The 46,165-nt window shown below is 69.0% G+C and carries 36 protein-coding genes and 8 pseudogenes; 19 read left to right on the top strand and 25 right to left on the bottom strand.

Annotation, left to right across the window (positions count from 1 at the left end; all coding sequences use genetic code 11):
• Nucleotides 1-90: 90 nt before the first annotated feature.
• The 4 genes and pseudogenes from ACWEK3_RS35325 to ACWEK3_RS35310 all read right to left on the bottom strand — a co-directional run bounded on the left by ACWEK3_RS35325 (nt 91) and on the right by ACWEK3_RS35310 (nt 2,202).
• Nucleotides 91-813, bottom strand: a complete 723-nt coding sequence (locus ACWEK3_RS35325) for an isocitrate lyase/PEP mutase family protein (protein WP_453251559.1) — start codon at nt 811-813, stop codon at nt 91-93.
• Between the two features lie 200 nt (nt 814-1,013).
• Nucleotides 1,014-1,202, bottom strand: a pseudogene (locus ACWEK3_RS35320) (transposase family protein); the annotation flags it as partial.
• A 195-nt stretch (nt 1,203-1,397) separates the two neighbouring features.
• Nucleotides 1,398-1,859 (bottom strand): DUF3995 domain-containing protein, encoded by a 462-nt coding sequence (locus ACWEK3_RS35315; protein ID WP_450547117.1) that lies wholly within the window; start codon nt 1,857-1,859, stop codon nt 1,398-1,400.
• A gap of 118 nt (nt 1,860-1,977) precedes the next feature.
• Nucleotides 1,978-2,202 carry a transposase gene (locus ACWEK3_RS35310; RefSeq protein WP_450547129.1) on the bottom strand — a complete coding sequence of 75 codons (225 nt, stop codon included), beginning with the start codon at nt 2,200-2,202 and terminating at the stop codon, nt 1,978-1,980.
• Nucleotides 2,203-2,310: 108 nt separating this feature from the next.
• On the opposite strand from ACWEK3_RS35310, the gene ACWEK3_RS35305 reads away from it, so the two are divergent.
• Together ACWEK3_RS35305 and ACWEK3_RS35300 are read left to right on the top strand one after the other, a co-directional pair.
• On the top strand, nt 2,311-3,249 hold the full coding sequence (locus tag ACWEK3_RS35305) for a PP2C family protein-serine/threonine phosphatase (protein ID WP_453251558.1): 939 nt from the start codon (nt 2,311-2,313) through the stop codon (nt 3,247-3,249).
• An 82-nt stretch (nt 3,250-3,331) separates the two neighbouring features.
• Nucleotides 3,332-3,475, top strand: coding sequence for a hypothetical protein (locus ACWEK3_RS35300; RefSeq protein WP_453251557.1), 144 nt, complete (start codon nt 3,332-3,334; stop codon nt 3,473-3,475).
• Between the two features lie 135 nt (nt 3,476-3,610).
• Here the strand turns inward: ACWEK3_RS35300 and ACWEK3_RS35295 are convergent.
• Nucleotides 3,611-3,832 (bottom strand): annotated as a pseudogene (locus ACWEK3_RS35295) (XRE family transcriptional regulator); the annotation flags it as partial.
• A gap of 77 nt (nt 3,833-3,909) precedes the next feature.
• Here ACWEK3_RS35295 and ACWEK3_RS35290 point away from each other — a divergent pair.
• Entirely contained in the window at nt 3,910-4,053 is a 144-nt protein-coding gene (locus ACWEK3_RS35290; protein ID WP_450547118.1) for a hypothetical protein, read from the top strand.
• A 297-nt stretch (nt 4,054-4,350) separates the two neighbouring features.
• On the opposite strand, the gene ACWEK3_RS35285 is transcribed toward ACWEK3_RS35290, so the two are convergent.
• The gene (locus ACWEK3_RS35285; protein WP_450547119.1) at nt 4,351-5,028 is read right to left on the bottom strand and encodes a GntR family transcriptional regulator; all 678 of its coding nucleotides are present in this window, start codon (nt 5,026-5,028) and stop codon (nt 4,351-4,353) included.
• A gap of 164 nt (nt 5,029-5,192) precedes the next feature.
• On the opposite strand from ACWEK3_RS35285, the gene ACWEK3_RS35280 reads away from it, so the two are divergent.
• Nucleotides 5,193-6,587, top strand: a complete 1,395-nt coding sequence (locus ACWEK3_RS35280) for a malonyl-CoA decarboxylase domain-containing protein (protein ID WP_453251556.1) — start codon at nt 5,193-5,195, stop codon at nt 6,585-6,587.
• A 16-nt stretch (nt 6,588-6,603) separates the two neighbouring features.
• Nucleotides 6,604-8,130, top strand: a complete 1,527-nt coding sequence (locus tag ACWEK3_RS35275; RefSeq protein ID WP_453251555.1) for a malonate--CoA ligase — start codon at nt 6,604-6,606, stop codon at nt 8,128-8,130.
• 63 nt (nt 8,131-8,193) lie between these two features.
• Here ACWEK3_RS35275 and ACWEK3_RS35270 read toward each other — a convergent pair.
• Nucleotides 8,194-9,415 (bottom strand): annotated as a pseudogene (locus tag ACWEK3_RS35270) (RNA-guided endonuclease InsQ/TnpB family protein).
• Nucleotides 9,416-9,569: 154 nt separating this feature from the next.
• Between ACWEK3_RS35270 and ACWEK3_RS35265 the strand changes: the two are divergent.
• On the top strand, nt 9,570-9,941 hold the full coding sequence (locus tag ACWEK3_RS35265; protein WP_450547122.1) for a transposase: 372 nt from the start codon (nt 9,570-9,572) through the stop codon (nt 9,939-9,941).
• Nucleotides 9,942-10,096: 155 nt separating this feature from the next.
• On the opposite strand, the gene ACWEK3_RS35260 is transcribed toward ACWEK3_RS35265, so the two are convergent.
• From ACWEK3_RS35260 to ACWEK3_RS35235, 6 genes are all read right to left on the bottom strand, one after another.
• Nucleotides 10,097-11,524, bottom strand: a complete 1,428-nt coding sequence (locus tag ACWEK3_RS35260; protein WP_453251554.1) for a sodium:solute symporter family protein — start codon at nt 11,522-11,524, stop codon at nt 10,097-10,099.
• Complete coding sequence (locus tag ACWEK3_RS35255) at nt 11,521-11,766, bottom strand: DUF3311 domain-containing protein (protein WP_450547124.1); 246 nt, start codon at nt 11,764-11,766, stop codon at nt 11,521-11,523. Before ACWEK3_RS35255 ends, ACWEK3_RS35260 begins: the two co-directional genes overlap by 4 nt.
• 15 nt (nt 11,767-11,781) lie before the next feature.
• A complete protein-coding gene (locus ACWEK3_RS35250) occupies nt 11,782-13,266 on the bottom strand; it encodes an amidase (protein ID WP_453251553.1) in 1,485 nt (494 codons plus the stop codon).
• Between the two features lie 177 nt (nt 13,267-13,443).
• A complete protein-coding gene (locus tag ACWEK3_RS35245) occupies nt 13,444-14,514 on the bottom strand; it encodes an Lrp/AsnC family transcriptional regulator (protein WP_450547126.1) in 1,071 nt (356 codons plus the stop codon).
• 216 nt (nt 14,515-14,730) lie between these two features.
• The gene (locus ACWEK3_RS35240; RefSeq protein ID WP_453251552.1) at nt 14,731-14,988 is read right to left on the bottom strand and encodes a hypothetical protein; all 258 of its coding nucleotides are present in this window, start codon (nt 14,986-14,988) and stop codon (nt 14,731-14,733) included.
• Between the two features lie 116 nt (nt 14,989-15,104).
• The gene (locus ACWEK3_RS35235; protein ID WP_453251551.1) at nt 15,105-15,683 is read right to left on the bottom strand and encodes a TetR/AcrR family transcriptional regulator; all 579 of its coding nucleotides are present in this window, start codon (nt 15,681-15,683) and stop codon (nt 15,105-15,107) included.
• A gap of 93 nt (nt 15,684-15,776) precedes the next feature.
• Here ACWEK3_RS35235 and ACWEK3_RS35230 point away from each other — a divergent pair, with 93 nt between their 5' ends.
• Nucleotides 15,777-16,223, top strand: a complete 447-nt coding sequence (locus ACWEK3_RS35230; RefSeq protein WP_450545760.1) for an anthrone oxygenase family protein — start codon at nt 15,777-15,779, stop codon at nt 16,221-16,223.
• 738 nt (nt 16,224-16,961) lie between these two features.
• On the opposite strand, the pseudogene ACWEK3_RS35225 reads toward ACWEK3_RS35230, so the two are convergent.
• A pseudogene (locus ACWEK3_RS35225) lies at nt 16,962-17,250 on the bottom strand (glutamyl-tRNA reductase); the annotation flags it as partial.
• A 470-nt stretch (nt 17,251-17,720) separates the two neighbouring features.
• Here ACWEK3_RS35225 and ACWEK3_RS35220 point away from each other — a divergent pair.
• The 6 genes from ACWEK3_RS35220 to ACWEK3_RS35195 all read left to right on the top strand — a co-directional run bounded on the left by ACWEK3_RS35220 (nt 17,721) and on the right by ACWEK3_RS35195 (nt 22,462).
• Nucleotides 17,721-17,888 carry a hypothetical protein gene (locus ACWEK3_RS35220; RefSeq protein WP_453251550.1) on the top strand — a complete coding sequence of 56 codons (168 nt, stop codon included), beginning with the start codon at nt 17,721-17,723 and terminating at the stop codon, nt 17,886-17,888.
• Between the two features lie 573 nt (nt 17,889-18,461).
• A complete protein-coding gene (locus ACWEK3_RS35215; protein WP_453251549.1) occupies nt 18,462-18,995 on the top strand; it encodes a hypothetical protein in 534 nt (177 codons plus the stop codon).
• 16 nt (nt 18,996-19,011) lie between these two features.
• On the top strand, nt 19,012-19,152 hold the full coding sequence (locus ACWEK3_RS35210) for a hypothetical protein (protein WP_450545765.1): 141 nt from the start codon (nt 19,012-19,014) through the stop codon (nt 19,150-19,152).
• 491 nt (nt 19,153-19,643) lie between these two features.
• Entirely contained in the window at nt 19,644-20,810 is a 1,167-nt protein-coding gene (locus ACWEK3_RS35205) for an alanine--tRNA ligase-related protein (RefSeq protein WP_453251548.1), read from the top strand.
• Nucleotides 20,811-20,958: 148 nt separating this feature from the next.
• Nucleotides 20,959-22,164, top strand: coding sequence for an RNA-guided endonuclease InsQ/TnpB family protein (locus tag ACWEK3_RS35200; protein ID WP_453251547.1), 1,206 nt, complete (start codon nt 20,959-20,961; stop codon nt 22,162-22,164).
• 172 nt (nt 22,165-22,336) lie between these two features.
• Nucleotides 22,337-22,462 carry a hypothetical protein gene (locus tag ACWEK3_RS35195; protein ID WP_450545771.1) on the top strand — a complete coding sequence of 42 codons (126 nt, stop codon included), beginning with the start codon at nt 22,337-22,339 and terminating at the stop codon, nt 22,460-22,462.
• Here the strand turns inward: ACWEK3_RS35195 and ACWEK3_RS35190 are convergent.
• The 3 genes from ACWEK3_RS35190 to ACWEK3_RS35180 are packed head-to-tail and all read right to left on the bottom strand — an operon-like array spanning nt 22,444 to nt 25,900.
• On the bottom strand, nt 22,444-22,686 hold the full coding sequence (locus ACWEK3_RS35190; protein WP_453251546.1) for a hypothetical protein: 243 nt from the start codon (nt 22,684-22,686) through the stop codon (nt 22,444-22,446). The two genes, ACWEK3_RS35195 and ACWEK3_RS35190, sit on opposite strands and share 19 nt — an antisense overlap.
• A 13-nt stretch (nt 22,687-22,699) precedes the next feature.
• Complete coding sequence (locus ACWEK3_RS35185; protein ID WP_453251545.1) at nt 22,700-25,033, bottom strand: glycosyltransferase; 2,334 nt, start codon at nt 25,031-25,033, stop codon at nt 22,700-22,702.
• A gap of 15 nt (nt 25,034-25,048) precedes the next feature.
• Nucleotides 25,049-25,900 carry a hypothetical protein gene (locus ACWEK3_RS35180; protein WP_453251544.1) on the bottom strand — a complete coding sequence of 284 codons (852 nt, stop codon included), beginning with the start codon at nt 25,898-25,900 and terminating at the stop codon, nt 25,049-25,051.
• A 355-nt stretch (nt 25,901-26,255) separates the two neighbouring features.
• On the opposite strand from ACWEK3_RS35180, the gene ACWEK3_RS35175 reads away from it, so the two are divergent.
• Entirely contained in the window at nt 26,256-26,693 is a 438-nt protein-coding gene (locus ACWEK3_RS35175) for a hypothetical protein (protein ID WP_453251543.1), read from the top strand.
• A gap of 451 nt (nt 26,694-27,144) precedes the next feature.
• Here ACWEK3_RS35175 and pknB read toward each other — a convergent pair.
• Both pknB and ACWEK3_RS35165 read right to left on the bottom strand, forming a co-directional pair.
• Nucleotides 27,145-28,464: pseudogene (gene pknB, locus ACWEK3_RS35170) on the bottom strand (Stk1 family PASTA domain-containing Ser/Thr kinase); the annotation flags it as partial.
• 1,444 nt (nt 28,465-29,908) lie between these two features.
• Nucleotides 29,909-33,094 carry a VPS10 domain-containing protein gene (locus ACWEK3_RS35165; protein ID WP_453251542.1) on the bottom strand — a complete coding sequence of 1,062 codons (3,186 nt, stop codon included), beginning with the start codon at nt 33,092-33,094 and terminating at the stop codon, nt 29,909-29,911.
• Between the two features lie 511 nt (nt 33,095-33,605).
• Here ACWEK3_RS35165 and ACWEK3_RS35160 point away from each other — a divergent pair.
• Nucleotides 33,606-33,980: pseudogene (locus tag ACWEK3_RS35160) on the top strand (hypothetical protein); the annotation flags it as partial.
• Between the two features lie 352 nt (nt 33,981-34,332).
• Here ACWEK3_RS35160 and ACWEK3_RS35155 read toward each other — a convergent pair.
• From ACWEK3_RS35155 to ACWEK3_RS35130, 6 genes and pseudogenes are all read right to left on the bottom strand, one after another.
• Nucleotides 34,333-34,944: a class I SAM-dependent methyltransferase gene (locus tag ACWEK3_RS35155; protein ID WP_453251541.1), complete on the bottom strand. Its 612-nt coding sequence runs from the start codon at nt 34,942-34,944 to the stop codon at nt 34,333-34,335.
• Entirely contained in the window at nt 34,941-35,396 is a 456-nt protein-coding gene (locus tag ACWEK3_RS35150) for a DUF6069 family protein (protein WP_453251540.1), read from the bottom strand. The genes ACWEK3_RS35155 and ACWEK3_RS35150 overlap by 4 nt, the downstream gene beginning before the upstream one ends.
• 298 nt (nt 35,397-35,694) lie before the next feature.
• A complete protein-coding gene (locus tag ACWEK3_RS35145) occupies nt 35,695-36,693 on the bottom strand; it encodes an RNA polymerase subunit sigma-70 (RefSeq protein WP_453251539.1) in 999 nt (332 codons plus the stop codon).
• A gap of 97 nt (nt 36,694-36,790) precedes the next feature.
• Nucleotides 36,791-36,979, bottom strand: a pseudogene (locus ACWEK3_RS35140) (IS5/IS1182 family transposase); the annotation flags it as partial.
• Between the two features lie 371 nt (nt 36,980-37,350).
• Nucleotides 37,351-38,664, bottom strand: coding sequence for a vanadium-dependent haloperoxidase (locus ACWEK3_RS35135; protein WP_453251538.1), 1,314 nt, complete (start codon nt 38,662-38,664; stop codon nt 37,351-37,353).
• Nucleotides 38,665-39,659: 995 nt separating this feature from the next.
• Complete coding sequence (locus ACWEK3_RS35130; RefSeq protein WP_453251537.1) at nt 39,660-41,210, bottom strand: M20/M25/M40 family metallo-hydrolase; 1,551 nt, start codon at nt 41,208-41,210, stop codon at nt 39,660-39,662.
• A 466-nt stretch (nt 41,211-41,676) separates the two neighbouring features.
• On the opposite strand from ACWEK3_RS35130, the gene ACWEK3_RS35125 reads away from it, so the two are divergent.
• The 4 genes and pseudogenes from ACWEK3_RS35125 (at nt 41,677) to ACWEK3_RS35110 (ending at nt 45,989) form a co-directional block, all read left to right on the top strand.
• Nucleotides 41,677-42,150: a DinB family protein gene (locus tag ACWEK3_RS35125; protein WP_453251536.1), complete on the top strand. Its 474-nt coding sequence runs from the start codon at nt 41,677-41,679 to the stop codon at nt 42,148-42,150.
• 126 nt (nt 42,151-42,276) lie between these two features.
• A pseudogene (locus tag ACWEK3_RS35120) lies at nt 42,277-42,375 on the top strand (IS5/IS1182 family transposase); the annotation flags it as partial.
• A gap of 224 nt (nt 42,376-42,599) precedes the next feature.
• Nucleotides 42,600-43,193: a hypothetical protein gene (locus tag ACWEK3_RS35115; RefSeq protein WP_453251535.1), complete on the top strand. Its 594-nt coding sequence runs from the start codon at nt 42,600-42,602 to the stop codon at nt 43,191-43,193.
• A 510-nt stretch (nt 43,194-43,703) separates the two neighbouring features.
• Nucleotides 43,704-45,989: a family 20 glycosylhydrolase gene (locus tag ACWEK3_RS35110; RefSeq protein WP_453251560.1), complete on the top strand. Its 2,286-nt coding sequence runs from the start codon at nt 43,704-43,706 to the stop codon at nt 45,987-45,989.
• Nucleotides 45,990-46,165: the final 176 nt, after the last annotated feature.

The raw sequence follows: 46,165 nt of genomic DNA, 5'->3' as shown, positions 1-46,165 counted from the left end.
TCGTCGGTCAATGTCACCTCGGCCACCGGCCGTCCCCTACGCGCCACGCGGACAGCCTACAAATATTCATCGAACTTCAGGCGCAGAACACTAGGTCGCCAGTTCCTCTGCCATCCCCCGCACCAGTTCCATCGCTCTGCGCTGCAGCCATGGGCCAAATGTCACTCGCGTCGCGCCGAGTTCGCCCAGTTCGGCGGGTGTGGGGCCGGTGTCGTCGAAGCGGGCGAGGGCGTTGAGAGGGCCTGGAAGTGCGGCGCGCAGGTGGGGCAGGGCGTCGAGCCGGGCGCTGATGGGGTAGATGCAGTCGGCGCCTGCGGCGATGTACAGGGAGGCGCGTGAGATCGCCTCGGCGGGGCCGGGGATGCCGCGGGCGAAGGTGTCGACCCGCGCGTTGAGGAAGAGGGCGTCACCGGCCGCGTCCCGTACTTCCGCGAGCCAGTCCGCCTGCGCACGTGGATCCTTGAGCACGCCGCCCTCGGAGTCCTCAAGGTTGCAGCCGACCGCGCCGGTGTCCAGGAGGCGGCCGACGAGTTCGTGGGGCGGGAGCCCGTAGCCGCCCTCCAGGTCCGCGGAGACCGGCACGTCCACGGCCCGTACGATTCGGGCGACCGCGGCGAACATCTCCTGTGCCGGAGTCTCCCCATCCGCGTAGCCGAGCGAGGCAGCGACGCCGGCACTGGGCACGGCCAGCGCAGGGAACCCGGCCTCCGCGAAGAGGCGAGCGCTCGCGGCGTCCCACGGCCCCGGAAGCACGAGCGGATCATTGGGCGCGCGGTCCTGGTGGGGGGCGCGGAAGAGAGCGGCCTTGGTCATTGCGCGGCGTCGCACTTCGTTGCGGTCATGCCGTCCAGCGTACGGGCGGCGTGCGGCCCACTTCTGCGAAATCGCTGGAGGCATGCCAGGGCAGAACCAACAGATTGATCACAACCGGATACAGGCCCTAGCACCGAGCTGCGGCAGTTGGCCCGCACCCGGGGAGCCGTCCGGGCCGCATGACGGACCGCCGGGTGCCCTCGGTCGCCCTTGCGTCCGACGGCCGGCCGCCGGACGCGGATCTCAGCAGTCTCCCCGGTCGCACCCAGATGGTCGACGACCTCCGCCAGCGTCCGCAGCCGCACTCCGGCAGTGACAGTGCAGCCTTGCTCGGCAAGTAGGGGGCGTACCTCGCCAATGGCCCGGGTGATGGTGGAGCGGTCCACACCGAACGAGCCGGGGACGTGGCCCGGCCCCAGCCCAGGAGCCACTCGGCAGGCAGGGCTTCCCGCATCGCCTTTGTGGGGGCGGCCGGTTGTAGTGCTCGGGGACACCGCAGGCGTCGCACACAGCCGATGTTGGCGATGACTCGGTCGAACCGCAGGAAGTCGTGGTCGAAGACAGGTCGTGCGCGGTGTCGTACATCAATGTTTCACGCGCCTTTCTGGGCGCTGAGGATGGTTCATCACGTAGGTCCGGGTGGCGAGGAAGAGCAGGATCCCCCACACCAGGAACGACATGTCCCAGACGAACAGGCGCCACAGCAGCGGCTTCCACTCGAGGGGGCCGGACGGGGTGAGCACGCCGAGTGCCACCAGGAGCAGACTGCCGACCTGCAGTGCCCCATAGATGGTCAGCAGTGCCGCGCCGCCCCAGCCCGCGGTGAGCATCAGTGGGCGAGGGACGACGCGACCCCATGGCCGGACGAGCGACAGCGAGAAGAGAGCGCCCGCTATTTTGAGTGCGCCGGTGATCCAGACGACGGCGATGAATCCGGGGTCCCGTCGCCCGGCCATCCGTTGGATCGCACCGCCGAGCGTGTCGAGGCCGAAGGTACCTCCGGCCGCCCAGTAGAAACTGAAAAGGCCGAAGACGAAGGCCAGCACCGCGGCCGTGTGTCCGGCCCAGGCCCTCTGCCGTCCGCGGGATTTCCGGGCCGTTGGAACATTCATGTCCGTCGTCCGCTCTCTTCCCTCGTAACCTCGTCGCCGTGCTGGAACAGGGTCAGTCCTGCCAGACGGCCTGCTGGGACACGACGCCGCAGGCGGCCTTGAGGTTGCCCACGACAGTCGGACCGTGCGCAAGGACATCTCGCAGAAGGTGCCGTGCAGACGAGGCCCGGTTGATGCCCAGGACGGCGGCGATGCTCTTGTAGGTCGCCCCGGGCGTGGACTCGTACAGGGCCACGGCATCGGCCTTGAACTCGTCCGAGTAGTCCTTCATCGCCATCGGCGGTCTTCTCGCTTCCTCCGGATCAAGCAGATCCAGTATCAGCGTGTCCACCACTCAGGGGGAGGCCCCGAGCATCTATGCGGCTTTGATCAGCTGCCTGCCCTGGTGGCCAAGCATGCGGCACGGGCGGGGATGGGCGATGCTCGGGTCTTCGTTCCCGACCTGCGCCGGCAACTGCTGCGGGAGGTTACAGGTCAGGGCCTCGACGCCGGTGCCGGCGGTGAGACCTATGAGGTCGACAGCACCCTGCCGGGCCGGACGTTCGCCAGCAGCCGTCCCCTGCCGGGCGGCGATGGGGAGCAGCCGCGCCGGTGGTGGATGCCGATCCTGGGCGGCACCGAGCGGCTCGGCGTGCTGCGGGTCGATCTCGCCCAGGGAGTCGAACCCGAGCGAGCCGGTGTGCTGGCCTCGCTGGTCGGACTGCTGCTGATGAGCAAACGACCGCACAGCGACTCATACGCCCGTCTGGTGCGCACCGAGGCGATGAACGTGGCCGCCGAGATGCAGTGGAACCTCATGCCCCCGCTGTGTTTCGCCAACCATGCTGTGGCGATCGTGGCGGCAATGGAGCCCGCCTATGCGATCGGTGGTGACGCCTTCGACTACGCGGTCGCCGGCCGCCAGGTACACCTGGCGGTCTACGACGCCATGGGACACAACAGCCGCGCCGGGCTAACGGCGAACCTGGCGGTAGCGGGCTGTCGCAACCAGCGCCGCCAGGGTATCGACCTGGTCGCCACCGGTGAGAAGGTCGAGGAAGTCCTGGTCGAGCACTTCGGCCACAGCACGTATGTCACCGCCGTCCTCGCCAATTTCGACTTCACCACCGGAGCCCTGTTCTGGATCAACCGCGGCCACCCCGCGCCGGTGCTGATCAGAAGGGGCCGGTGGACCACCACATTAGGGTGTCCACCCGCGCACCCGCTGGGGACCGAATTGGACGTTCTCGCCGCCACCCTCTGCCGGGAGCAGTTGGAACCCGGAGACCGCATCCTGCTCTACACCGACGGTGTCACAGAGGCCCGCGACCCGTTGCGGTCGTGAGTTCGGCCTGAACGGCCTCACCGACTTCATGATCCGCCACCACGCCGACGGCCTGCCCTTTCCCGAAACGCTGCGACGTTTGATGCACGCGATAGTGGACCACCACGCCGGGCAGCGGGCCGACGACGCCACCGTGCTCTGCCTGGAATGGCTCGGGCCCAGCCGCAACACCGAGCTACGCCCTCAAAGGAACGTCATCGCCTCGAACACCGACCAGCCTGCCTGAGATGGGGCATCACCACAGTGCCGGCGGGGCCGGTGCCGTCCAGGACGAACAGCAGCCGCGGGAAGAACGTGCCGTCCGGCCGCGGGCACGTAGTGGCGGAGGCGCGTAAACGCCTCCCGAGGGGCGCGGGTGGGGTTACATGCTGGGACCGCCTGATGCACGACCACTCCCGGCACGTCGGCTGTCGCTGTCGCGTTGGTGGCCACAGCGGGCGTCGCGGTCGAAGATACCCAGGATTTCAGGGGCCGCCCTCGGTGCCGATGGCGCGTGCGGGAGCATGGTGGGGAACTCCGCGGCCTGGTTGGTCTCGACGCGGAAGCGGCGGTGGTCCGGCATGAGGATCGCGGTGCCGGACAGGCTGGTTCAACCGTGACCCCGGCGAAGCCCGCCGCCACGGCATGGCCCCCCTCCTCACCCTCTTCCACACTGACGCCATGCCCGCCGCATCAGCCGCCGTCGTAGAGCGCGCCCTGCAAGCCGCCGTAGGACGCGGAGACATCCCCGCCGAGCACAGGTGCAAGGCACTCGAACTCTGGGCCCGCACCTACCTTGACCACCCCGAACAGGCCCACGCCTAGCCCCCACTCACCGGTACGGCAGGACCCCACGATGGCGAAGCAGATCATCCTGAGCCCCACCCTCGACCCATGGGAGCGCCAGCCCGGAGAAAGTACCCGCAAGCACGGCCAGGACATGACAAACCGCGACCTTGGTCGCGCCCGCACACAGGGTCGACCCCGACACACAACGGACCGAACAGGTCATCGATCCGGGCGTACAACCGCCGCATGAGCTCGTCGAACGAATCCGCGCGCACCAGATCCCCTGCCAAAGCAAGAGCGCCACGACTGTCGGCCGGCCCTGTGGCGTTGCGCTCATCCGGCGTTGCGCGCCGGCTCCGTCAACTGCCGCCATGTCCGCACCAGTTGGCTGAACTCCTTGACCTGGACGAGTACGTGGTCGCGGGCGGCGTTCTCCGCCGTCTCGGCGTCGCCGCGGGTGATGGCGTCGGCGATCTCGCGGTGCTCGGCCAGGGAGCGGCGCATGCGGTCCGGGACGCGCAGCTGCAGTCGCCGGTACGGCTGCAGGGCTCGCTTGAGCGCGTGGGCCTGCTGTCGCAGGTACTCGTTGCCACAGGAGTCGTAGACGATGCCGTGGAACCGGGCATTGGCGTAGTAGTAGCGGTCCGCGTCGCCGGCCGCCGCGTGGCTCTCGCACTCCTGCAGGGCGCGTTCGAGGTCGTCCAGCGCCTCCCGGTCGATCCGGCGGGCGGAGAGCCGCGCCGCCATCCCCTCCAGCTCGGCCATGACCTCGAAGCGCTCGGCCAGCTCGGAGACGCTCAGCTCGGTGACGTACGTGCCCTGCTTGGGGCGGATCTGTACGAGTCCGGAGCGCTCCAGCGCCTGGAGGGCTTCCCGGATCGGCGTGCGAGAGCAGCCGAACTCTTGTTCGAGCAGCGCAGGATCCAGACGCTCGCCGGGACGGTAGTGGCCGTCGACGACAGCGTTCTCGAGTGCGTCGCGAACGCGCTGGGATTCAGGGACCCGGGCCATGTGCACCTCCGAGCGGTCAGGTTATCCGGGCGTGCAGGGGGTGGTGCACGAGCCTCTATGTGTCCTACGGTGGCACTGTTATATATATCGTTCTTCGTCATGGATTTAAAGCCAGGGGCGACACCAGAGGCGAGCGAGACCAGGGGCGTACGGAAGGTGCGGACATGGAACGTTACGACGGCTGGCTGCTGACCGACCTGTTCCAGGCTCTCGGGCGGCGGCGTGGCGCGGATCCGGCAGCCGGAGAGCCGCTGGACTCCCCGCTGGACCAGCTGCTCGCCGCCTGCGAAGTCCTGATGAGCGACGTGGGTGAAGCCTCGATGCGCGCGGTCGCGGCCAGGGCTCTCGCCGCCTACGACGAGCTCGACGACGACGGCAGGCGGGCCTTCTTCAGCCACATCACCCAGACCTACGACGCCGACGCCGATCAGGTCCGTGCCGCCTTCCGCCGCTGGGAGGACGCCCGCAGCGCCGGGTCCCGGGGCGAGGAGGAGCTGGTCCGGCTCTTCGACGTGGTCGAGCCGGCCCGCCAGCAGCTGCTCCGCCGGATGAACCACGCACCCGACGCCACGCTCGCCCTGGTCGAGATGCGCGCGGACCTGCACCGGCTGATGCACCGTCACCCCGAGCTGCGGCCCCTCGACCATGACTTCCATCACCTGCTCACCTCGTGGTTCAACCGAGGCTTTCTCCGCATGGCGGAGGTCACCGGGGACGCACCGGAGGAGCTGCACCAGTACCTGATGCAGGGTGAGAAGGTCCACCCGATGGAGAGCAGTGCCGAACTCCGCCGTCGCTTGGAGCCGGAGGACCGTGCGGTCTACGCGTTCTTCCATCCGGCCACCGGGGAGGTACCGCTGATCTTCGTGGAGGTCGCTCTGGTGCGCGGCCTGCCGGACCGTATCGCTCCGCTGCTGGAGCCCGGCCCGGCGCTCAGCCCTTCGGACGCGGACACGGCGGCGCTCTACTCGATCAACAACGCCCTGGACGGCCTGGCCGGAGTCTCCTTCGGAAGCTTCCTCATCAAGCAGGTCATCGAGCAGGTGGGCGAGCAACTGCCCCATCTGACGCAGTTCGTCACGATCTCGCCCCTCCCGGGATTCCGCCGCTGGCTCGGTGAGCAGGCCGGACGGGACGCCGAGCTGGGGCTGCTCGTCCGTGAGCTGGACGCCCTGGAGGGGCCGGCGGACCTCGGTGCGGCGGACGTCGAACGGATCCGTGCCCGGCTCCTTCCCGCCCTGGCCCGGTACATCGCCCTCGAGCGGCGCGAGGACGGACGCCCCCTCGATCCGGTCGCCCGCTTCCACCTGGGTAACGGGGCCGCCGCCTGGCAGCTGAACTGGCCGGCGAACAGCTCGGCCGAAGCCTGGCGGCAGTCGTACGGCGCGATGATCAACTACCGCTACGAGCCGGGGCAGCTGGAGCGCCGGCACGAGGACTTCGTCCGCCGTGGCGCCGTCGCCCTCGGCGGACCGCTGCGCGACGCCTTCCCCGAGGCCGCGGAGGTGCCCCGTGCCAGGGACGCCTCCACCGCCTCTACCGCCTCAAACGATCGATGAGAGAGGAACACCCCTGATGGCACCACCCTTCACCACCATCTACCGGACCTTCGCCGAGCAGGTGGAGCGGCAGCCGGACAAGGCGCTCTTCGAGCTGCCCGGCGGTCGGCGGATCACCTACCGCGAGACGGCGCGGACCGTGGGGCGGATCGCCGCCCGGCTCGTCGCCGACGGTGTCACCCCCGGTGACCGGGTCGCCATGCAGGTGGACAAATCCCCGGAGGCCATCGCGCTGTATCTGGCGACGCTGCAGATCGGCGGCGTCTTCCTGCCGCTCAACACCGCGTACACCGGTGCGGAGATGGAGTACTTCATCGGCGACGCCCAGCCGCGTGTGCTGGTCTGCTCCCCGGAGCGGCGGGCCGACCACGCGCACCGCGAAGGGGAGGACCTCGTCGTCGAGACCCTCGGCACCAAGGGCGACGGCACCCTGCTGGAGGGCGACGGCCGCCACGACGAGGTCGTCGACGCGTCGGCCGACGACCCGGCGGCGATCCTCTACACCTCCGGCACCACCGGACGCTCCAAGGGCGCGGTGCTGACCCACGGCAACCTCGCCTCCAACTGCCAGGCGCTGCTGGAAGCCTGGCAATTCACCGACCAGGACCGGCTGATCCACGCCCTGCCGATCTTCCACGTCCACGGGCTCTTCGTCGCCGCGAACATGACCCTGGCGGCCGGTGCCTCCATGTACTACCTGCCGAAGTTCGACGTGGAGACGGTCGTGGACCTGCTGCCCCGGGCCACGGTGCTCATGGGCGTGCCCACCTTCTACACCCGGATGTTGAAGAACGACCGGCTCACCCCGGAGACCTGCGCTTCGATGCGGCTGTTCGTCTCCGGCTCGGCCCCGCTGCTCGCGAGCGACCACGAGGCCTTCGAGGCCCGTACGGGCCACGCCATCCTGGAGCGCTACGGGATGACCGAGACCGGTATGAACACCACCAACCCGTACGAGGGCGGCCCGCGCAAGCCCGGCACCGTCGGCAAGCCGCTGCCCGGCACGGAGATCCGGGTGGTGGACGGCGAGACCGGACAGGCGCTGCCCGACGGTGACGTCGGCAGCATCGAGGTCCGTGGCCCCAACGTCTTCAGCGGGTACTGGCAGCTGCCCGAGAAGACGGCGGCCGAGTTCCGTGCGGACGGCTTCTTCATCACCGGTGACCTGGGCCGCATCGACGAGGACGGCTATCTGTGCATCGTCGGCCGGGGCAAGGACCTGGTGATCTCCGGCGGCTACAACATCTACCCGAAGGAGATCGAGGAACTGCTCGACGCCCACCCCACGGTGCTGGAGTCCGCCGTGATCGGTGTCCCGCACCCGGACTTCGGGGAGACGGTCGTGGCCGTCGTCGTCCCGGCGCCGGGCCAGGAGCCCCAGGAGGCCGAACTGCTGAAGTTCATCGCCGGCGACCTCGCCCGGTTCAAGCACCCGCGCGCCGTGCGCGTCGAAGAGGCGCTGCCGCGCAACGTGATGGGGAAGGTGCAGAAGGCCGAGCTGCGCAAGCGTTACCAGGACCTGTTCGTGGGCTCGAACGCCTGATCCTTGACATGCTCCTCGGGCTGAAGCCCGAGGATTCTGGCCGTCCCACGGGTTGCTGTGCCGTTACGCGGCACGGTTTCCGTGTGGGATTCCTTGGCTTCCTGTTTCTTCACGCTGTGCCAGAACGGGTTCTGGTCTTACCGGCGCTCCGCAGGCCGTCACCGCCAGTCCGGCGGCCTTGATGTTGAGGGCGGCGTTGTGGTCCCGGTCATGGAGAGTGCCGCAGGCGGTGCAGGCCCATTCCCGCACGTGCAGGGGTTTGGGTCCGTCGCGGTGACCGCAGGTGGAGCACACCTGGCTGGTGGGCTCGAACCGTCCGACCTTGACGAAGGTGCGCCCGTATCGCTGGGCCTTGTAGGCGAGCATGTTCACGAACTGGGACCAGCCCGCGTCGTGGACGCTCTTGGCAAGCCTGGTGCGCGCCAGGCCGCCCACCGCCAGGTCCTCCACCGCGATCGCTTGGTTCTCGCGGATCAGCCTTGTGGAGAGCTGGTGGTGGAACTCGCGGCGCGCGTCGGCCACCCGCGCGTGCGCGCGGGCGACCTTCCGGCGGGTCTTCTCCCGGTTCTTCGAGCCTTTCTGCTTGCGGGACAGCTCCCGCTGGGCTTTTCTGAGTTTCTTCTCCGCCCGGCGAAGGAACCGCGGGGAGTCGATCTTCGTGCCGTCGGACAGGACCGCGAAGTGGGCCAGCCCCAGATCAATACCCACGGCCTGATCACTTACGGGCATGCGGGCCGCGTCGGTGGCCGGGTCGATGTCGATGACGAAGGAGGCGAAGAACCGGGCCCGCCGCATCCTTGATCACGGTGACGCTGGACGGGACGACGGGCAGGGGGCGGGACCATTTCACCCGCAGCTCGCCGATCTTCGGCAGGCTCAGCCGGCCGACCGGTGTGATGGACCAGCGGGCGTTGGCGGTGAACCGGATCGACTGCCTTGTGTCCTTGCGCGATTTGAAGCGCGGCGCGCCCAGTTTCGGGCCCCTGCGCTCGCCATTGAGGGAGGCGAAGAAGTTGCGGTAGGCGGCCTCGGCGTCTCGGAGGGACTGCTGCAGCACGACTGCGGAGACCTCGCCCAGCCAGGCACGGTCGGGCGTGCGCTTGGCCCGGGTGATCAGCTGCTGGGACAGTTCGGCGGCCCTGGGGAAGGGCAGGCCCTGCCTGCGGGCGTCCTCGCGGGCACGCACCGCGTCGTTGAACACCACGCGGGCGCACCCGAACGCCCTTGCCAGCGCGGTGCGCTGACCGGGTTTCGGGTACAGGCGGAAGCTGTACCGAAGCTGCATGATCCGGACGCTATCAGCAGCCATTGACAGTCCGGAGTGGATCAGCCGAATCCAGCTCCGCTGGAACGATCCTGCGACGCTCCGCGTCGCACCCGTCGGATTCGCTTCACCACCGGCGTGAACGCCGGTGCACTGCGAATGAATCCTCGATGCGGTGACCCGTCGCGCCTGCCCGCTGCGTTTGAAGTGCACGACAGCGGGCGCCGGCAAGTGGGGGCGGGCCCTTACCCAGCGCGAGCCCGCCCAGCGGGCCGCGCTCCAGCAGCGCCGCCGCGAGCAGGAGACCGACGCCTGGCGGGAACGCTACCGCCCACGGGCCGGGATCGAGGCGACGGTCTGCCAGATCGTGCACCGCACCCACGCACGCCGCAGCCGCTACCGGACCGCCGCCGCCACCCACCTGGGCCATTGCCTCGCTGCCACCGCCGTCAACCTCATCCGGATCGATGCCTGGCAGCAAGGCCACCGCCCAGAGCGCACCCGCACCACCCACTTATGCCGCCTCTTCGCCCGCCCCTCGAAATGAGAGATCAGCAACGTGTTCCATCAGGGAGGGGAGGATTCAATTCATGTCTGCGGCTCACCGAGAACGGTGGCAAGCCGTAACCCGTAAGGGAGTTGAGAGCGCGATGGACCGCCGGGCGGCGCGCGGCCCCATACCGCGCGCGGCCCGGCGGCCGGTCAGTTGGCCTCGGCCGGGACCGGGGCGAGGGAGCGGGACCGTACGATGAGCTGGGCGACGGCCGTGACCACCAGGTTCGGGATGAGGGCGATGAGTCCGGTGTCGACCGTCCCGACGTCCACGCCTCCGAAGGTGAGCCAGACCAGGACGCCGACGCCGGTCAGGATGCCGAGCATCGCGGGCACCGCGTCCAGACGGACCTTCTTCGCCAGGCCCATGACGATCGCCGGGGCGAGCTGGGTGAGGCCTCCGTAGGTGAGCAGCAGCAGGTCGGACAGGAGCCCGGGCCTGGTCAGGCCGAGTACGAGGGCGAGGCCGGCGGCCGCGACGACGCACAGGTGGTTGGTGCGCAGCTGCGCGCGTTCGTTGCGGACGCTGAGCAGGTTGCGGGACAGCAGGCTGGAGATGCCCACGACGATGGCCGCGGACGGCACCATCGCCGCCGAGGCCGCGGCGACCGCGACGATGCCGACGAGCCAGCCGGGCAGGGTCTGGCCCGCGAGGGTCAGGGCGACGGCGTTCGCGGGGGAGCCCGGCTTCACCAGCAGGATTCCGGCGAACCCGACGATCACGGGGATGCCGAGCGCGATCTGGTAGAGCGGCAGCCAGATCGCGTTCTTGCGCAGCGCGCGCCCGCTGCCGGCGGCGAGGACCGGCGGCCACAGGTGGGCCATGGTGCCGAGTCCGCCACCGATGCCGGAGATGATGACGGCGGTGGCGAAGAACGTGGCGTCGTAACCGTCCTGATGGAGCGTCAGGAGGTTCGGATGACTGTCTCGTACGGTCTCGAACAGGCCGCCGATGCCGCCGTTCACGGACAGTGCCACGCCGACGATCAGCACCACGAGCCCGACGATCATCAGGGCGTCCTTGAGGTAGGCGACGCGCGCGATGCCGCGGATGCCGGACCACAGGACGAAGGCGACGGTGAGGACGGTGGCGAGCACCATGCTCAGGTTGCCGCCCGTACGGCTGCCGGTGGCGAGCTGCACGATCAGCCCGAGCCCGGTGATCTGGAGCTGGAGGTACGGCAGCAGGAAGACGGCGCCGACGACGGCGACGACCTTGCCGAGCAGGGGACTGCGGAAGCGGTCGGCGAAGAAGTCGGCCTGTGTCAAGTAGCCGCCCCTGCGGCCCAGTTCACGCATGCGGGGCGCGGTGAAGTACTGCAGGATGAAGTTGATGGCGAGATAGCACAGGGCGAAGGCCGCGGCGACGCCGCCGCCGAAGGCGATGCCGGCGAGACCGAGGAAGCTGAAGGTCGTGAAGGACTCGCCCGCCTGCAGGAACCAGGTGGTGAAGGTGGAGAACTTGCGCTTCCCCACGGTCCATTCGCCGAATTCCCCGCGGCTCGGCCGGCGCCCGCTCATGCCGACGACGGCGATGGTCACGATGCCGATCAGGGTGATGGCCATGGTGGTGTTCACGCGGCGACCTCCTCGTACGCGTCGCGCGTCACGTGGTCGTCCTCGTCGTTCTCATCGGTGTGGTGAGCGAAGTGCTCGACGAGCGCGAGCGAAGCCGTCGTACCCGCTGTCCATAGCAGGCACCAGGCGAGGACGGAGGGGATGCCGAACCAGAGGTGCGGGCCGTTGACGAAGGGCAGGAACGGTGTACTGAGGAAAGCCACTACGGGCACGACGGCCCAGAGGACGTGCGGTTTTCTCATCGGGGCTCCATACGGCTACGGGAGGGAGGGGCGACGGCGTCCGTGCCCGGTGGCGGCCTCGTAGGCGGCACCGGTCTCGAGCACGGTCCTCTCGGCGCGGGGTGGGCCCACGATCTGGAGGCCGACGGGAAGCCCGGCTGGAGTGAAGCCGGCGGGGACGGAGAGGGCGGGTGAGCCCAGAACGGTGACGAAGTACGCGGAGCGCATCCAGTCGAGGTAGGTGCGCTGCGGCTCCCCGTCGATGTCGGTGGGGTACTCCGACTCGATGGCGAACGGGGTGACCTGGCTGACCGGGGCGATCAGCACGTCGTACCGTTCGAAGAAGGCGGTGGCGGCGAGGTGGATGCGGGCGTGCCCGGTGGTGGCACGGACGAGGTCGGCGCCGGTCAGGCGTCGCCCCTCCTCGATGTTCCAGACGAGGCTGGACTTCAGGGACGCGCGATCGCTGTCGAGCAGCGCGCCGAGACCGAGGTTGAACTCGTGGGCGCGCAGCGTGCGGAACACGTCCTCGGCGCCGTCCAGGTCGGGGCAGTCCTCGACGACGACGCAGCCGAGGTCCTCGAAGACCTTGGCCTGGCGTTCGAAGACGTCGCGCACGTCGCGGTCGACGGGGACCCGGCCGCCGAGGTCGGGGGCGAACGCGACGCGCAGCCCGGCGGTGTTCCGCCCGAGCGGCGCGCGGAAGCCGGCGCCCGGCTCGTCGAGGGAGATCGGGACGCGCGGGTCGGGCCCGGCCATGACGGACAGCAGCAGCGCGGTGTCGGCGACGGTGCGGCCCATGGGCCCGGCGACGCCGAGGGTGTCCCAGAGGTTGCCGGAGGGGTGCGAGGGGACGCGGCCGGGGGTGGGGCGCAGGCCGACGACGTTGCAGAAGGACGCCGGGTTGCGCAGCGAGCCGCCCATGTCGCTGCCGTCGGCGAGCGGCTGGAACCCGGCGGCGAGCGCGGCCGCGGCCCCGCCGCTGCTGCCGCCTGCGGACCGCGTCATGTCGTACGGGTTCCGGGTCGCGCCGAAGACGGGGTTGAAGGTGTGCGAGCCGGCCGCGAACTCGGGGACGTTGGTCTTGCCGATGCGGATGGCGCCCGCGCCCTGGATGCGCTGCACGAGGAGCTCGTCCTCGTGCGGGACGTGCTCGGCGAAGAGCGGCGAGCCGTGCGTGGTGCGCATGCCGCGGGTGAGGTGGGTGTCCTTGAAGGCGATGGGCAGGCCGTGCAGCGGGCCGAGTTCCTCGCCGCGCGCCTGCCGCTCGTCGGCGGCGGCGGCAGCGGCCAGCGCGCCCTCCGAGTCGAGGGTGACGATCGCGTTGACGGCGGGGTTGTGACGCTCGATGCGGTCGAGGTGGGCCTGGACGACCTCGTGGGCCGAGAGTTCCCCACGGCGGATGCGGGCCGCGAGGTCGACGGCGTCAAGCACGCAGATCTCGTCCCGGCCGGGGACGGCGGGGCCGGATGCGGCGGATTCGACGAAGCTGGGAGCGACGGGGCCGGGAGCAACGGGCATGGCAGTCCTAGGGCAGCGGGCACGGTGGACGTCGCCGCGGTGATGCTGATCCGGCCGGTGGCCGAGGCGCGACGCGTGTGGTGCACCACACTGAAGCTACTGACTCTTTCAGTCAATAGGTTGACTAGGATGAAGTTTTAAGACGCGAGATCGTCGTTGGTGAAGATTTCAGTCGTGTTACGAGGGGTTGCGGCCGGTGCCCGGGAACTCGACACCACTGCGCTTGAAGGACTCGACGACCAGATGGGACTGCACGGCCTCCACGTGCCGCACCCATGGCGAGGTCGTGAGGAACGCGTGCAGCGCGGCCTTCGACGGCTGCGTCACGTCGACCAGGAGCTGATGCTCACCCATCACGACGGCCGCGTACCGCACGAGCGGCGACTCGACGAGCAGCCGGCCCACCTTCTCGACCTCGTCGGGCCTGACCTTGATCCACAGCAGCGCCTCGACCGGCAGGCCGAGCAGCGCGGGCTCGACGGCGGCCCGGATGCTCACGAGGCCTTCCCGCGTCAGCGTCTCCACGCGGCGCCGCGCGGTCGCCACGGACACCCCGGCGACAGCCGCCAGGTCCTCGTGTGTGCGCCGCCCGTCCTCGGCGAGCGCCCCGAGGATCGCCAGTTCCTCCGGCCCGACCTCGATGTCCGGGAGAGCGAGCCCGTCGACGATCCCGGACGGCCCCCCGAGCGCCTCGACCTCCCCGGCGTCCAGGATCCCGGGCGACCACTCGTGCACCGTGCGGAAATACCGCAGAACCGGTGACACGCTCTGCGAGACGAGCCCCGGTAGCGCGGGCACCTCGTCGAGCATCAGCGGCGCCAACCGGCCCGGCGGACACTGTAGTTCGGCCACGCAGTCGACGGGCCCGGCGAGGGCGTACGAGAAGATGCAGTCCGCGCGCCGGGCCGCCGCCACGGCCGCGTCCCGCACGGCGCCCGGCCGGCATGTCATCCGCAGGATCACGGTCTCACCCCGCACGACAAGCCCGCGCACGGCGACGTCGCCGCTCTCCAGCAACCGCAACCCGCGCCGCGCCACCTTCCGCTCGGGCTCTCCGAGGGCCCCCGCGATCCGCCGCCACGAGGCCCGCCCATCGATCTGCAGAGCGGCGACGATCCGCCGGTCGAGCCCGTCGAGAGGGCCACTGGGCGCGCCACCGTGCGCGCCGGCGGGCACGCTCGGGTGCGTGGAGGGGCGCGCGGGCGGGGCGGTCGGGGTGGCCGGCGTGGCCGGTACTGGGTACGTCACGGGAACGACCCTAACGACCGGGGCAACCCCGTACCCAGGGGCGTCGGGCTCTGCGGCTCGGCTGCGCCTTGATCCACCGACGTGGTTTGAAGGTGATCTTCTGAGGGTGTTCGGCGTCGGTCCCGGGGCGGTGGCTGGGTGCGGGCAGAAGGTATCCGCTGGTCTGCCCAGCTTTCCACAGTTCCGGTCCGGTCGGGCTCTGGCGGGGCGGGGTGGTCAGGGGCGTCGGGCTGCTTCGGGTGGGCCGTGGGCGGTGATGAACAGTTGTGTCCAGGCATGCTGCCAGGGCCAGTTGAGCGGTAGGTGCAGGGTGATGCGGCGGCCGGTGAATGCGGTGCAGGCGGGGATCCCGACGGCTTCGGCATTGGAGATGAGCTCGCCCGTTTCGGGATCGGGTACGGCGGTGGGGTAGGTGATCTGCTGCCATGCCGCGTCCGGGACGGCCAGGACGGCGCGTTTGACGCAGGGATTCATGCCGCAGGGCCCGGCGGTCTGCGGCGGCGCCGTGTGGGCGCGAGTGGCCGGAAGCAATGCCGGAGGCAGGCCGCGGGGTCCGGGGGCCTCGGCTGCGTGCCCGCCGGGATGGCGTGTCAGGTCATGGCGAGCCGGTCTACCAGCAGCTTCACCCTCGGCTCGGTGTCCTTCGGCGGCAGCCGTCCCGCTCGGGTCAGGGTGGCCAGCCCGTGCAGGGCCGCCCAGAACACTTCGGTGATCAGCCCCGGGTGGACGCCGTCGCCGGCGACCTCGCTGAGGCTCTCCATCAGGGCGGCGAAGGCGTCCTTCAGAGGTTCTGGGGTGTCCTCGTTCGCGAACGCCAGGCCGCCGTCGAGCTGGAACAGGGCGTCGTAGACCGCAGGGTTGCGTTCGGCGAAGTCGAGGTAGGTGCGGGCGAGGGCGGTGACCCGAGTGCGGGGGCCGTTCGCGGCGGAGGTCGCGGCCCGCAGCGCCGCGGCCATCTCGGCGGCGCCCTCGAGGGCGACGGCGCCGATGATCTCGCGCTTGCCGCGGAAGTGGCTGTAGAGGACGGGCTGGCTGTATTCGATGCGCTCGGCGAGCCGGCGGGTGGTGACCGCGTCCCAGCCCCGCTCCTCGGCGAGTTCGCGGGCCGTCGCCACAATGAGGCGCTCGCGGCCCGCCCGTTCGCGCTCCTTGCGTTCCTGTACCGACATTTCGGCCCTAGCACCGCTAGACAATCGAGCAGCAGCAATACTAGCGTTGGTTGCCTCATCATCTAGCGGCGCTAGATCCCAGGAGGGGTCATCATGCTCAACGCACTCGAGGTGTTCACCACCGTGGTCGTCGGCGTGATGGTGGGGGTGGAGTTCTCCGTCGCCTTCGTCATCAACCCGATCCTCAACGCACTCCCCGAGGACAGTGGCCAACTCGGCCGCGCCCACGGGGGCCGGATGCTCGGCGCCGTGATGCCGGTCTGGTACATCACCTCGCTCGTCCTCGTCGCGGTCTGGGCCATCGCCGGATGGCACCACCACGGCACCGGCCTCGTCGTCACCGCCGGCGCGCTGCTGATCCTCAGCGTGATCATGTCGATCCTGCTGCTCGTCCCGATCAACAACCGGGGCAAGACGTGGACCCCCGAGAACCGGCCCGAGGACTGGAAGGAGCAGATGAACCGCTGGGACCGCTTCCACTACGTCCGCGTCGCCGCCATCATCGCGGCCTTCGCCCTGCTGGTCGCCGCCCTCGCCTGAGCCCGCGGGCCGACACCGCGCTGGTGGCGCACGATCCCCACTCCCCGGGCGGCAGCGGGCCACCGAAATCCCGACATCCGGGAATGCGACTGCCGCTGAGAGCACGCAACCGACGGGTGGCGCCGACGGGCCCGCCGGGAGGACGCTGAAGCCGAGATCAGGAGGTACGGGCGACTCCTCGCGGCCGCCCGTCTACCCTGGCGCGGCTGACCACCCGTACCGGCGGAGGTGGTGAGTGACGGTCGGCCGTGCTCCTCGCCGGGAGCATCCGGCTCCGCTGCCCGGCATCGCCAAATTCCGGATCGTCGGCGACGACCGCTCGCTGCCGGTAAATCCGACCGCGAATCCTCCGGGTCCGGACGCCCGGCCAGGGACAGAGCGGCCAGCCGCAGCCCAGCGGCCCATCCCTCGGTCCGCTCGTGCAACCGCGCGAGGGTGGCCCCGGACAGCGCCACCCCGGCGCCCTGGAACAGCGCTCTGGCCTCTTCCAGGCTGAACCGCAGACCGTCCGCGCGGATCTCGGTGAGTTGTGCCTCCAACCGCAGCCGGTGCAGGCCCAGACGCCGCGGACCCAGGAGCGCAGCAGGAATGTCTTCCCGCTGCCGGCCGACGCCGAGACCGTGGTGACGCGCGCCGCTCCGGCAATGCGTGCGTACAGCGCGGGGCGGGCGACGAATCCTCCCTGGACGGCGGGAACCGTCCGAGCGTCGGCGCTCTGGGACGGGCCTGCGCCGCGCGCACCACCGAATCCAGCCCACAGGCCACGGCCAGCAGGTGGCCGACAGCGCGGTCCTCGTAGTGCACATACAGGTGGGGGCAGGTCGTCGAGGGGCACCCTCGAGTGCCGCGCCGGCAACTCGCAGATCACCGTCACGCCGGCGTGGAATAGGTCGACGTCGGCATAGACCTCGATCCGGTTGCACGTCGACACCACGAACACCTCGGCCACGGGCCCGGCCCGCGCCACGTCATACAGCAGCTTCCCGAGGGAGTCCCCGCTGACCGAGGCCCGCTCCAGGGCAGCCATCGCTGCGCTCTTGTGGCTCACCCCCAACCACCAGTACCGTCACCGCTCCTCCTCGTGCTCGTCAGCCACACAGGCCTCTGGCCCGGCTTGGTGAACACGCATCGCCCGAACCTGGTGAAGTGTGGAGGCGAGCTATCGCGGCGAGTGCCAGGACTTCGCCGGTCGGCGGATGGACCACCCGCGGCGGGGACTCGGAGACGCCGAGGGGGGCGAAAACCAGGTCCAGCAGCGGCATGGGCCTCTCCTTTTGCCTGCTCACCGCGTCCCACCAAGGCGGACACGGGTGCCATCACCGGGCTCGCGGAAGTGTCCCGACGTCGCAGGCGCCAACTCGGCAGACGACACACCCGTCCTCCTGCTGACCAGTCCCTCCGCCGACAGCAACATCCGGAGCACCGAGCTGACCTTCACCGGCGGCAACGGCACCGCGACCGAGGTCGGCTCCCCGGCAGTGCCCACCTACCCAGGCTGTGGGCCTGGCCCGCGGACCTGCCGGCAACGTCGCCGCCCTGTACGCGGCACTCGCCGAGGACATGGCCAAGGACACCCACGAGGTTCCCGACTTCGCCCACGCCTCGCGCATCCACTGGCTCATCGCCTGGCTCATCGCCGGTATCGAGGCCGCCGCCTGCCCATGACTGCGCTCGGCTGTTGGCCCGTGCTGCTCATGGCGGGCGGGCCGCGTCCGCCACGGCCCATGAAGCGGCACCCAGTACGTCGCGGCCTGCTCGTCAGCCGGAAACTCCACCGGCAGACGGGCGAAGACAGCTTGCGCGTGCGCCGCCTGCGAGCGTGCACGTCAGCCAACACCCAGCCTCGGTGGCTTTCCGGGGGCCTGGACGGCGGGCCTGGGGCGTGACGGGTGAGGACGACGGATCGTTGTAGGGCTGAGTTGCCCCTCAGCGGTGGGTGCCCTGGCATTGGCGGTCATGGTTTCCGCGGCCTGCGCTTGGCTGGTTGCCCGGGCTGTTTTGCGCCTGGACCGGCTGGTGGCCCCGCCTCAGCCCCTCGTCTACGAAGTCGGCAGGCCGGACAGCCTGGGAAGACGCAGGGCGCGCGACGGTACGGGGACGCCGCCGGCAGCAGCCCATGTGAGGGACTATTGGAATGAAAGCGGCATTGCCGTAGTGCGTAACACAACGCCGACTTCGTCACGTGGTGGCCGGCATGACCACGCACCGGCTGTGTGCGCATGGAAAGGGACGATAACCATGGCAACCACGATCGATGCCCCCGACGGCATCCACTCCACCATCGAGCAGCTGCAAGGCGAGCTTCCCGGTCTGGAATCGCGCAAGCAGGAGTTGGAGCAGGAACTGGCAGCCGTGGCACAGCGTCTGGAAGCCGTCCGTACCGCGGTGGAGAGCCTCAAGACCCTGTCCACCACGACGGCGGCGGCCACGACCGCCGCACCCAAGACCGCAGGCCGTAAGAAGACCGGAACCACCGCCCAACGCCCGGCATCCCGCACGGCGAAGAAAGCCGCGCCCCGGGCGAAGGCTGCCGGCAAGGCCGGTAAGAAGAAGGCTGCCCCGGCGAAGCGGGCGAAAGGGCTGACAGACGGGATCGTGGAGATCCTGTCGAAGGCGAAGAGCGCGATGAAGGCCGGCGAGATCAACCAGGCGCTCGGACGCCCGGCGACTGCGGGACAGATCGAAGCAGTACGCGGCACCCTGGATCGCCTGGTGAAGGCGGCCCAGGCCCAGCGCGCAGGCCGCGGCCTGTACGAAGCAGCACGAGGCTGACCGCACCATGCCTGCCGTGTGCAGCTGGTGGATCGGCACTGGGGCCGCGGTCTCGGCAGGCAAGCGCGGCGCCGAACTGCTCCACCGCGTCGGGGACCCCGAGAGGTGGGAGCGCAACCAGTCCCGCGCCGCCGTCGGCACCACCGACCTGACCTGATCGGCCCCGTACCCACCGCCCTGCCCGAACCGCTCGACCGCCGAGTCCTCGGCCTTGCCGCCCGCCGGCACGGTCGCGGAGCCCTCAGCCACACCTCCGAGCACCCCTGGCTACCGCGCCGCAGGGCTCCAGCTCACAGGTCGTAAGGTTCCCTGGAAGCGTCTGGGCTGGAGTGAGATCAGGCGAGCCGCCTACCCCCGGGGTGTGACCGAGCGCGTCGGTTGGTTGGTGCCACCACCCTGGCGGTAAATCGTGTGCGCTGGGGACACTGGCCGCGTTACCCTCGGCGCCATGAACGTCACAGGCCCAAGCATCACCGCGACCGCGCGAGCGACCAGCTCGCCGGTTGCCGCCGCCTGACGTACTTCCTGCTTTCATCGGCGACCGGACACGGTCTGCCGATGGTTCCACGGCGTTCCCGCCCCCGGTGCTGATGATCTTGCGGACCGTTGTCCGGTGCCTCCCCGCTGCACACGCGAAGGAGCCACCCCATGAACACCGATCAGATCGTCCGCACGTTCGTCGAGTACTTCGAGGAACGCGGTCACCGACACATCACCGGCTCGAGCCTACTGCCGTCACCTGGTGACACGGTTCTCTTCACCACCTCCGGCATGCACCCGCTCACCCCGTATCTGGAGGGACGTCCGCACCCGCTGGGCAGGCGGCTGGTGAATGTACAGCGCTGTCTGCGCACGACGGACCTCGACGAGGTGGGCGATGACACTCATCTGACCGTGTTCGAGATGCTCGGCACCTGGTCGCTCGACGACTACGACGGCCCGCAGAGCCTGGACTGGGGATACGGACTGCTCACCGAGGGATTCGGCATCGATCCCGGACTGCTCCATGCCACGGTCTTCGGAGGCGACGACCGGTCCGGGCCGGACGCCACCTCCCTGGAGTTGTGGCAGGAGCACGGGGTGCCGGTGGAGCTCACCGTCGAGGACAACTGGTGGTCCAACGGGCCCACCGGTCCCTGCGGGCCCGATTCGGAGATCTTCCTGTGGACCGGGGACACCCCACCGCGGTCGACCCCAACCAACGACGACCGCTGGGTGGAGGTGTGGAACCACGTGATGATGCGCCACCGACGGCTCGACGACGGCTCACTCGTGCCGCTGGGCCGGCACAACGTCGACACCGGCCTCGGCCTGGAACGACTTGCCTCTCTGCTGCAAGGTCACAGCTCGGTGTTCGAATGCGATGTCTTCGAGCCCTGGCGGCGCATCGTGCCGGGGCTGTGGCTGCTGGACGAACGGTCGCTGCGGTTGGTCTGCGATCACCTGCGCTCGGCCGTCGTGGTGATCGGCGACGGCGTGCGCCCGTCCAACACCGGCCGCGGCTACGTGCTGCGCCGCCTGGTCCGACGCATGCTCACCGTGCTCCGGCGGGACGATCCGTCGCGCAGTCTCGGGGACCTGCCGGACGAGCTTGTCGAGCACACCCTGCACCACTTCCGCCAGAACATGGATTCGCACGCCGTGCGCGAGGTGCTGCTCGAAGAGGAACGCCGCTTTGGCCGACTCCTGGAGCGTGGCCGACAGGTACTGGCCCGACCCCGATTCCGAGGCCCGCTGCACGAGGAGGACTTCCACTACCTCCACGACACCCACGGTCTACCACGCGACATCGTCCTGAACCTGCGCTCGCAGTGACGGCCCAGGTTCACCAAAACCTCCGAAGGATGCCCCAGCCTTCAGGCCGGGGAGCAATTCGATCGCCCGCGGAGCGGGACAGGGAAAGCCGTTTCGCCGACAGGTGAACCGGCGTCGACTGCCGTACGACGCCGATAGGTTGGCGCGCGTGACGACGCAGCAGCAGGAGACGCAGGACGCCGGGTGTGCCCGGTACGTCTTCCGGCTGCGCGTGTCCGCCACCGCCGAGAAGTTGCTGACCGGCGAGTGGGGGCGCTGCCGCTGGATCTGGAACGAGTGCGTCGCCCGGTCCAAGAAGGCGTTCGCCGACGGCGAGACGTGCGGCCCGGCGCGGCTGGACAAGATGCTGACCGAGGCCCGCGCCGGCAACGCCTGGCTTGGCGAGGGCTCCTCGGTTCCGCAGCAGCAGATCATCCGGGACTTCGGCAGGTCCCGCGCGAAGGCGTTGAAGGACATCAAGGCGGGGCTGCCGATGCGCCAGCGCGCGGGGATGCCCGGCCACAAGAAGCTCAAGGACTCCCGGCCGAGCCTGAACTACACGCGGCGCGGCTTCCGGCTCAAGGACGGGCGGCTGCACCTGGCGGGCGGCGTCAGCCTGACGGTGGTGTGGTCGCGGCAGCTTCCGGCCGGCCCGTCGTCGGTGCGCGTGTACCGCGACAGCCTCGGCCACTGGTACGCGAGCTTTGTCCTTCCGGCCGAGGTGCAGCCGCTGCCGCGCACCGGCGCGGTGATCGGTATCGACTGGGGTGTGAAGGACCTCGCGACCACCACGTCCGATGCCCACGATCTTCCGCATCCGCAGCACGGGAGGAAGGCCGCGGGGAGGCTGGCCCGCTACCAGCGGATGATGTCCCGCCGGAAGCCGCACAGGGGCCAGGCCGCCTCGAAGGGCTACCGCAAGGCGCAGCGGCAGGCCGCGAAGCTGCACCGGAAGATCGCCCGGCAGCGGCAGGACACCGGCCGCAAGTGGGCCAAGGCACTGGTCCGCGACCACGATGCCATCGCGGTGGAGGACTTCCGTCCGAAGTTCCTCGCCAAGTCCTCGATGGCCCGCAAGGCGGCTGACGCGGCGATCGGCGCCACGAAGAAGGCCCTGGCCGAGATGGGCCGCAAGCACGGCCGGACCGTGTACCTGGTCAACCCCGCGCACACCACGATGGACTGCGCACGGTGCGGTGCGAGAGCCAAGCACGCACTCCTCCTTTCGGAACGTACCTACACGTGCACCGCATGCGGAGCCGTCTCGCCGAGAGACAAGAACTCCGCATCCGTGATGCTCGTCCGGGCTGGTCTGACCCCGGCTGGTGCTGAGGGCATAAGACCGTCCGGAGCGCTGCTCCAGGGGGCTGCCTGAGCCAGGAATCCCCCGCCTTCAGGCGAGGGAGCAGTCAAAGCGACGAGCCCAATCGGATCGCAGCCTGACTACCTGCGTGGTGGACCCCTGGCCGCAAAGAGCAGGGATCCATCACACTCTTGGCCAACTCAGGGCGCGGCGGCCCGCGCCCCGTCGTACTGCGTGCGTATTCGTGAACACCGCCTCGTTCGGCGCCTACGCCGAGATCGTGCAGCGGCCCGAGTACCGGGACGCCAAGGCCGCGACCGCGCTTGCCGAGCTCCCCGACCTGCTGACGGGCTACACCGGGGCCGCCTGATTGTGCAGGCCGAGGGCACCCGCCTGGACGACCCGCAAGCCCTGCTGGTGAGCAACAACCCGTACGCGACCGGGCAGGTCCTGGAGGCCGGCCGTAGGTCGCGGCTCGACGGCGGTGGCGGTGTCCTTGGCCTGCTGGCCGTGCATGTCGCCGGCGCGGCACAGGCCGCGGACTTCGCCCTGCGCGGCGAGCGGTCGGATGCCGTGACCGTGCTGACGCCCCATGAGGTGACGCAGTTCAGTACCGCTGCGGTGTCTCGTGCGGTGCGGGCTGCCGGAAGCCGTTGTGGGGTGGGGGTTGCGGAAGGCCGTTGAAGGGAGCCTGCTGGTGGAGGGCGTCGTACGGTGCCGGCTGTGGATGGCCCTCGTACGGTGTCGGCTGCGGAAGGCCGGGCTCCTGCGGGGTGAGGTCTTTGCGGGGTGCCTCAGTTTCCGCTGGGGCCTGCAGGCTGCCGTACCGCTCCATGCGCTGCCACCGCAGCCGTGAGCCCGACACGGCGGTGAAGACGGACTGGATCACCACCAGGTACATCAGTTGACGGTAGACGAACTGCTGCAGCGGCAGGCTCCACAGCGGGCCCGGGCGTTCTCCGTCCAGGCGGAACGCGTACAGGCCCATCATGAGTTGCAGCAGCAGGAAGGCGAGCCACAGCCCGATGATGCGCACCGGGTCGAGAAAGACCAGCCCGTACAGGGCGAAGATGTCCACGACGGGCGCGAGCAGGGGCAGCAGCACCTGGAAGAACAGCAGATAGAGCAGGCCTCGACGGCCCAGTTTTCCGCCCGGGCCGCGCTGCACGAGTGCGCCGCGGTGCTTCCACATGGCCTGCAGGGTGCCGTAGCACCAGCGGTACCGCTGGCGCCACAGGGCGTTGAGTGATGCGGGTGCCTCGGTCCAGGCCTTCGCGTCCTCCTCGTACACCACGCGCCAGCCGGCGCGGCACAGCGCCATGGTGAGGTCGGTGTCCTCGGCGAGGGTGACGTCGCTGACGCCACCGAGGTCCAGCAGCGCCCGGCGGCGGAACGCGCCGACCGCGCCGGGGACGGTCGGCATGCATTGGGCGAGGTCGAACAGGCGGCGGTCGAGGTTGAACCCGACCACGTACTCGATGTGCTGCCAGCGGCCCAGCAGACCACCGCGGTTGACAACCTTGGCGTTGCCCGAGACGGCACCCACGCGCGGGTCGGCGAAGGGCTGCACGATCGTGCGGATGGTGTCGGGTTCGAAGACCGTGTCACCGTCGACCATGACCACCAGGTCCCAGGTGGCGGCGGCGAGGCCGGTGTTGAGCGCGGCGGGCTTTCCCGCGTTCTGCTGCCGGATCACCCGCACCGGCAGGCGGAGCGATTCCACCAGGTCGGCAGTGCCGTCGGTCGAACCGTCGTCCACCACGATGATCTCGACCGGGTGGTCCGAGCCGAGCAGTGAAAGCACGGCTGCCTCGATCCCGGCGCTCTCGTTGTACGCGGGGACAATGACAGTGACCGGCTCGGTCACCGGCGGCCCCCAGGACCGGCCCTGTCCGGTCCGCAGGCGCCGGTGCCGCCGGGCGGCGATCAGCACGACCACCGCGCGCAGCACGCTGATCACTCCGGCCGCGTACATCACCAGGCCCAGCAGCCACACGACCCAGTCGCCGCCCTGCAGTACCTTGATGAGGGCCAGCCCTTGCAGATGGTCGCCGAGCCCGGCGGGCCGGACGGGTGCGGCCATGCCGACCGCATCGGAGACCGTCGCAAATTTGAAGCTCTGTGCCTTGAGCCGTGGTATTAGGGACCCGAGTGCGGCGACGGTCTGGGACCGGTCACCGCCGGCATCGTGCATCAGCACGATCTGCCCGGCGTGGCCCCGCGGTGTCGCACGGGCGATGATGCGCTCCACACCGGGACGCTGCCAGTCCTCGGCGTCTTGGGTGGTGAGCGCCGTGACATAGCCTGTCGCGTTGGCCTGCTTGAGGACGGACCAGTCCGCGTCGTCCAGCGCGTCGTTCTCCGAGGAGTACGGCGGCCTGAGCAGCGTGGTGGTGACCCCCGCGGCGCCGGCCACCGCCAACTGCGTCTCGCGCAGCTCCAGGGAACGTTGCCATGGAGCGAGGCGGGCCAGGTCGGGATGGGTGAAGGCGTGGATGCCGATCTGGTGGCCGTCAGCGACGATCCTGCGGACCAGTTCCGGGTGGGCGACGGCTTGGGTTCCAAGGATGAAGAAGGTCGCGTGCACGTGGTTGCGGCGCAACACCTCCAGGATCCGTGGTGTCCAGACGGGGTCCGGGCCGTCGTCGAAGGTCAACGCGATAGTGCGGGCCTTCACCTGGGCGGTGTGCGGAGAGGTGGCGGCCTTCGCGATCACGGGGCCACCGTGGATCACCTGGCGGGGCACCGTGGCATTCCGGCCCCGGACGTCGGTCACGTTGTCCGATGCGATACCGAACATGTGGTGGGTGTAGCCCTGGAGCAGAAGGGCCGTCGACAGAGTCACCACGAGCACGCTCAGCAGCAGCCAATGGGTGCGGGGTGTGACCTGGCGGGTACGGCTGCGGCGACGAGGAGCGTAGTGGCGTCTGCGGTTGGTCACGTCAGGGGCCCTGGATCACTTCACTGGGTTGTGGGACGAGCCGATCCCGCGGCCCTTGGAGGTGGTGGGCCTGGAGGCGTGCTTGGAGGTGGGAGCGGCGGTCGGGGTCGAGGTCGGAGACGCGATGGCGGTGGGCGCCGCGGTAGGCGCGGGTGTGGCGGCAAGAGTGGCGGAGGCTGTCGACCGGTCGGTGGAGCCGGAAGTCTTTTGCGCCCCCGTGGGGCGGGATTTCTTCTGCACCGCGGTAGGGCTCACACCCCCCGCGGAGTGGCCGGTCCCGGGGGAGGCGTCGGGCGCGGTCACCCGAGGCGCGGTCGGGTGCGCGGAGTTCGGCTGCGGGACGAACGGAGCGCTGAGGCTCGGGCCACCAACCACGGTGCTGATCAGCAGGGCGATGTAACCGCCGGCGGGGATCACCAACAGGCGGGCGGCGCGCAGCACGCGGCGCTGGCGTCGCCCCGAGGAATCGACGAAGACGGGCCGCACCGACTCGCACTTCGGCGTGCCCAGTCCTGGTACGGGAGGGCCTGGCGTGTCGAGTTCTGGAGGCGGCACGGTGAGGACGTCTCCATGGGGAGCGTCCCGCACCGTGGCGGGCCCCGGTCCGGTCGCGTAGAGATGCGTCCCGGTGGCGTAGGAGGCTGTCCCTCCCGCATAGGCGTTACCCGTCGGGTACGTCCATTGCGCGAGTCCCGGGTCACAGGACCTCGTGGCCGTGTCGGTGGTGGCGCTGTCGCAGTGCTCGTAGCTGCCGCTGTACTCGTAGCCGTAGCCGTAGCCGTAGCCGTAGCCGTAGTCGTACGCGTACCCGACGCCACCGTACGGATCCTCGCCGTATGCTCCGCCGCTCTCGTCCGTCCACTGCACGAGTCGTGTCTCCTGTCCTGGCCGACCGACGCAGTCGTCCACTTGGTAAGAGCAATTTCGGCCGGATGTGTTACACCTCGACCGACACAGCGAACCTCCCCCTTGATCGTGGACACCTGGAGACTGGGACGTGAGGTTCCAGAGAAAGTAGTGCCGGGTGGGAAGCAAGAGCAACCGCAGCAGCAGCGCCGAGGGGCTGCGGAACTGGGTCAAGCAGGACACGATCGACCGTGGGCAGGGGTGCCGGGAGAGCTGACGACGGTCGAGCACGAAGCTCCAGGGCATTACTCCCACCGCCGACGCGCATATCAACTGCGAGCCGCCGCGCGAGTACGACGATCCCGCCTTCGTGAGGATGACTGCGAAGGAGATCGGCGGCGTCACCCTGCTGACCCGGATAACAGATCACTCCCAGGGCCTGGTCACCCCCGCCCTGGACGGCGTTCAGGTCACCACGATCCTGGCAGGGGCCGTCGACGAACCGGACCGCTTCGCCCGCCGCATCACCCACCTGCGCTCCTACCTCGGCGCGTACACGGGGACGTTCCGCACCGGCGGCACTGTCCTCGTCGCCGGCGAGCTCGTCCACCTCCGCAACGGGGGCCATTCCGGCTTCGGGGTTGAACTCACTCCGTGGAACACCGGAACCCTTACCTGGCCAACCTCACTGGGTAGGTTCCGATGCGCTTCGGTTGTAGTCCGATTTTTGAGGCGCCTGCCGCCAACTCTGCTGTGCGGCGGTGGACTTTCCTCTTCCGGTTTCTGCACACCCTTGTTGGACGCGCATCCCTGAGGAGCTTCCGGCTCTGGGCCTTGCGTCCGGGAACCGATCGGTTGTTGAACAGGCGAGCCTTGGCGCCCCGGGCTGTCGTGTGGGGCGAGCCCTGCCCGACGACCTGCCGCCCTGACTCACTGCGGCGGCCGGCGGCTCAGAGCTCGGTGAACTGGCGCTCTGGGAGACCGTACTGCTGCGCTATGGGGTTCCACAGGGCGGCAGCCTTCTTCTTGGCGAGGGTTGCCTGCTCGCTGGCCGCGTTGCCCTGGTCGGGGGTGTTCGCCGCGTGGCCGTTATGGCAGCCGTTGGTGCCGGCCACCTGGTCGGCCCAGGCGGCGTAGTGGTTGTCGGCGGCGGCGGACGCCTTCCAGGCCGTGGTGAGCTGGGCCACCAGGTCGCCGTGGTTGGGTAGTTTGTCGAAGGTGAGCTGGGAGAGCTTGGTGACCAGGTCGTCGCGCTGGCTCGCGGCGGTGCGCAGGGCGGTCGCCGAACCAGCGAGGTTGCTGCACTGCTTGATGGAGGCGACCGCGTCGATCACCGCCGTGCGGCTGCTGTTGCTCGACTCCAGCAGCGCGTCGAGCGACTTCGCCTGGGCCTGCGCGGTGTCCGTCCTGGACTGGCCGCTGCCCGAGGCATCGGCGGCGGGTTGCTGGTCGTTGCCGTTGTCGCCGCCGACGCTGAGCGCGGTGGTCACGACAATGCCGATCAGAGCGAGGCAGGCCACGCCGATGCCGATGAGCGTGCCCAGCGACAGACGCCGGCCTCCGGCGGGGGCTGGATCGGCGTAGCCGGCGTCGAAGTCGGCGCTGCCCGGGCGGCCGCCGTCGTCGCTGTAGCCGGACTGTTGCGGGGGCTGCTGCAGCGTCGGCAGGGCGGTGGTCGGTGCGCTGTCCGTGTAGCCGCCGTACCCGTATCCGACGGCGCCGAGCGCGGCCGTTGCGGCAACCGGCCGGCCGTCGAGGTACGCCTCGATGTCCGCGCGCATTTCGTCGGCGGACTGGTAGCGGTAGGCAGGGTCCTTGGCCAGCGCCTTCAGGACGATCGCGTCCACCTCGAGGGGGATCTCAGGGCGGAAGACGCTCGGCGGTTGCGGAGCCTCGCGTACGTGCTGGTAGGCGACGGCAACCGGGGAGTCGCCGATGAAGGGAGGCCGAGCGGTGAACAGTTCGTAGAGCAGGCAGCCGGTGGAGTACAGGTCGGAGCGGGCGTCAACAGTCTCGCCCTTCGCCTGTTCCGGCGAGAGGTACTGCGCGGTGCCGATCACCGCGGCCGTCTGCGTCATCGTCATGCCGGAGCCCCCCATCGCGCGCGCGATGCCGAAGTCCATCACCTTCACCTGGCCGGTGCGGGTGAGCATCACGTTGGCGGGCTTGATGTCCCGGTGGACGATGCCGCTGCGGTGCGAGTACTCCAGAGCCTGGAGGATGCCGACGGTCATCTCCATGGCGCGCTCGGGCAGCAACTGGCGACCGCTGTGCAGCAGATCGCGCAGGGTTGAGCCGTCCACGTATTCCATGACGATGTACGGGATCACGACGCCGTCGACGAAGTCCTCGCCGGTGTCGTGGACCGCGCAGATCGCGGGATGATTGAGCGAGCCGGCTGACTGGGCCTCCCTGCGGAACCGGGCCTGGAACGACGGATCGCGGGCGAGGTCCGCCCGCAGCGTCTTCACGGCGACGGAGCGGCCCAGGCGGGTGTCATAGGCGAGATGGACCTCGGCCATGCCACCACGGCCGAGTATCGTGCCCGGCTCGTACCGGCCGCCTTGGCGACGCGTCTCTTCCATGGTGAGTCCCCCTGCCTCTTCCCTAATCGGAGCCTCCCGGAGGCCGAACCCTCGGTACGGGGTTCGGGGAGGCGATGAAGCCCTCGCCATGCGCTCGACGTGCGGTGACCGCAATGGTGATTGCGTGATCTTAGCCCCGGATCCACCGTTCGGCTCGCCCGATGATCAAGCTGAGTCTCCGGCGCAGCGCGTGGGCGAGGCGGGGCACCTCAGAAGCCGTTGTCTTTCCGGCCTGGCGCCGCACTGTGCTCTGGCGCAAGAGCACGGGGACGCGGCAGGGCGCGGCCTAGCGGAGGCCGCCGCATCTGGCGACAGGACGGGCCACCGGACGGCGCGCGGTCTTCGTCGTCTGGGCCTAGGAGCAGTGGGCCAGCCAGTTGCCGGGGCCGTCTGTTGTGCGTGTCACCGAGACGCGCGACACGTCCGCACGTCCGCGACGTACCGGGCGGGGTGACGCCGGCGGTGGCGGGGTCCGAGAGCCCTACACGCTGTGCCAGGGCTCCCTGAGGGAAGCCTTCCGGGCAGGCGACTTCTTCGCGGCCTTCCGGGCCGTGGTCTTCGTTGCGGCTGTCGACCGGTCGGGGGGTCTGCGCTGTCGTCGCCGCGCGCGGCGAGGGCCTTGGTCACGGACTGCTGCAGCTCGGCCATGAGGTTCACCAGTTGGCCCGGCCGGGCTGCCGGATGCGGAGCCTATGGCAGCGGGCGGTGTTCCTGCTTGGCTTCGACGACTTCGCGCAGGGCCTGGGGTCGGTGAACTCCGGGCTCAGACGGTGACGACGTGGCCGGACGAGGCCTGATTGTCGACGTACAGCACGGGTCGTCCTGCCCAGCCCCGGCGGTCGCCGCTCGGCGTCGGCGGCGCGCACCCAGTTGCGGCAGCTGGCCCGCACCTGGGGAGTCGTTCGGGCCGCATGACGAACCGCCGGGTGCCCTCGGGCGACCAGGAGCGCCACGTTGCGCGTGGGTTGCGCCTACGGTTGCGCTATCTGTTGCGTCTCCTGTCGCGCGGCCCGAAGAACCGGTTCCGCATCTATGCAGATCACCACGTGGTTTCGGCGTGGTCGGGCCTCTGACATCCGTGTTGGTGCCGCTTTCGCCCAGTGCCTGGCTGGAGTTGAGGGAGAAGGGATGGGCGGCGCGGACGCGGCCGGGGATCGAGGCGCGCTCACCTGTGCGGTGTCGTCCGCGTGGGGAAGCCGCGCGGTCGATGGGAAAGGCTCGGACTTGACGGTCCGGGCCGAAACTTTCTGCATCTCGCTGTGACCACCGTGCCAGGTCCCCGGGCACCGGCGGACGCCGACGACCAGCAGGCAGCCATGCGTGCATGAGCTCGCATACACGCGAATGCCGGGCCGGCAGTGACCGTGTCGCGGTCAGTGTGCCGGCCCGGCGGCGCGATGTGCGGTGTGCCTCAGGTGCGCATCAGATGTTGCTCAGGTGTGCCTCAGACGGCTGAGCAGTTGATCTGCGCCAACTTGTGCGAGGCGAGCAGTTGGTTGAAGTTCGGCACGTCGGTGTCGACTGCGGTGCGGAGCTTCTTCAGCTGGGCCTGCAGCTCCGTGTTCAGGGCCTCGAAGACCTGCTCGGTCTGGTCGGTGGGCCGACCGTCGACGCTTTCGAGCACGGCGTGCAGTGAGGCGATCCTGTTGTTGAGCTTGATGCCGAAGTTGAGTGGGTCCTGGTTGGCCTGCAGTTTGGTCTGGTACAGCTCGTTCTGTACGGCGTTGAGTGTCTTGTTGAGCTGCGTGCCGGCCTGGGTGACGTCCGGATCGTTCGCGGCGGCGACCCGATCATCCACCTGTGTGGTGCATGCGCGGATGTTGACCACGTCCTGGTTGGCGTCGTCGGTGGCGTTCCGTACGGCGAGGTCCAGCTTGAACTGCGATGCGATGTCTGCCTCTGTGACATGGGTGAGCCGGGAGTCCTTGAGGATGTCGAAGGACTGCTGCAACGACTTCCCGTCCACCACGAGGCGCACGGTGTAGCTGCCGAGCGGTGCCTTCGGACCCTGGTTGGTACCGCTCCAGTAGATCAGCCCGGGGAAGCCGGCCGCGTCCGGGTAGCGCATGTTCCACGTGGCCGTCCTGCTCCCCGCCGTGGTGGGCACGTCGTTGCTGGCGGCGACGGTGCCGTCCGCGGCGACGAACTCCACCTTCGCCGAGGTGACGTCCTTTTTGAGGGTGTAGTTCACTGAGACGTTGTTGCTCACCGAACGTACGACGTTGTTCGGGTCGTGCACGACGGCCAGGTCGTTTTCGGCGTCGTCGGCGTGCGTGGTCGGCGGGACCACCGCGGCCGGTGGTGACACCTTCGCGATCGGCGTCACCGGCGGGACGGTCTGGTGGAAGTCCGCGATGTCCTCCGGCGTGGTGTTGGGGTTGAGCCTGCGCAGCAGCTCCGCCCCGTCGTCAAGGACGTAGAAACCGCGGCCCTGGGTGGAGATCACCAGGTCATTGCCCTTGACCTTGAGGTCGTAGGCGGTGACGTCGGGCAGGTTCAGCCCCAGCGACTGCCAGTGGTCGCCGTCGTCGAACGACACGTACACGCCGTGCGCGCTGGAGGCGTAGAGCAGTCCGCTTCGGACCGGGTCCTGACGGATGCTCCACAGGTAGTCGTCCGGTGCGAGGCCGGTGGTGATCTTCGTCCAGTGCTTGCCGCTGTCGTGGGTGCGGTAGGCGATCGGGGTGAAGTCCTGGTGCTTGTAGCGCTGTCCAACGAGGTACGCGGTCTTCTGCGCGGCCATGTCCTGGCCGTTGGCCTTGGTGGAGTGTCCGGCGTCGATCATGCTGACTCGGGTGAACTTCTCCAGGTCAGGTGGGGTGACCTCACTCCACTTACCGCCGCCCTTTTGGGTGAGCCAGACCCGACCGTCGTCGGTGCCCGCCCAGATGAGGTTCTTGTTCAAGGTCGACGGGGCGATCGAGAACACGGTGGCGTAGTACTCGATGCCGGTCTGGTCCAGGGTGATCGGCCCACCGGAGTCACCCATGGTGGACGGATCGGCGTAGCTGAGATCCGGGCTGATCTCCTGCCAGGACTGCCCGCCGTTCGTCGACTTCATCACGTGTTGCGAACCGGCGAAGACGGCGTTCGGCTCGGCCGGGTTGGTCACCAGCGGGTACGACCATTGGAAGCGGTACTTCAGCGCGCCGGCCGCCGAGCCCATCGGGTTGTCCGGCCAGGGGTCGATCCGTCGGCTGCCGACGGCGCTCTCACCGCTGCGGTCGAAGCGGCTCATCGAACCGGTCCACGGCCCGCAGCAGCTGCCGACGTAGAACACGTTGGAGTTGCTCGGGTCGACGGCGATCGGTCCGCTCTCGCTGCCGCCGGTGATGTCGACCATGTCGGTGCCGCCGGTGCTGGACACGCAGGTGGTGCCGCGGTCCTGCTGCTGGCCGCAGATCAGGTACGGGTCGTTGTCAGTGGTGACCAAGCTGTAGATCTGGGCGGTCGAGTAGTTCTCCGCGGTCCACGACGAGCCGCCGTTCGTGGTTACGGTGCCGCCGCCGTCGTTGCCCTCGACCATCCTGTTGTTGTTCTTCGGGTCGATCCACAGGGCGTGGTGGTCGCCGTGCGGCAGGCCCCCCATGGCCGAGAAGGTGGCGCCGCCGTCGTTCGAGCGCATGAACGACACGTTGGGCGCGTAGACCCGGTCCCGGTCGACCGGGTCGGCGATCACTCGGGTGTAGTAGAAGGCGCGTTGCCTGATGGCGTTGTTCTTGTTGACCAGCTTCCAGGTGCGGCCCGCGTCGTCAGAACGGAACAGCCCGCCTTCCTTCGCTTCCACCAGCGCGTACACCCGGTTCGGGTCGGCGCCGGAGACGCTGACCCCGATTTTGCCGATCGGCGCGTCCGAGGGCAGCCCGAGGCGGGAGGTCAGCTCGGTCCAGGTGCTGCCGCCGTCGGTCGACTTGTAGAGCCCGCTGCCGGGGCCGCCATTCGTCATCTTCCAGAACTTGCCTTGGACTTGCCACATCCCGGCGTACAGCACGTTCGAGTCGGACGGGTCCATTGCCAGGTCCGGCGCACCGGTCTGGTCGTCCACGTACAGCACGCGCTTCCAGTTCTCGCCGCCGTCGGTGGAGCGGAACACGCCACGCTCGGTGTTCTTGCCCCACACGTGCCCCTGCGCGGCGACGAACACGCGATCACAGTGGTCCGGGTCGACCTGGATCCGGCCGATCATCTGGGTGTCGGCGAGTCCCAGATGCTTCCAGTTCTTGCCGCCGTCGGTGGACTTGTACACGCCGTCGCCCGGGATGATGTTCCCGCGCAGGTCCACCTCGCCCATTCCGATGTAGACCACATCAGGGTCGGCCGGACACACCGCGACCGCACCGACCGACGAGCTCGAGATCTGCCCGTCCGTCACCGGTGCCCACCCCGTGCCGCCGTCGGTGGTCTTCCACAGGCCGCCGCCGGTCGCCCCGAAGTAGTACTCGTTCGGACGGGCGGAGCTGCCGCCGACAGCGATCGAGCGCCCGCCAAGCTGCGGGCCGACGTTGCGCCACTTCAGGCCGGAGTACAGCGAGGGGTCAACGCCCTTCGGCGCCGGCGGCGCGGCGGCCTGTGCGGCCGGCGCGCCGAGAGACAGCCCGAGCAGAAGTGCCGCCGCTCCGGCAATCCGCATGAATTGCCGCTTCACTTGGGCACCCCCCGACGAAGACGCGACGGGTGCGCCAACGCGACGCGGCGAGTGACGTTGGTTCTGGCTGAGGTTGGGGGAGACTTCCGTATGCCGCGTAGACCGTTCGGTGAAAACGCCATCATGGGTCCGCTCCTGTCCGAGCGGAGACCGACATCCGCAGCGCTCTACCAGCCCCGGTAAACAGGCATGGCAAAGCACACCGTAAAGCTCACACCGTAAATGCCCGTCTCCACTCTAGTGACATGTACACGTGGGGGGCGCCCAGGTATTGGAACACCGCCACAACCCGGCGTCAACGGGGCGGGTGGTGTCAACTCGTTGCAGCAACAACGTCGGTGAGGGCGCATTGGAAGGCATCTTGTGCGGTGGATGAGGTGGCCGAGGCATCGGCGGGGCTGGTTGTTGATCTCCTCTGCGATGGCGATGCGGTAGGAGTGATGCTCGGTGATCTCGGTGGCGCCCTTGGGGCAGGTAGCGGCCGATGACGTGCAGTCTTCGGTTGCAGTTCAGGACCGCTTATGGTGAGTCGCCGTTTGCGTATCTGATGACGCGTCGGATCGAGCGTGCGGCGGCGGTGCTGCGGCGTGGCGACCTCAATGTGATCGAGGTCTGCTTCGCGGTCGGCTGTGCGTCCCCCCGCCTCACGCAGGCAGCCACCCAGGCCACCACGGTGGGACATTGTCCGGCGGGCAGTTGCCATTGGTGTCGTTCCCCACCCCGAGTGGGGTTCCCAGCCAGGCGAAGTGCATCAAAGTCAGCGCGATCAGTGCTGCCAGGAAGACCGCAGGTGGTATCAACAAGTTCAGGTACCGGCGCTTCTGATGCCGCAGCATGGCTGCAGGCAGCGCCCACGCACCCAAGCCCGTGAATCCCGCCGCGAGGACCGTCAGCGGTGCTTCCCAGGTCCACAGATCGAACATGCTCGGGTGCTCCCGCAGGATGACGGCGCAGGTCCGGCGCGCCGCGCGAGATAGCCGGTAGGCGCCGTAGCCCGCAAGCGCCCCTGCAATCAGCGTCAAGCAGCCTGCCATCCAGGGCGGATTGGTCTGTCTTTCCATGTCAAGGCTTGACGCACCGCAACGCTGCGAGGTTCCTCTTGTCCGAGCCGGACCCGGGAAGTGGCGGCTTGCCGCCCGCCTCAACCCTGTATCACCACAGATCAGGGGCTATTCCGTTGAGCAGTGGCGGGCCGGGTGGCGGGGCTCAGCGTCGCGTCGCTGTCACGAGTCAGGCGGAGGCGCGGAGGTGGACGCCTGCGGGCTGCTCGTGGGCGGCAAGAGCGCGGGTGAACGCGGCTCGTACGCTGTCGGTGCTGCTCGGTCGGTCCGCGCTGTCGACGCTGCTCGCGGAGTCGAGCAGCGTGACCAGGTGCTGGCCGGGGCCTGATCCGAGCAGGTGATCGGCTGCGTCGTGGGCGTCGCGTCCGAAGTCGCTGAGGCCCCGAACCGGCTGATGGCGACGTCGAACGCGGATGCGGGCAGAGGATGGATCTGGGCGTTGCCCTGCTCGAAGGTGATCCGGTCCAGGCCCTCCTCGGCGGCCTGGGCGCGTGCCCTGGTGGGCATCGGCCCGGAGATGTCGAGGCCGAGAACCGCGCCGCGGAAGGCAGCCTTGGCGGCGAACCGGGTGGCCTGGCCCGCGCCGCAGCCGATGTCAAGCACCCGGTCCACGGGGCCGATCCCGGCGGCTTCGAGCAGCGGTTGGTTGAAGTCCTTGTTGATCGCGTTCCAGCGATCGTGGTGATCGCTCCAGTGCCGGGCAGCACCGGGGGCCACGTTAGTGTGCTCGCGCATGCCCTTGCGCCGCGCATTGTTCCGTCGCGCGATCGTCAATCGGTCCGGGTGCGGAGGCTCCGCGCCAGGGTGAGGATCATCACCGTCGCAGGGACGAGGTGTAGCCCGAGGAGGGCGGTGGTGGTGGCGGTGTTTGCCCCGGAGAAGAGGGGCGGGGCCAACGAGATCGCGGTCAGCGACACTGCCGTCCACACGAATCGCTCGGCGGGGCGAGCGCTCCAACGAAGAAGAGCGACGGCAATGACGATGCCCACGACCGAGAAGAAGCCGGTCACTACGGCGAACCCGGACAACGGGATCGGCTCGCCACCATCGGGGACCTCGAAGTCGACGCCGACGGCCTGCGCAAGCGCAGCGGCGAGGGTGGTGGCCACCATCGCTGCGAGCGTGGCAATGAAACCGGTGCCGGCGAGCCCGCGGAGTCGGTGGGTGCGGCTCGTCTGGCCCGATGCCGGGCCTGCGACGATCCCGTTGTCATTCATGCTGTTCATGTCGTTACTCCATCAATCGGTAACGGTCGTACGGGATGTGTTGACTGGCATGTGACGGTCCTGGCCCTGGGGGTGACGATGCGCACCCTCGCCGTGCGTCGGCCAGGGTTCCGCAGGGCGCGGACGCCGGTGCCGCGGAGCCGGAACCCGGCGTCGCGTCCGAGGACGGGCCCGGGCTCGCCGTCGCGTAGCTCCAGCTGCACCCGCCCGCGGGTGACGACGCCGAACGCGTCGCACCCTTCCGCCGCGATCATCGCGACACGCGCGCCACCGCGCAGCGTGAGCGTCCGCACCGGGACTACTCCGTGCCGTCCGGCGGCAGGCGCTCCGGCAGCCCGAGCCGCGGGAACTGGTCGTCGTGGAACGTGACGATCTCGGTGATGGCTCCGCCGGTGACGCGAAGGACGTCGATCGTCAGCGGCAGGTACGCGTCCTCCCGCTTCCGCCAGAGGTAGAAGGCGACGGCGGGCTGCCGGTTCACGGAGGTGCGGACGGCGCGCAGGTGCTTCATACCCTCGAAGCCGTCCTCGACCCAGCTGTTCACGACCGTGTCGCGGCCGACGTACAGGCCCGGCGTGGGCGGCATCGAGCACCGGACGTCGTCCCGCAGCATCGAGGCGAGCGTCGGGACGTCCGTGGCCACGCTGGCGTCGGTGTAGCGGCGTACCAGCTCGCGCGTTCCGACGTCCTGTTCGCCGCCGGTCCAGTCCTGCCGCTCGGCGGGCAGGTGCTCCCGCATGCCGGCGCGGGCCCGCTGCAGCGCGCTGTTCACGGAGTTGACGGAGTCCCCGAGGAGCTCCGCGACGTGCTTCGCCGGCCAGCCGAGCACGTCCCGCAGGATCAGCACGGCCCGCGGTCGCGGCGCGAGGTGCTGGACTGCGACCAGGTACGCCAGCTCGATGGTCTCCCGCGCGACGGCGACGGTCTCCGGCTCATCCGCGTCGCCCGCGGGCAGCTCGTCGAGGAGCCGGTCCGGGTAGGGCTGCAGCCACAGCACCTCGCCGCCGGTCGCAGGCTCCGGGCGGCACTTGGCGAGCAGGTCCAGGCAGGCGTTGGTGGCGATCCCGTACAGCCAGGCCCGGAACGTCGACCGCCCCTCGAAGGTCTCCCGCCGCCGCCAGGCACGGAGGAAGGTTTCCTGCACGGTGTCCTCGGCGTCCTCGAACGACCCGAGCATCCGGTAGCAGTGCACGTGCAGCTCCCGCCGGTGCCGCTCCGCCAGCCCCGAGAATGCCGGCTCGTCGACCTCGCCCAGCTCGCTTCCGCCCAGCTCCTCCAGCCGCGTGTCCGCACTCATCACGTCATCCTTCCGCCTCGTCGTGTCCCGTCGTAGGTGTGACGGGTGCGGGCGCGAAAACTCATCACGGGGGTCGGTCGGCATGGCTGAGCGTTTCTCATCCTTGGTAGGTCGGGTTTTCGACGTGGTGGAGAACGAGGATGGCCTGCAGCATTGCGGTCGTCCGGGAGGGGCTGCGGCGCAGCTTGGTCAGGATTTTCCAGGTCTCGAGGGTGGCGACGGCGCGTTCACCGCGGCAACGGATCCGGACGTGGTCCTTGTTCATGGCCTTCTGCCGGCGCGACAGGAGTACGGCAGTTGGGCTGACAACGTGGTGAAGCCCCTGGTAGATGGGTTTTCGACCAAGAGAAGCTCGCGGCCGGGTTCGGCGTCGGAACCACGACGGCCCACCGCTATGTCACCGAGGCAGACGGTCTCCCGGAACGCGACCGGCGAGCCGACCACCGTCGGCGGCCCCGAGCCCGACAAGCCACAGTGAATTCCCCACGCTCCGGATTCGATGCCGCATTTCCTGTCACTTTTCGGCCAATGGCGCGGGGTGGTTCATCGCGGCGGGCTTCACGGCGTGGCGGGTGTTCCAGGTGGAGCGGGACCGTCGGCGGGTGCACGCCTCGGCGCGTACTCGCCGACGGTCCTGGCCGTGAGGGTGTCAGGGCATCAGCGCGTGCCGGTCTGTGGGCACGTGGGCCGTGTGGTCGGTGAGGTCTGGGCGTGCGATGGACGCAGCGGCCGGAAGTAGTGGGTGACCGCCCAGACGCCGATGCGGCTGCCGGTCTGGCACCCGGCCACGTCCGCGGAGCGGGAGTGGATTCCGGCCCAGACGCGGGCGTTGATCATGTCCTCGTTGAGCCGGTCGGCGTATTGGTAGTGACGTGTGGTGCCGGTGGCCTCGGAGAAGAGGGTGAGGTCGAGGCGTGTGGTGCCGAGGAGTCCGCTCAGGGTCTGGGTCACGGCGCCGGCGACCGCGGCATGGCCGCTGATGTAGTCGGGGTGCGGTGGAGTGGGGAGCAGTGGCTGCCACAGCGGGTCGGCCGCGGTCGCGGGATTGCCGTCGGTGTCGGCCAGTTGGATGGCCGTGATCGGCCGCCAGCGTCCGTAGTGGAGCTTGGCGTTCCAGGAGGCGACGACGGCGTCGGTGGCCGAGGTGTTCGCCGCGGCGAACAGCCGTGCCGTCTCAGTGATGCCCAGGTGGTGCCGAGCCGTGTAGTCTCCGACCGCCGCCTGGATCTGCACCGCCAGGTTGCCGCCGAAGAACAGGGCGGTCTCGGTCTGGAACGCGGTGCGGGGCGACCCGGTCTTCGTCCCCATGGTCCTTACCTCGTTCACGTCCCGGGCGTAGCGGGCCGAGGACAGCGCGGGCGGGGCCCCGGGACGGAACTGGGCCGGGGAGGTGAGCAGCATCGGGCGCAGTGTGCCGAGCCAGGGGTCGATGAAGGGCTGGTGGCCGGGTGGGGTGGGCCGCCAGACGCCGGGCGCGGGCGGGGCGGTGAACTGCACCGGTGCGTCCCGGCCGTCGCCTTCGCGCAGGTCGATGAGGTGCTCGGCGGCTCGCTCCCCGAAGGCCACGCCCTGCGTCTTGGGGCTGCCCTCGGGGATTTTGGCGAGAGATTGGGCGTAGGCGGCATCGAGCGGGGCGTGGGAGGCGGGGAAGTAGGTGACCAGCACGCGGTGGGCCGCGGCCACGGCGGCAGCCTCGGGTGACGCGGTGGAGGGGCCGCGCACCTGCCACTTGTAGGGGGCGTAGTCGCCCCGGATGCCCACCACGGCGTTGTAGACGGCAGCCGAGACGAACCCGTGCCAGATGACCACCTGGCCCGAAGGGCGGGCGGCGCCGAGGTTGGTGCCGATGGTGTCGGTGGCGATCGTGTTCCATTCACGGATCGCGGCGGGGTCCGCCGCGGGCGGCGCTTGGCTGCCGGCGGTGGCTGGGGGTCCGGTCAGGACCGTGACGAGCAGAAGGAGGAGTGACATGACGGCGCCTACGGCAGCCGGTCTGCCCGAAGTGGAAGTATGCATAACTGACATAAAGACTATAGGTTCTGACGGTTACGCAGATGTGGTTCCTTGGTGCCGACGCCGGCGAGGCGGAAACCGGGCGCCAACCGGGCGGCCCGAGGCCGCCCCGCGCGGCGACTCCATCCGGGTGTCATGGTCAGCTGATGCGGAACGCGTACCCGCCCACGTCGTGACGGTCCGTCAGGGTCAGCCTCCGTGGCCGAGACTGCGGCTGCACGCCGATCCGGTGTCCCTGGGACACCACAGGCCGGCATGCGCTATAGTGCCCGCGCCTCGCGGGCCCTCGTTTCCCGCATACTTCTTTGATTCGCTCCGCAGTGCTGTGACCTGCGGAAACAGTGTGACGTGCGGGGCGGTGGGGACGGTTGAGGAAAAAGCTGGCGCCGATCCGGCCTCCGGCGGGCGTGTAGGGAGATGAAGGCCCTCGACCTTCGTCAACGAGTCCGTCACCGGGAACCTCCGAGGAGGCCTCGGCCTTCAGGCCGGGGAGGAATCGGACCCCTGCGGAGCAGGGCAAGGAACGGCGATTCGCCCCCGGGGCGGATCGCCGCCCGCACGACCGCGTAGGCTGTCCTTTGCGCGTTGCGAGAACCAAGCACGTGCAACCTCCTTGAACTTGCTTCAAGACCCCGGGCTGGTTTCAACCCGGCTGGTGCTGATCGCAGAAGACTCGATCGTTCGCTGAGCGACCGAGCAGCGTGAGCCAGGAATCTCCCTGTCTTCAGCGGGGAGAGGATTCAATTAGCCCGAACACATGGTGCGAGATGGACACAGGTCCAGCTCCCGAAGAGGTCAGACAGGCCCTGCCGGCCCAACACGGAGCCGCTCGTCTTCGTCTTGCGAACAAGGAGGCAAGCCTCGTTCCCGTGCTGCGGGCCCTGCGCGGGACCCAGCCCTGTGCTGCCGGGATCCGCGCAACCGCAGGCGCATGCCCGTCGGCGATCGACCCGTCAGCTGAGGAAGCGGGAGAACATCCGGTACATGAACGCGGTTCCCTGCCGCAGCGCCTCGACGTAGATCCGTTCGTTGTTTCCGTGCATCGTGATGAGCTGGTCGTTGTCGAGCACGTACGGGTAGACCCCGTATCCGGGGATGCCGCGCTCGCGCCACGGCGCCAGGCTGGTGCCTGCTTCGAACAGGGCCGGCGCGAAGACCGCGCCGGGGTAGGTCTCGTCGGCGGCGCCGGCCAGAGCGCGGAACAGCGGAGTGTCGATGTCGGCCGGCGGCGTCGCCCAGCTCTTGTCGAGCTCGTCGAGGTACTGCTGCTCGGTCTTGCCCGCCGGGGCGGCGAGTGTCACCTGGATGCCGCGGGGGGCCGTCATCTCGCGGACCTGGGCGAGGAACTCGCGGGGCTTCTGCCCGCCGGGGATGCCGCGGCAGTTGATCCGGACATGCGCCGAGGACGGGATCACGTTCTCCTTGTAGCCGGAGTCCTCGATGACGAACGCGTGCGTGGTGCGGAGCAGGGCCTGGTGCAGCCACGGGTAGGAGGACTTCGACACAACGACGCGCGCGGCCCGTTCCCGTGCGTTTTGGCTGTGTGCGGAGAGCATGAGCTTGATGGCGCGGGCGAACTCCGCGTCGTCGGTTGCCTTCGCCAGCGCCGTGAAGTACTCGCGCGTCACTGCGGTGAGGTGAACCGGCGCGAGCCAACTGCCGAGTTCGGCGACCGCCCGGGACAACGTCACGATCGCGGCGTCGGGGTTGGGCTTGGAGGAGTGCGTGGCGGTTCCGTCGGCGGTCAGGTCCAGGTTGAAGTAGACCTTGTCCTGTCGGGTGGCGGTGATCAGCATCGGGGTGGTCTTGTCCTTCTGCGCCAGGAACCAGCCGCCTTCGGTGAGGACCATGCCGGCGTCCACCTTGTCCCAGTGGTTGGCTGCCAGCCACTTCGACCCGAACGAGCCGGCTTCCTCGTCGCAGTCGGTGAGAACGATGATGTCGCGCTCGAACCGGGACCCCTCGGAGATGTGCCGCAGCAGAGCGCTGATCGTCGCCGAGTTCGCACCCTTCATGTCGAGGGCGCCGCGGCCGTACACCTCCCCGCCCCGCACCGTGCCGGAGAACGGATCGACGGACCAGTTCTCCCGCTCGACCGGCACCACGTCGGAGTGGCCGAGCATCAGCAGCGGCGAAGCGGAGCTGGTGCCGGGGATCCGCGCGATCAGGTGCACGTTGTTCGGCTGCGGAGTGTCGATGATCTGTGCGGGCACCCCGGCGTTCTCCCACACCGCTTTGAGCATCTCCGCGTGCGGGCGGGTGTTCGCGCCTTCGCCGTGGTTCTGTGTGTCGTAGGACAGCATCCGCTGGAGCAGGTTGAGCGGGTCCTTGTCCGCTTCCGGCACCGCGGTCGCGGCCGCCGCCGGACTCAGGGTCGCGCCGGTGAACAGGCTGATGCCCCCCAGGCCGGTAGCGCCAAGAGCGGCGACGCCGACTCCGCCAAGGAAGGTGCGGCGGCCCAGCCGCGCTCGGGTCACGGCAGACATGTCACGTGAATCGTCCATGTTCTTCTCCCTGTTGCACGGGTGGTTGGCATTCGAGCTTCACGATCACGCTGGTTCAGAGGCAATTGGTAAGGAGCGTCGCAGTCGATGAGCGGGGCGTCGCAGTCGGTGAGCGGTATCTAATCTGCGACGAACGGCGCCCCCGCCCTGCCCCCATGACGCGGATGCTCCGGGCTGGTGCCCCTCGGGTGGGACATCGTCTGGCAACGCTGCTTCCGGCTCGCCCACGCCCGGCCACAGCAACCGCGCCCCCAGGCGTCCGGCCGCCCTGCGTAGCCGACCCCTTCTCCGCATCTTCGCAGGTCATCCGGCAGGAAGGCGGCGGCCGCCCCGCCCCGGCGCTCCAAGGCCGTATCGCCGGGCTGGCGCACGGGTCCCACTCACCCTCCGACACCGACAGGCGGAGTCATGTACGACGTCACAACACTGCTGCGCGAATACGACCGGGCCCGCCTTCACCGACGAGTTGTGGAAGGACCTCACTCCGGACGAGGTGGTCTGGCGACCGCACGAGAACTCCAGCGCCATCGGCTGGCACCTCGGTCACCAGGCCCACGTCGCCCACTTCATGATCCGCAATCTGACCGCAGCCGAACCCAGCCCGGACCCTGCGCTGGACGCGCTGATGGACTCCGTCCTGCCCGAGCAGTTCCGCGGTGCGCTGCCCACCGTGCGCCGCCTGGCCGCGTTCCGCGAAACGGTCGCCGAAAGCGTCCACGCCCGCATCGGAGCCATCGCGGCAGGAAAGGTCAGCGCCCCCAGCCAGATGACGATCGTCGCCGCCCACCTGCTGACCGCGCTCATCAACCACGAGTACCAGCACGACCAATGGATCAGCGAGGTCCGCTCCGACAACCTCGGCCACGCCCTGCCGCCGGACCCCAAATCGGATCGCCTGCACCGCATCGACGGCTACCTCGTCCTCACCCCCCGCACCTGACCCCCTTACCGCGCCAGGCAGCCCGGGTGTCCACACCAAGGAGCATCGCATGGCCCGACTTGATCGGAGCCCAGGAGGCAGCTGATGACGCGAAGCCTGTTGACTCTCGCCCGGAAGCTGAAGCTCGTTCCGCAGCCGAAACGGTGGAGAGTCGAGCAGACCTACGGGATCTTGATACTGCACCGGCGCCTGGTCCGCGACTACGAACATCGCCCGGCCTCCTCGCCGCCTTCAACCAGGCCACCGGCCCACTCCGGGCCCGCGACGTCTGCGAAGCCCCCGACCACGAACTGCTGCCCAAGTAGGTCGAAAGCACCCGAGCCAAGCTGAAGCGCCTGGTCAAGCTTGGCATCCTCACCGACATCGATACCGGCAACTTCGACCGGCAGGGCGGGCTCTCCAGGGGCGGGTCATGAGAAGGTGCGGTTCGACCCAGCAGAGGGGGGAGAATGGGGCTGACCTACGGCTACGACATCTACCTGCGTCCCCGGAACGTCGCCAGGGCGCTGGCCAATCTGGCCGAGCTGGCGCCACCGACCCGTGATGTGCCGCCGCTTGAGCTCACACTGCCCGGCGGTGACCGGCTCGCCCTCCCGTTCACGTCGCACTTCAACAGCGAGCCGGTCGACTGCTCCACAAGCAGCACGCTCGAGCTCGACACGTCCATCATGTTCGGCGTCGATGACGCGGTGCCCGAATACGGAGAGACGCACGGCCATGAGACCGAGGAGGACGGGCGAGTCCAGATCGGGTACGTCTACCTGACGATCCGGTTCGAGTGTTTGCTGCACCCTCGTTACACGGCAATGGAGTTCTGGGCAGCGACGTCGGCGATGAGCCGCATGTTCGCGCGGTCGGCCCGCGTCAGAGAGGTGTTCACCGGCCTCACCGCCGCCAGCGGCGGAGTGTGCTGCCTGTTCGACACCGGCGACGGCGGCCCCCGAGCAAGTGTGCTGGCTCAACGGCGAGACGACCCAGGAGATGGTCTCCGGTCCCCGCTTTCCAGATCGGCGAGCCCTTGTGGCGACTTGGCCCGACCCTGACCAGTGAGCACCGGTGCCCTTCGACGCGGCACAACCCCGAACCGACCACCCGAAAGCAGTCTTCAGGGGGAGCCCGTGCATGCCTTGGCCGCCGTCAACGACGGTTCCTCGGGAGAGGGTTGGGGACCGAAAACTTCCACCCTCGCCCACACCGTCAGGCGACAGTGAAATCACAGAAATCCTCACAAACCGCCCTCTTGAAGTCTCAAAGTAGTGACCCCCAAGGGGCTTGGGCGGTGTGTCAGTCCTGCACGCCGGCCCCTCTTGTCAGTCCTGCACGTTGACCCCCGCTTGTCAGCCCTGCACGCTGCTCCCCTCTTGACCGTGGCGCTCGCACGGGCCACACTCCCATCAACTCTAGACCGGTCTAGACCAGTTGATGGAGGCATTATGTCAAAATCTGGTCGCCGTGCCGTCCCTCGTCACCAAGGGTCGGCGAAGTTACGAGTATCGGGACTCGCTGGCTGCCTCGCAGCCCTGACGGCATGCTCGGTGCTGGTGTCGCCCGCAATGGCGAGTGAGGCAGGCGCGAAACCTACTGTTCGGACCACGCCTGGGGAGGGCCAAAGCGACGTCGCCGACCCACGCACGACCCTGCTGCCGGTTCCGCAGAACTGGGAGCCCGCAGGGGGGAAGCTCACCTTGGCGAACACGACGAGGGTCGTGATCGATCCGACCACTGCCGGCCGCTGGACCGTTGTCTCGGGCATGACGACAGAATCCGACCCCATTGTGTCGACCCGGCCGCTGCGCGAGGTCGCACGGTATGCCGCTCGAGACATCGAGGCCCGCACGGGTGTGCGCTTGCCCCTCACTCAAGCGAACAGTGCGAACGACAACGGCATCCAGGTGGCCCTCGATGCGGCTCTCGCACCCGAGGTCGGCCCCGAGGGGTACCGGCTGGAGATCGGTCGAACGGTGCGGCTCACCGCGCCCACGGCCAGTGGCATCTATTACGGGTCGCGCAGCCTGATCCAGTTGCTGGTCGGGAGCGCCGACCAACGCACCCTGCCCACCGGTGTCCTCACTGACCGCGCCAACACCACCGTGCGCATGAACACGATCGACGTGTCCCGTGAGTACTGGGAGCCTCGCGCCGTGGCCGACGTCATCCGACAGATGGGGTACCTCAAGCAGAACTACCTGGTGCTTCACGTCGATGACGCCGAGGGCTTCCGACTCAACAGCCCCAAGTACCCCGGGCTGGCCGAGCCGGGCTTCAGCTACGACCGGGCTGACATCGAGAGTCTCGACCGGATCGCCCGGGAGAACAACGTGACCCTCGTTCCAGGTTTCGAGCTGCCGGCCCATGTCTCACCCAAGTCGGCCTACTTCCACGTCGGCATGGCAGACGGCCCGCATGAGGTCGAACCGGGGTTCGGTGAGCGCGACACGGGCGCGACTCCGCAGAACACCTGCCAGGGCTACAGCTACAGCCACCTGACCGACGACTTCACGTTCAACCTCATGAACCCGAAGGCCCTCAAGGTCTCCCAGGAGATGCTCGACGAGTTCCTCCCCTGGTTCTCCTCGCCATGGGTCCACCTCGGTGGTGACGAGATGCCCCCGAACATGAACCGCTGCCCCGCTCTGCGGGACTACGTGGCCAACTCGAACGGCAAGTACGCCACGACGGCCGATGTCGAGATGGAGTTCATCAATGAGGTGAACGACCACGTTCGAGCCAAGGGCCGCACCTCGGTGATCTACAACGGCTCCGAGGCGTCGGCGCGCAACATCCCGCTCGACACCAACGTCATCGTCATGGACTGGACCGGCAGCGGAACTGCCGACCACCTGAAGCCCTACGACAAGATCGTTGCTGACGGCAACTTCCTCTACCTGGTGCCGGCTCGTTCAGGCCGCCCCAACCAGCAGCGCATCGCCCAGACGTGGACCACACCCACCGACCCGAAGATCCTCGGGTGGGGCATGCACGTCTGGGGTGACGACTTGGGCTGGGCTGAGGGCCAGTGGCTCGAGTCGCAGTCGATCATGCCGAGAGGACGGGTCGCGGACCGGCAGTGGAACACCCGCCCGCGCACCCAGACGGAGTACGCGGCATACGAGGCCACCATGCAGACCATCGGCACCGCACCGGGATACACGGGCGTCCGGCAGCCCAACGCCACCACGAACGCCCGACCGATCCACCAATACGTCATGGATCCGGAGTTCCCCCGTGGCACCTATGACGCGCACACGTCGAACAACCGACGCGGAATCATCGACCGATGCGACCTCAGCGGGATGACCCCGCTGTCCGTCTCGACGCGCTCAGCCACCGACCCGGACAAGGGCCAGGTGAAGGTCATCGACTCCGGCGGCTACTGGCTCGGGGCCTCCAACCTGACCGGACCCTGGTCGGTCACCGGCACCGCCAAGGTGAGCGGAACGGTGACTCTGCTCGGCCAGGTCGACTCCACGAACCGGGTCACTCTGAGCCCGACCGACGTCACCGTGCGCTGGAACGGTGTGACCCAGAGCTTTGGTCGTGGCCTCGGGTCAGGACAATGGGCCGACTTCGCTCTCACCAGCGACGGTTCGACCGTCACGCTGTATCTCGGCGGTGAGCGCGTCGGCACCGTCACCAGTGAGCTGACGCTGCCCCGCTCGCGGGTGCTCTACGGCGCGTCCGGCACGACCCTCGCCGCCCTGGACATCTACGCACAGCGCCTCACGGCCGACCAGGTGTCCTCCGTGCGGACGCAGCGTCCCGAGGCTGTTTGCGCGACCTACCCCGAGGCGCCGACGCTGCCCGCGCCTCGGCCTGCCGGACCACCGACACGTAGCTGAGGAGGGCCCTACTGCTCATCGCTCAGGATCTCGCCCGTCCTCGACAGTCCCGCAACGAAGATCGCGACGACGAGCCACGAGCGTGAACATCTCCTGAGTGCGCATCGGTGTGCCAGACGGCTGCTCCGGCGTCGGCAGCGCGTCGGCTCCTTCGAGGTGCATCAGCGTCGTGCGCC

It is taken from the genome of Streptomyces sp. NPDC004721 (genome assembly GCF_053601495.1).
Note: the sequence above shows the minus strand (reverse complement) of the source record. Positions and strands in the feature narration are given on the sequence as shown.

Bases quoted from the DNA above. Each gene is read 5' to 3' on its own strand.
- ACWEK3_RS35240 (WP_453251552.1), bottom strand. From the start codon at position 14,988: ATGAATCCCTGCGTCAAACGCGCCGTCCTGGCCGTCCCGGACGCGGCA.
- ACWEK3_RS35130 (WP_453251537.1), bottom strand. From the start codon at position 41,210: ATGGACGATTCACGTGACATGTCTGCCGTGACCCGAGCGCGGCTGGGC.
- ACWEK3_RS35145 (WP_453251539.1), bottom strand. From the start codon at position 36,693: ATGAGTGCGGACACGCGGCTGGAGGAGCTGGGCGGAAGCGAGCTGGGC.
- ACWEK3_RS35115 (WP_453251535.1), top strand. From the start codon at position 42,600: ATGGGGCTGACCTACGGCTACGACATCTACCTGCGTCCCCGGAACGTC.
- ACWEK3_RS35285 (WP_450547119.1), bottom strand. From the start codon at position 5,028: ATGGCCCGGGTCCCTGAATCCCAGCGCGTTCGCGACGCACTCGAGAAC.
- ACWEK3_RS35205 (WP_453251548.1), top strand. From the start codon at position 19,644: ATGAACACCGATCAGATCGTCCGCACGTTCGTCGAGTACTTCGAGGAA.
- ACWEK3_RS35165 (WP_453251542.1), bottom strand. From the start codon at position 33,094: ATGCGGATTGCCGGAGCGGCGGCACTTCTGCTCGGGCTGTCTCTCGGC.
- ACWEK3_RS35275 (WP_453251555.1), top strand. From the start codon at position 6,604: ATGGCACCACCCTTCACCACCATCTACCGGACCTTCGCCGAGCAGGTG.
- ACWEK3_RS35300 (WP_453251557.1), top strand. From the start codon at position 3,332: ATGCACGCGATAGTGGACCACCACGCCGGGCAGCGGGCCGACGACGCC.
- ACWEK3_RS35325 (WP_453251559.1), bottom strand. From the start codon at position 813: ATGACCAAGGCCGCTCTCTTCCGCGCCCCCCACCAGGACCGCGCGCCC.
- ACWEK3_RS35110 (WP_453251560.1), top strand. From the start codon at position 43,704: ATGGCGAGTGAGGCAGGCGCGAAACCTACTGTTCGGACCACGCCTGGG.
- ACWEK3_RS35235 (WP_453251551.1), bottom strand. From the start codon at position 15,683: ATGTCGGTACAGGAACGCAAGGAGCGCGAACGGGCGGGCCGCGAGCGC.
- ACWEK3_RS35150 (WP_453251540.1), bottom strand. From the start codon at position 35,396: ATGAACAGCATGAATGACAACGGGATCGTCGCAGGCCCGGCATCGGGC.
- ACWEK3_RS35250 (WP_453251553.1), bottom strand. From the start codon at position 13,266: ATGCCCGTTGCTCCCGGCCCCGTCGCTCCCAGCTTCGTCGAATCCGCC.
- ACWEK3_RS35175 (WP_453251543.1), top strand. From the start codon at position 26,256: ATGACTGCGAAGGAGATCGGCGGCGTCACCCTGCTGACCCGGATAACA.
- ACWEK3_RS35255 (WP_450547124.1), bottom strand. From the start codon at position 11,766: ATGAGAAAACCGCACGTCCTCTGGGCCGTCGTGCCCGTAGTGGCTTTC.
- ACWEK3_RS35310 (WP_450547129.1), bottom strand. From the start codon at position 2,202: ATGGCGATGAAGGACTACTCGGACGAGTTCAAGGCCGATGCCGTGGCC.
- ACWEK3_RS35190 (WP_453251546.1), bottom strand. From the start codon at position 22,686: ATGGGGCGTCAGCACGGTCACGGCATCCGACCGCTCGCCGCGCAGGGC.
- ACWEK3_RS35290 (WP_450547118.1), top strand. From the start codon at position 3,910: ATGCCCGCCGCATCAGCCGCCGTCGTAGAGCGCGCCCTGCAAGCCGCC.
- ACWEK3_RS35230 (WP_450545760.1), top strand. From the start codon at position 15,777: ATGCTCAACGCACTCGAGGTGTTCACCACCGTGGTCGTCGGCGTGATG.
- ACWEK3_RS35135 (WP_453251538.1), bottom strand. From the start codon at position 38,664: ATGTCACTCCTCCTTCTGCTCGTCACGGTCCTGACCGGACCCCCAGCC.
- ACWEK3_RS35215 (WP_453251549.1), top strand. From the start codon at position 18,462: ATGGCAACCACGATCGATGCCCCCGACGGCATCCACTCCACCATCGAG.
- ACWEK3_RS35280 (WP_453251556.1), top strand. From the start codon at position 5,193: ATGGAACGTTACGACGGCTGGCTGCTGACCGACCTGTTCCAGGCTCTC.